Here is a 57,671-nt window from a genome sequence, read left to right on the forward strand (position 1 = left end):
ACGAACAGCCGATCGTGTCAAATTTGGTCTAACAGAGCCAATAATTTTCGTCAAACGGCAGCCTGAAATCGAGCTGTCGTAATACGTCATGGCGTAGACCAGACTCGGGCCTGATATGATTCTCACGACGAACTTCACCCTCCCCCAAAACCTGATATTGTGACAATCTCAAGCTCAGGGAGCGAGTGTGCTGAGCCGGATCAGGACGAACAACGGGATCGAGCGTATCAACCGCGAGATCAGGAGGAGGACGAGGGTCGTCGGGACCTTCCCGGACGGCAGCTCGGCCCTCATGCTGGTGACGGCGAGGCTGAAGTACGTGGCGGAGCGCGAGTGGGGCAAGAGGAGGTGCCTGAATATGTCGAAGCTGGAGGAGATGGACGAACTGAAGGGAAAGGCGGAGGGCTAGAAGAGGACGGGGTCGAGGACAGCAAAATCAATTTGCAAAAGAATCTTGACGGTACCCTTCCCCAACATTCCCCAGAAAGATCGCTGATGTTGACTGGGGTTCCCGTAAAATAAAACCCCAACTAAATATGTGCGGAGTGCCGGCCTGGAGCTGCCTTCGGACCCTATTGGCTGCTCACCGAGAGGCTCCGCTATGAAACGACCCCTTTACTACCTGCTCTGCGCGATCGCGTGCACGTCCATGGTCGGCGCGACGATGCCTATGGCGGCCATTGCGGAGGCGATTCAGCCTCAAGAAACCGCCGAGCAGCAGACGCAAGCCGACGCCGCCACGAACAGCGACACAAGCAAGGCCGAAGACAACACCAACACAATCGCGGCAGCAGATACCGCAGAGGACAGCACCGCAACATCCACCGGCACCAGTCAGACCGACCCCGCGGACGCCAACGCCACAGACACCGCCACGCCCGACACCGCCGCCGCAACCGGCACGGCCACCACAGCCCCCGCCCCATCCCTCCTCGCCCAGACCAACCCCACGCCCGAGGCCATCTCCGCCACGTCACAAACCGGCTACGCACACTCCGCCACGGCAAGCCAAAACGGCGTCACCTTCACCGTCTCGTGAATCGACGCCCCCGCGGGCACCGCGACGACCTTCCACGTAACCCAGGCCAACGGCTCGTCCCAGGCCAAGGCGCGCATGGACGTGCCCACCTATTGGGACGGCGGCAGCCAGGAAAGCGTCTGCGACCCGTCGCGCCAGGCATGGGCCAGCTACTACAGTCTGGGCACCACGGGCCACGACTTCACCTTTGACTTCACGGCATCGGGCACGTACCGCATCTACTTCTACTTCATGGACAACGACAGATACGACCCCCAAAACGACAAGGGGATCTACTACCTGCGCACCACGGCGGAGGTGACCGTAAACGACGCCGCCCACCCGAGCGTCACGCAGATCGTCAACGACGCCGTGGACCTGTGCAGGCAAGAGACAAACGGCTCGGAATACAACATGGCGCTGTGGCTCCACGACTGGACGCTCGACCAGCTGGAGTACGACCACAGCCTCAACTGGTGCTCGGCCGAAAGCGGCCTCACGCGCCACCAGGGCACCTGCGAGAGCTACCAGCGCATCTACTCCAAGCTCCTTGACGCCGCGGGCATCGCCAACGGCCGCATCACCGGCAACGGCCACACCTGGAACGCCGTAAAGATCGACAGCAAATGGTGCCAGATGGACCTAACCTGGGACGACACCAGCGACAACTGGTACAGAGACCCGGAGCAACGCCTTACCGTTGCGCGTGCGGTCTACTCCGGCTCCCCCGTGCTTCTGCTCGATAAATGTACAGCGGCCCTCGACCCCAAGACCGAGCGAGAAATGCTGGATCGCATGCGAAATCTCGGCCGTACCGTCATCATCGTCACGCATCGTACTGCTGCGATTTCACGGAGGTGAAGGACAGCCTTGTGCTGAAGTCACTAACAACCGCATAGGAGGCCACAGAGACAGATAGTTAGTTGATAGGAAGGCCAGACACAATGTTCAGGCCGAAGCCAGCTGAGACAATGGGCGCAGACACGACACAGCCTAGACCGTCTTCAACGCGCACACCATAAAGGACTAGTACCCGAGGCTTGGTGGCGAAGATTAAACGGATTCGGCCATAGACGGGATTGCAGGCAAGGTCGATACGGACGAGGCAATCATACGGCAACACCACAATCCTGCCATCAGCAAAAGGCACCGAGTCCATGGCGGTCTCAGTGCCTAAGCGTCAAATTAACGGTATCGTTTCGTGCTATTCAGCAGCGCGCAAACGAAGAAATACTCACAGGATATCCAGCCATCCCAAAGTGACCGTATACATATTATCGCCTTAGCGTGTATAGAAAGCGTACAGCCTTCCACGGAAGAAGACGACGAATCCTCGCCGTAACACTCAACCGCGGCTTAAGAAGCACCCCAAATGCCTTATCGTAATCTCCTTCGGCAACTGCTTTCTCTACTTCTTTGGCAAGTTGTTCTTGCTCTTCAGATCGCTTGGTCGGTCCAGCCAGATTGCCATTCCGCGCAATCACATTCTCAACAGTTGAATCAATCCATTCACATTTATCAATGCAATAATCATTGAAAAACTCATTCGCCTCTATCGAATTAATAAGCACTGCTGAGACTCCGCGCTCATCGTAGAAATCCGGATGGCAATCCTCAATTCCCCAAAAGTCACCGACTGTAAAGTCTCCGGCACGCTCTATTCGAGCAAAGGGGCAACTATAGCAACATTTACGATATATAATGCCCTTTGCAAACGCAGAGTAGTAGGGGTCATCGCTTGCCTGCCCAAGCTTCTCATGCCGTTTACCAGATCGGTAGTAGTAGTAGTAGTAGTAGAGCCCCCATCCCATTAGCTTATTTCTAAACTCATAGCCGTGGATGCCGTCATCCGTCCGCTCAATTGCTGAAAGCCAGCTGATGTACGCTTTGAAAATCTCTTGTCCAGGGGTGCCGTGACAAATCAAGTCGACACAGACAAGGGAGCCCGGCAGATTGGTTACATTTCTTTTTTTCAAATAGGACCTCAGCGCCGCAATCTGACAGGGCGTGCCGGAATACAGGACATCCACGCCTCTGCTCAGGTAGTCATAGCATTCTCCATAGGTATCCGCTACATCGCTGCGAACGTATTTCGAACCTTGCAAAGCGCGCAATTCTGAAACGTTCTTTGCACAGACGTGCTCAACCCTACCAGATTTAAGAAGAGCCGCACCAAACACAACTCCCCCCCTGTTGAGCATTGCATGCGCAAGAACGACAAAAGCGCCGCCAGAGGCGGAAGAGGCAATACTCGCGTCATCAGTATTACGAAGCGCGATAACTCGTAATGGCGCATTAAGCAATGAAGCGAACGAGGAGGATTCGGAACGGGTATTCATCGGCCACCAACCCCCGTCAATGAAACGGCCTTCTTAAGAAACTTGTCAGTATCACATCTCGCGGCAGCCAGCTTTTCCGCTACGCCATCATAAACAACGTCTTCTAAAAGCAGACGGTCTCTCGATTCCACAGAAAGCCACCTATCTCGAAGGCCGCATATACCCAAAAGATTGTCAATTCGAGTATTAAAATTGCCTCTGCAATAAACCGCAAAGTTACGTTCCAACATCGTAGAGAATGCAGTCACATGAAAAGAGTCAGTAATGACCATGCTGGCACCCTTAATAAGACCGACAAGCTCCTCGACTTCTGGAATAAAAACAGGGGAACCGCCCTCGCGTACCTGATCATAGCGAAGGCAAACGCGCCTCAACTTAAGTCCACGGCTCCTCGCAAATTCAGAAGCAAAGCCGTCGATCACACGGTCAGGATGCAAGCGATAAAGAAGTACGTAGCCTTCTTCACCGACAAGTTTTTCATCGGCGAAATCGGACCAGAATTCTTTCCCCATTGCAAGTGTTGGATCGAGAACGCGCTGCGCTTTAATCCCAAGGCTCGCGAGCAAGTCAACGGCGCTCTGCTCGCGAACAGAAATCATGTCATAGCGACTGAGCTTGTCAGCTAAATAACTCGCTTCACTATCATCAACGCTCGTATTCCCGATGCTTGCCGCATAAGAAAACTTAGGCTTATCGTTCGGAACGAAGTCGAGATAGTAGGCTGGCAGAATACCCCCATTGAGCGTAGAATTCCAAGTTTGATCGCTACCGGTGCAATAAGCATCCGCAACAGGAAGATCCTCAAGCAGCTCATCATTAGAAAGATATCTCTTGTGTGTCAGACTGATACGACGGTCAAGAAAGCCGTTGAACACTGTTTCCCATCTTTTGACCGTCGGATACAGTATCGGTCGCGCAATAATATTTAGTGGGAAAGAATGATTGTTAGCATGTAGCGACAATAGATTCTCATCAAGATTGTCGGCTCGCCAATAATCGATGACTTCGACCTCACACCCAAGCTGCCTCAGCTTTTCCTGAGTAGCAAATGTCTGAAGTACTGAACCGTAGTTTTTTACAGCATGTAATGTAATAACATCAATTTTAGGCACAATACGCGTCCCTTCAATTTGTACGGATTATCGGAGCGATGTTCAGGTCACGACTCTGCGTCACGATACTGTCAGGGGGAATATCTCTTGCAACGACAACATTTGCCCCCACAACGCAGCCATCTCCAATCGTCACTCCCTTGAGCACAACAACGTTGGTGCCCAGCCAGCAGTTATCCCCAATTTTGATAGAAGCACTTTTGTATCCCTGTTCTGCCAGCCGAGAAAAACCAGAAAAACGGTGATTATGATCGTAGACAGTCACGTTTTCGCCAAATAAACAGTTTCTGCCAATCTCTATCCTTTTCATACAGTTGAGAGAACAACCGTTATTAAAAAAGGTGCCGTCACCAACAACCAACGAACCTTCGGGGCCCAGCCTCAGCCTCATAACGTCACGTGAGGAAACACAGTCCCCGAACTCAACTCGCCCAGGATACTCAAGACTCCAAATAGCAATTCGAATCTTTGTCTGGAGTGAATTCTTTAGATTTCTAAGTCTAATTAATATATTCATTTAGACCCCCTTTTAATGGGATCGCTTCCAAGCAGATTGTATTTACAGACATAAATGGCCCTAAATGCAAGTAAAACAAACTCACAGAAACAACGAAGCGTTGCAACCGCGACAATGCCGAAGGCTCCAATTATATAAAGAGCCCCGAGGCCAAGAAGAAGCAATACGGTTGCAGTCAATGAAGTTCGAGTCATCTCTTCAACATAGCCTGCTGCACCAAGCAGAGGCCAACCAAGAAGAATGACAGGAAAACCAAAGAAGAATAGAGGGGCAAGACAAGCAATAACGTATGAACCCGCCACATAATCAATGCCTCCCAGAAGAAGCATGATCTGGTCAGAAAGGAAGAAGACCACTGCAGCGATAAACAGTGCGACTGGGGTCGCCAGCATCAACATCCTTCTCGCGAGCTTTTGGTCATATTCATTAATCATATGTGGGTAAAGAGCGTTGGTCAGAGGCGTATAGAGCGCGTTTACGGCATTTGCAACAGTCATACCAAGGCTCCAATAAGAAACTACCGCAGAATCGGAAATCCAAAGCCCCACAGCGATTGTCGTCGCAGAAGACATAATGGTCCCTGAAACATTTGACAAGAAATAAAGAGCAGATCCTTTAATGGAAGCCCAAATAGACTGCAGGCTTGGCATTCCGATGACCAGTCCGAAATCTCGTGAAAGTGAGGCAAAAGATAGGACAAGCGCAACAAATGCGGAAATGACATCAAGCAAACCGACAAGCCAAAGGTCATTTGGGCCCTTAACGAGAGCAAACGTGAGTACAGTCGCAAGAAGCTTTGAAATGACATAGCGTGAAGTCAAAATACCAAGTTTTTCATATGCCATAAAAATAAAATCCGGCATGAGAACAGAAAAACAGATGCTCAGATAGCACAGAAAAGTAAACGGAATGTTTTCGCCCATAAGTGGAATAGCGACACACATACCGAAGATGATTGGGAAACCGATGATCTGAAGCACTAGCTTTGAAGCCAGAATGCTACCAATTGTCTTTTCAACGCGTTCCACATCATCTTTAAATCCGGCAACAAGTTTAGCGCCATGAAGGTTAAAGCCAAACTCAAGAAGCAACTGGGCAAAAGACATCACAGCCAAAACATAGGCACGTACAGCATATCCCTCAACACCGAGAACTCTGGTCAAATAGGGCAAAGTTACAAAAGGAAGGATGTACTTTGCAAGTTGCAAGGCATACTGCGCTGCGGAATTTTTCAAGAAGGTTTTTCGATGCTCGTTAACCATTATTCTCCATCTTTGAATTCAGTCCCAAATAAAGAGCCCAGGTAAACCTGAGGATCGTTTTCTCGTCTGACGCGCTTAACTCCGCTCTTGGACCAGGATTCCCATATCACCCGATTAATAATGAGACACTCGTTTAGCACTTTCGTGATGGCTGGCACGGACAAGGGGTTGAATAAGATCCCGTCCTTTCCAATCAGCTCTGGTATGCCTCCTCGATTAGAACCCAAGCAAACAGTACCGCAGGCAAGAGCCTCAAGAACAGTGGTCGGATAGTTCTCGATCCAGAGGGAAGGAGCAATAAGATACTTTGCCTTGACAATTTCCTCCAAAGTTTCCTCGCGAGATAGTTTGCCAAGAACGTTGATTCCGTTCGCATCCTCCAGTAGAGAGGTAAATGTCTCCTCGTAATCCCTCTCAACAGATCCAATAATCCGAAGGCGCCATCCTGCCCGAGCTAAGTCAGAGGATTTCCATGCTTTGATAAGATTCGTACAGCCTTTTCGTTCTGCAACGGCGCCAACATAAACAATGACATCATCGCGTTCACTAAACGACAGACACGACACCTGTGGCGCTTTAAAGGGATTGCGAACGCAGTCCGCAGCGATGTTGTTCGCAGCACAGGTCGTAACCAAGAACTCACTGGGCGACACCAGCCTATCGAATGCATGGCGTCGAGCAGAGTTTATCCTATTCATTAACAATCGCTTTAGCTTATCTTGAAAGTTAAGACAGCATTTATCACCGAAACAATTCTCAGCGCAATAACCCGAGCATACTGATCCATCATCGTGAATGCACCACGACCTTGGACAGACCACACCATAGTCATGCAAAGTCTGCAGGCTAGTAACTGATGGATGCCTAGCACGATATGCACTAATAGCACTGCAAATAGAAAGCATACTGTTAACCGCGTTATGCACATGGATAACCTCAGGCTGAAAATCCTCAATGAGTTGTAGAAGATCACTCCTAAGCGCGCTGTCGCCAAACAGGCGAATACGCAGTTTCCAAGCGCTCCCCCCGTCAATGGGATAGTTATGATGATCTGGGAATTCAGACTTAATGAAATTAGGGTCAAATGTAATTGTTCTTACATCAAAACCAGCATTCAAACAAAGCTGGACTTCATCCCTAAAGACATTTTCGGCACCACCGCATTCATATAGCTCATTAGCGATAAGAAGCCTCATAAGTGACGACCACCATCTTCAATCAAAATACACCTATACTCAGCGACTCCATTACTATCACCGCTAAAATAAGTGTCATAAACCAGGCGCGATCCAAGAATAAGTGACAAAAAGACTGCAAGACCCAGCGATAGCAACTGTGTTTTGCAATACATACACAGGATTGGAATTAAAACGATATAAGCAACGGTGAAATACAAATCAAAACGCTCTGCATTGGGAATTGCAGCTGAACAAGATGCTGAAAAAAGAGCAAAAATTGCGGCGTTTATCAAAACACGATATCTTGAATCAAAATCAGGACTCTTACACTGAAGAAAGAGAGTTATCGATGCAACGAGAAGCGTAACAAAAAATTCAACGTAATAAATACGATTCTTAAAGTAACTGCTAGCGAAATAATCACCGCGACCGAATACGTTCGCAACAGTCTTAAGAAAAGAGGGCGCCACAAACCCAAGCGCAAATAAAATTACGGAAAGAAAGAGAACGGTTACTTGCGAATACTTTCTTCTAAATAAGAAATATAGTGGAAAATAAACAAGCGCAGTGAAGTGCAAGCTGGCCGCAAGTGAAATTAATACAAAGTAACGTGCTGGTTCTCTACTTGCAGCAAAACGAATCGCAAAAGCAACAATCGCAAGAGCAGCTGCTTGTCGAATGCCACTCAACGAAAAGAGCCATACCTGACTTAAAAAAAGCAATAATAACGAAAATGCAACGTTATTAGTCCATTCAAGTATAAACTTATACATAAAATAATGAAAAATCAAAGCCATGATTGCAAAAACCCAGAAAGAGCTTCCGTGAAAGAAGCCCACGAGAAAATTGATTGCAAGATAGCCAGGTTCGAATCTAGAATAATTCCATGAGCGTCCATGAAGCACTGACTGATAACCATAGTCATAGACCCAGAGGTAGTCCGTACCAATGCCATAGCGAAACACAGATACAAGTAATATAGGGAGTACGGGTAGCCATAAAAGAAGATTGTTGCTGCTAGATCTTCTATTACGACAAAAAAGCATAGACAAAAAAATAGATAGAGCAAATGCCCCGCAGTAAACAGGCATAAAGTACCTACCTAACTGAATCAATGTTAATAAGATTCATATACTGTTCGGCAATCGCATCCCAGTTAAAGTCAGGCAAATATCTTTCTGCAATCTCAGAGAGCTTATTTCGATCAACGTCGCCATTGACGACATCGATCATGCGCCCGATTAACGAATCCTCATCTTTTAAATCAAAGAACAGCCCATAATCTCTGGAGATCTCGCGATTGATCGGGATATCACTCAAGATAATAGGAAGCCCAACACTCATGCACTCAATCTGGGCAAATCCAAATCCCTCATAGACAGTCGGGAAAACAAAAGCCGCAGCTTCGTTATAAAGCCTATTCAAATCTGAATCACTTACGTATCCGGTGAAGAGGATATCGTTGCCATATTTTGACTCACGCGCTTTGGCGATGAATTCTTCACCGCCGTAACCGAGACGTCCAGCAAAAACCATTTTGTAGTCTTTCGCAAGCTCATGTTCTTTGAGCTTAAGGAACGCATCGAGAACAAGCCCGACGTTCTTCCGCTTTTCAATCGTACTTACGAACAGAAAGAACTTCTGAGGTGTAAGCAAAGATAGAGTTGCATTTTCATAGGGGTCAGGACAAAAATCTTTATGGATGCCTTCATAGAGACCAAGCCAAGTGTAGGCAATCTTTGATGAGTAGCCCGGAAAGAAATCAGCTATCTCCTTCTTTACCGATTCGGAAATCGTAAGAACAAGATCGGATTTCTTCACGCTATTGCGTATCATCGCTCGATTGTAATAACGATACGCCGTGGGAAGAGTATCGGGATGAAGGAACGAGACCATATCTGGAATGCAGCAAACGACCTTGCAGGGAAGCCTTCTATACGGTATGGCATAATTTGTAAATAAGACAGCATCATACTTTCCGGCAAGCTGATAAAACTCGCCGGAATTAACGTATTTAAGGTAGTCAAATCTATTTGACTTGCGACTGGAACTCGCCGGCTTCCACGAAATTAGATCGACGTCGATATCATCACGCCTCGAAAGCGCCTCATAGAGATACTGGCTGTATTTCCCGATTCCAGTCCCAAGGGAAATCTGCATTCCATCATCAATCAATAGCTTAAGCGACATTTGCATCCCCCTTCGCATCTTCAGAACTCTCAAACCCCAAGTAGCTGAAGTTTTCAAGAGACTTTTGCCAGTCGAATATTTCAATCGCCTTCCGACGAGCAGATGAGGCCAAACGTATAGCAAGGTCCTTATCATCAAGAAGCCTTCGTACCGCAGCGGCTTGTCCCGTAGCGCCATCGGCAACAAAAGCATCAACGCAATCAATAAGGCCAATACCTTCATTACCGATAGCGTTCGTTACTATGGGCACGCCAATTGCCATTGCTTCAAGAATCTTTGTCTTGATTCCGGTTCCGTATGCAATGGGTGCCAAGAAGACACTTGTAGATCGAAGGGCAGCACGAGTATCTTCAACCCTACCTAAAAACCTGATCTGATTGTTACTCTTAAACTCGTCAATAAGGTCTTCGCTGGCAGTTCCGACAACCTCAAGCATCACATCAGGCCCTATAAGCGGAAGCACCTCATCTGCGATATAACGAAGGGAATCCGCATTCGCAGCCGCGCGCATATCACCAAGGAACGAAACAACACCAGGTCGGGGAGAAGGCTCTGGGCCGGACGTGTAGAACGGGCAATCTACGCCCAAAGGAACTGCAATGATATTGCTATTACCTGTTTCAGCAGTCAGTCGCTCCGCCTCAACTGGAGAGACGAGAACAACGTAATCAAATTGTTTGGGAGCATCATGTTCCAGCCTGCGCATGCGAGCAGATTCAGTTCCAAGAACAAACTTCTGAAGCGTGGAATTAGACGCAAGTTTCGCCACCCCGCCCTTAAAGTTGGCAGTGTACTTGCCAGCAACACCGCCAGTTTTATTAAGTGTGTTCAGACTATTAAGTTGCCGTTGGTAACGTACGGAAAACGAATCCTCCATGTACAGCACTTTTTTACAAGGTAGGTCCGAAATGGCATCAATATATGGAGAAAGTCGAGGTAAATCAATGAAAACGTGAGAGGGCTTCAGCTTAACCGTAAGGTCCCTAAGTTGTTTAGCTACTGCTTTGGACTTGAATAGGGCACACTGAATAGGCCCCCCGCAAACACCCTTTGCAAGAGCCGTTGTAAGATTTTTCACAATCGTTTTCTTGTCAGGTTTATTGGCAAGCGCAACACTTGAAATAAAATCGGGGCGCGACAAAACCGACTGCTCGTCTTGGCCTGCTTCCAAGAATGAGAGGACATGGACATCGCAATCGTACTCTGAAACGAGCCCCTTACAATAATTTGTCAAAACAACCTTATGCCCATCGTTGGCAGGCCAAAAAATACGATCCGTAAAGAAAAGGACTTTTTTCCTTTTTGTCATCTTCCTATTTCCAATTATCTCATTAGGCAACAACGAAACCGTCGTACATTTCTCGCAGCGTATCCTCGATCTTCCTTTTTGGTTTCCAGCCCAACTCCTCATTGATTTTTGAATAATCACAGCAAATGCTCGCTGTGTCATTCGGTCGAATAAGAGCGGTATCGATTTCAACCTCAATAGGTTGACGACAAAAGCTTTTGATGGTTTCCAACAAGTCGCACAGAGGTAGCGCACGCCCACTTCCGACGTTATATACCTCACCAGCACGTCCGCTTTCCATAATCAGACGATATGCGCGCACAACATCACGGACATCACTAAAATCTCGCGCCACGCTAATATTTCCCACAGTCACCCTGCCGGGTTTAGCTGATTTCTCGATTTCGGCAGCCTGTCTACACCAGCTTGGGAGAACAAACGCCGGGTTTTGCCCAGGGCCAGTATGGTTAAATGAACGCGTGAGACAAACCCCGAGACCAAATTCTTTTGCATAGAGTGCAGCAAAACATTCCTGGGTAGCTTTGGATATTCCGTAAGGATTATTGGCAATCGTAGAATCGCTCTCACAAAGTGGTCCGTCTTTGGGCGCGTACTCCTCCGATGATCCGACAAGCAGCACACGCACACTAGTTTCCTGAGCGCGCGCCGCCTCCATGATATTCAGAGCACCTTCAACGTTTATACGCATTGTAAGCGCAGGGGCTCTCCAGCTCTGCCCCACAGAACTTATAGCAGCGAGGTTTACGATGTAGTCGGCGTTAGACTCGGATACGAGGGACAAAACGCCTCTCGCATCCGAAAGGTCACAGGGATAATATGCAGAAACTTCCGAAATTATACATTTTTCATGCAAATCAGAGCCTATGACCTTATAGCCCGCAGAAACAAGTTCGTGAACAAGAAAAGTGCCCACAAACCCGTTAACGCCGAAGATGAGAACGCGCCTCCCCATTAGGCCAGCTTCGCTTCTCGCTCGGCGATCTCAAGATCGTGCTCTACCATGATGCGACAAAGCTCCTCGCAGCTGGTCTTTTGGGGGTCCCAACCAAGGACCGTCTTTGCCTTAATAGGATCGCCCCACAGGTTGACGACATCGGTCGGGCGATAGAAGTCGGGATTGACACAGACGAGCATCTTGCCGCTCGCCTTGTCATAGCCCTTCTCCTCCAAGCCCTCGCCCTCCCAGCGGAGGTCGATGCCGGCGTGCTTAAAGGACCACTCCGTGAACTCGCGCACGGAGTGCTGCACACCCGTGGCAATAACGTAGTCATCGGGCTCATCCTGCTGCATGATGAGCCACATGCACTCCACGTAGTCCTTCGCATATCCCCAATCGCGGAGGGAGTCTAGGTTGCCGAGCTCAAGATGGTCCTGGAGTCCCTTGGCGATACGGGCGGCCGCTAGAGTAATTTTGCGTGTTACGAAGTTCTCGCCACGGCGCTCGGACTCGTGATTGAAGAGGATTCCGTTGACCGCAAACATGCCGTAGGCCTCGCGGTACTCCTTCATCATCCAAAAGCCGTACTGCTTGGCGACCGCATACGGGCTGTACGGATGGAAAGGGGTGTTCTCGTTCTGGGGAACCTCTTCGACCTTACCATACAGCTCGCTCGTCGAAGCTTGGTAAATCCTGCAGGACTGATCCATGCCCAGCATATGGACAGCTTCAAGGATGCGCAGCACGCCCAATGCGTCGCAGTCACCGGTGTACTCGGCCGCGTCAAATGAAACACCAACATGGGACTGGGCGGCGAGGTTATAAATCTCGTCAGGACGAACTTCGCCCACAATTCGAATAATGGAGCTAGAGTCCGTTAAGTCACCATCATGAAGGATGATGGAGCCTTCTGATAGCAGATGATCAATCCTGTTCGTGGTGTGAACCGAGGAGCGACGGACAATTCCGTGCACCTCATAGCCCTTGTCCAAAAGCAACTCGGCAAGATAGCTGCCATCTTGACCAGTAATGCCAGTGATAAGTGCCTTCTTCATCTCAAAATCCCTTTCAACTGTGAACTAATTCCAAAAAGCGCCTAAACGCTCAATGTCCTCTTTAACAAGCGTCTCGCCGTGCTGGACCTCGATTACATGCAGGTCCCCACAAAGTGCCCGCGCAGAATGCGGCGTGGTCGCGGGAATCTGAACGACGGAGCCCGCGCGCACCTGCTGCACCAGACCGTCCAACACAACCTCGCCAGTGCCGGAGATGACTGTCCAGACCTCTCCGCGGTTCATATGGCGCTGGTAGTCGAGCTGGCCACCCTCACGGATGATCAGCTCCTTGGTCAGTGCCTTGGCCCCGTCGGGGAAGACACTGCTGTCAATGACGCGGTACTCGCCCCAGGAGCGCTGCTCGTACATGGGGCGGCTCTCCGCGACGGCGTTGACCTCAGACTTGATGTTGGCCGACGCCTCCTTGCCGGAGACGAGAATGCCGTCGGGCGTCGCTACGACAACCGAATCGGAGATGCCTGCGACGACCATCGGAAAACCGGTCTCATTGATAACGTGAACGTTCTTGCACGTCTTAGAATCGACCACGACGCGGCCGGAGGTGTACTCCGCCATCTCGTCGGTTAGCGTGTTCCAGGTGCCCAGGTCCTTCCACTCGCCCGCGTAGGAGACCGCGCCGATGGACGACGCCCTCTCCACGACCTCGTAGTCGAAGGAGTTCTTGGGCAGCTCCGCATAGCGGGAGCGGAACTCATCGAAGATGCCGCAGGACAGGTACCTGGCGGTGAGGCCGGTGAGCCAGCCGAGCCTGAACGCGAACACGCCGCAGTTCCAGAGGGCCCCTTGGGAGATGAGTTCCCGTGCGGTCCCCTCGTCGGGCTTCTCGGTGAAGCGCTCGACTCGGCGGGGCCAGCCCTCACCCGTCGCAGGCACGATGTAGCCGTACTTGCCGCTGGGGTAGGTGGGCTCCACGCCCATGAGGACGAGCTCGGCGAAATCCGACTGGACGGCCTCGTCGAGCTTGACGACGCTGTCGTAGTACGCCTGGTCCGCGTAGCTGTCGATGGGCATGACGATGACGGTGTCGCCCTCGCCGGCACCCTGCTCGAGCGCGAGATGCGCACACGCGAGCATGATGGCCGGGGCGGTGTCGCGGCGCTCAGGCTCGAGCACCAGCGCGTAGCCGCCCTCCACCTGGCGGCGGATGGACTCCTCCTGGCTCGCGCAGGTGGCGATGGTTATATCGATGTCGGCGTCGACGGCGCCGATCTGTCCGAAGACGCGCTGGACCATGGAGACGTGGTTGCCGTCCGCATCGCGCAGAACCTTGAGGAACTGCTTGGAGCGGGTGCTGTTGGAGAGCGGCCACAGGCGCGTGCCCGAGCCGCCGGAGAGCAGGACGAGGTGGATCATTATCGGGTTCCTCCCAAGATTGACTTGGCGTCCGCGACCAGCGCGGCGAGCTTGGCCTCGGACTCGGAGCGGTCGGCGCCCTTCGCGAACACGTAGGCCTTGGCCTTGGGCTCGGTGCCGCTGGGACGGAACAGGACGCGCGAGCCGTCGGCGAGCCTGAACTCGAGGACGTCCGCCTCGGGAAGGCGCTGGGGCTCGTCGGACGGGTTGACGACGGGCATCGGCGCGCCCTGGGCGTAGTCGATGCGCTCCGCGACGGCGGTGGCGCCGATCTGCGCCGGAGCGTGATCTCGAAGACCGGACATCATCGCGGACATGTCGGACGCGCCCTCGGGTCCCTCGTATGCCTGACCGAGCAGAGCGCTCGACCAGTAGCCGTATTCCTCATAGAGGCGCTCCATGGCCTCGTAGAGGTCCATCCCCCTCTTCTTCCAGTGGGCAGCGAGCTCGCAGATGAGCATGGAGGCGACCACGGCGTCCTTATCGCGCACGGAGGTGCCCGCGAGATAACCGTAGGACTCCTCGAAGCCCATGAGGAAGTCGTCCTCGCGCCCCTCGGACTCCAGCACGCCGACCTGCTCGCCGATGAACTTGAAGCCGGTGAGCGTGCGGCGCAGCTCGAGGCCGCGGGCACGCGCGACGTCGTCTGCCATGGGCGCGGAGACGATGGTGGTGCAGGCGACCTCGCGACCCATGTCCGCATCGGACCCGTCCGCCTTGGAGGCGAGGAAGTCGAGCAGGAGCAAGCCCACCTCGTTGCCGGTGAGCAGCCTGTATTCCCCGGCATGCGGAACGGCGATGCCGACGCGGTCGGTATCCGGGTCGGTCGCCAGGAGCAGGTCGGGCTTCACCCTGTCGCAGTACTCAAGCCCGAGTTTCAGCGCCTCGCGCACCTCGGGGTTGGGATACGAGCAGGTCGTGAAGTCGCCGTCGTGCACGCACTGCTCGTCGACGGTCACAACATCGGCCACGCCGATTCCCTCGAGCACTCGGGACACGCACTCCAGGCCGACGCCGTGGAGCGGGGTGTAGACGATGCGGAGCGCCGAGCAGTCCTCGCCCGTGGAGACCTCGAGCGTCTCCTCTATGTAACGGTCAAGAACTCTCTCGGGAACCCACTGCACCAGCCCCTCATCCAGAGCTCTATCGAACGCCATCGCTTTTACGCCATCGAAGCAGTCGACGGGGTCGATGGCCGCCTGGATGGCCTCCGCCGCCTCGACGGTAATCTGGCAGCCGTCGGCGCCGTAGACCTTATAGCCGTTGTATGCCGCGGGGTTGTGCGAAGCGGTGATGTTGACGCCGGCCGAGCAATTCAACTCGCGGACGGCGAAACTCAATGCGGGCGTGGGCTCGACGCGCTCAAACAGATAGGATTTAATGCCGTTGCCTGCGAGCACCTCAGCCACCCGACGCACAAACTCCTCGGAACCGTGACGCGTATCCCGGCAAAGCGCAACAGACGGCCTATCAAAAGAGTTATTCAAGTAATCGGCAAGACCTTGCGTGGCCTTACCGACGGTATAGACATTAAGCCGGTTGGGACCGAGTCCGAGCTTGCCGCGTAGGCCGCCGGTGCCGAAAGACAACTCGCGAAAGAAAGAGTCCTTAATGTCGTTTTCGGATAGACCCTGCAAGTCTTCACAATGATTGCAGCATTCCATCCATCGCTGATACTTTTCGAAGATTTCCGTATTCAACAAAACAATCTACTTTCAAAATAGCCGAACATTCAATTGGCAGCAGAATGACTAGCTCGCTCCGCCACCGGTAAACACCTCAACAACAGTGAGAAGAACGATCTTGAGATCGGTAATGACGCCGCGCTTGGCGATGTACTCAAGGTCGCGGCGAACCATCCCGTCAAAATCAGTGTCATTGCGATCGGTCACCTGCCACCAGCCGGTGATACCCGGCTTCACGGCCAGGCGCTGCAGGTCGTACTCGGTGTACTCCGCCACCTCATTCGGCAGCGGCGGTCTGGGGCCCACGACGGACATCTGGCCCAGGAAAACGTTCAGGAACTGCGGGAACTCGTCGATGGAGTGCTTGCGGATGAACTTTCCGATCTTGGTGACGCGCGGGTCATTCTTCATTTTGAACATGGCGCCGGCGATCTCGTTTTGCTCCTTGAGCTCGGCGAGGCGCTCGTCGGCGTCCTTGTACATGGAGCGGAACTTCCACATGCGGAAGGTTGACAGGCTGCCGTCGGGGTAGGTCTGGCCAACGCGAATCTGGCTGTAAAAGGGATTGCCCTCGCTCTCCAGGCGGATGGCCGCGGCGAGCACAAGGCTGGGTACGGCGATGACGGCCAACACGCAGCCGCTGAACGCGATGTCGAACGTGCGCTTGACGGCCCGGTAGGCCAGGCGCGAGCGGTCCCAGTCCATGATGGATTGCATGGCCTTGTAGCGACCAGCGCCCTCGCGCCGGTCCATGGCCTGCGCAATCAGCGCGGCCCCCGCAGGCGCATTATTCTCTGTTACTTCTTTAGCAGCCACAATAAAACTCACGTTCCTGTCCCCAGGAACCCCCCCCATCTATGAATCCAAAAACCAAATGAATTGCTGGTGCAACGTCTCCCTTACGTTTTGCTGGGAACGTCAAGCGGTAGCAGCTCCCTAAATGCGGAGTCACCCTCGCTAACGTCTACCAGGCACCAGCGTTTATGACGGTCGATCTTTTTAACGCGGGCCTCTTGCCCCACCAAGGGACCCTGCTCTATGTGCAGCACGCCGTCTTCTATTCGGGCGACGCTGTTGCGCACCACGCCGTTGTCGTCGAGCACGCTGCGGTACCAGTCCTGCGCATCGTCCGGCATGGGCGCATAGGCCCGCTCCCTACTGCCGGCAATGCGGCAGCCAAAGCTCAAGTGGGCCAAAGCCTTATCGAGCAGAGCGGCATCGCGCGTGGCGACGAAGAAGTATTCCTTGTACATGGGTTTGGTTTGGAGCGACCAGGCGCCGTCCCGCTTAAACCAGAACTCCTTTTGCATCACAAAAGCGTCCTGCATCAGCTTGTGCGGGATAATGCGGCGGACCTTTTCGCAGGTCTCGCGCTCTTTACCGTTGGGAGTGTGGACCAGATACCAGCGGACGCGGCCGTGCTGGCTGTTGGTGGTGGCGCCGCTAAAGGCACCGGGCAGCTGCTCTTGGCGCCGCATTGTCTGTTCCATCTCTCGCCGCCTCTTTTGGATTTGCGATGCACGCAAATGCAAGGGCGTTTAGAACAGGCTTCTCGCTCGCAGCTAGGCGCAGTCGCAAAAGTACAGGTTTTTGTATCTTTCGACGTTGCTCATTATACGAGCAAACTGCTCACTTTTTCCCAGATTACACAAATTGCAGCGCGAACGGACACATCTCCATACGCCTCTACAAAAACCTGTACCTTTTTGCACAACAAAAAAAGCCGCCCTAACCAGCGGCTTTTCTTCTATAGATAACAAAAAAGGCGACCGCCCGCGAGGACGATCGCCTTTGTTAATTCTTGTATGGTTTGTGCTAGGCGCGAGTCTTGATCTCCTCGGTCACCTTGGCAACAAACTCGTCAACGCTCATCTGAACGGTCTCGTTGGAGCGATCGCGGACGGAGATGTTGCCGCCCTCGACCTCCTTCTCGCCCAGGATGAGCATGTAGGGCACGCGGTCGATGCTGCGGGCCTCGCGGATCTTGTAGCCGATCTTCTCGTCGCGGTCGTCGCAGACCACGCGAATGCCGGCCTCCTCCAGCTTGGCGCACACCTCGTGGGCGTAGTCGCGGCTCTTCTCAGAGACGGGAAGCGCCTTGACCTGCACGGGGGCGAGCCAGGTGGGGAACTTGCCCGCAAAGTGCTCGATCAGAATACCGATGAAGCGCTCGATGGAGCCAAAGCACACGCGGTGCAGCATGATGGGGCGCTTCTTGGTTCCGTCGGCGTCCACGTACTCCAGGTCAAAGTTGAGCGGCATCTGGAAGTCAAGCTGCACGGTACCGCACTGCCAAGTACGGCCGAGCGAATCCTCCAGGTGGAAGTCGATCTTGGGGCCGTAGAAGGCGCCGTCGCCCTCGTTGACCTCGTAGTCCATACCCAGCTTCTCCAGAGCGGTACGCAGGCCCTCCTCGGCGCGCGCCCAGTCCTCGTCCGAACCCATGGAGTCCTCGGGGCGGGTGGAAAGCTCAACGTGGTACTTAAAGCCAAACTTCTGGTACACGGAGTCGATGAGGTTGACCACGCCCACGATCTCGTCGGTCAGCTGGTCGGGGCGCACAAACAGGTGGGCGTCATCTTGGTTAAAGCAGCGCACGCGGAACAGGCCGTGCAGGGCGCCGCGCAGCTCGTGGCGATGCACCAGGCCAATCTCGCCGGCACGGATGGGCAGCTCGCGGTAGGAGTGCGGCTTGGAGGCGTACACCAGCACGCCGCCCGGGCAGTTCATGGGCTTAATGCAGTACTCTTCGTCGTCAATGACGGTGGAGTACATGTTGTCCTTGTAGTGGTCCCAGTGGCCACTGGTCTTCCACAGCTGCTTGTTCATGATGAGCGGCGTGGAGATCTCCACGTAGCCGGCCTTGTGGTGGATCTCGCGCCAGTAGTCCAGCAGCGTGTTCTTAAGGATCATGCCGTTGGGCAGGAAGAACGGGAAGCCGGGGGCCTCGTCGCGCATCATAAAGAGGTCCATCTCGCGGCCGATCTTGCGGTGATCGCGCTTCTTGGCCTCCTCCAGCATGTGCATGTGCTCGTCGAGCTCTTCCTTGGTGGCAAAGGCGACGCCGTTGATGCGGGTGAGCATCTTGTTGTCCTTGTCGCCCTTCCAGTAAGCGCCCGAGACGCCGGTGAGCTTAAAGGCCTTCAGCGCCTTGGTGTAGCAAATGTGGGGGCCGACGCACATGTCGATGTAGTCACCCTGCTGGTAGAAGGTAATGCGGGCGTCGTCGTCCAGGTCGCCGATGTGCTCGACCTTGTACTTCTCGCCGCGCTCCTCCATAAGGGCGATGGCCTCGGCGCGGGGCTTCTCGTACACGGTGAACTTGAGGTTCTCCTTGACGATCTTTTTCATCTCGGCCTCGATCGCGGGGAAGTCGTCCTCGCTGATCTTGACGCCCTCGGGCAGGTCGACGTCGTAGTAGAAGCCGTTGTCGGTCGCAGGACCGTAGGCAAAGTCGGCCTCGGGGTACAGGCGCTTGATGGCCTGCGCCATGATGTGCGCGGCGGAGTGACGGATGACGTGCGTGACCTCGTCCTGCGGAAGCTCGGCCACCGAACCGTCATTGTAGAGTGCCTTCATGGGTATGTTTTCTCCTCTCGGATGCCTGATGCAAGTGCGTGCGATGCGCTCGGCGTTTTAACTTGCATCATTATAGGCAGGTTGCCTTGGTATACAAGCGCCCGCCGCACCTTAATGGCACGGCGGGCGATTTTCTACGCATGCTTCATCGTGTGGGGTGGGACTGCGGGGCGCGCGTGGCTTACAGCGTGTCCGTGGCTTGCGGCCGGCCCGGCGATGGATGCGTTACTGAATGCGAGTTCGGCAGTAGGGGCAGACCTTCCAGTGCGCATCGAGCGGGCGATGGCAGCTGGGGCATACGTTGCGAACCTGGGTGTCGCACACCGGGCAGACGACGAAGTCCTTCTCGATGGGCGCGCCGCACTGCGGGCAGGTGCCGTACTGGGCAAGCTGGCGCTCGCGCAGGGCCATGTCCAGCTCCTGCTCCTCGCGGTCGGACGCGTAGGAGTGCGGGCGCAGGACCAGGTAGGCAATGAGGCCTACAAACGGGATAAGGGCGATGATGCCCCATGCCACGTAGGCGCTGGCGCCGCGGCGGCGAGCGTCGATGAACACATAGACGACCGACAGCACATACAGGGCGATGATAAAGCCGACAAAGGCATAGACGACGCCCATAAGCTGCGGCGACATGAGCTCGGAGATGTACTTGGACATTACGGGTACCTTTCGGAATATTAACAGTCCGGTCAAGTTTACCACGGGGTTTGTTTATATGGGACCACGGCTAGGCGCGGGGCTGGTGCGGACACAAACATCTCAATCTGTAACAGGTGGGAGCGGAATCCGGGTCTAGATGTTACAGATCGAGACACAGGGGTCCCTCCCCGACTTCAATCTCGATCTGTAACATCTTGGGCCCCAAAACCCCTCTTACTGTTACAAATCGAGACATTCAAAATCCGCCTGAAAGTTTGTCTCGATCTGTAACATCTAGAACCCAAATCCTCGTCTAACTGTTACAGATCGAGACGAACGGTTGCCGTAGCTGTCGGCAGACGAGGCCAACATCCGTGCCGGGTCTCCCCTCGCCTGCCGTTGGCGGGTGTTGCGGGGCTGTTCACCGCATTGCCGCCGCGCTGGGAGTGTGCAGACCGTAGGATAGTCTTATTGACAGCCTGTCAACTCGTCTGGGAGGCACCGTGGCAGAAACGTTTGATATCGCGATTGTGGGCGCGGGCATTACCGGATGCGCCATCGCGCGGCAGCTCGCGCGATTTGAACTGTCCATTTGCGTAGTCGAGGCGGCGAACGATATTGCGCTGGGTGCGTCGAAGGCCAACGGCGGCCTAGTGCACGCCGGCTACGATCCGGTGCCGGGCACGGTAAAGGCGCAGGTCAACGCCCGTGGCTGCGAGTTGTACGGTACGTGGGCGCAGGAGCTGGACTTTCTGTTCCGCCGCACCGGGTCGATGGTGTTGAGCTTTAACGACGAGGACCGCGCGCATCTGGAAAAGCTGCGCCAGAATGGCCTGGCCAACGGGGTACCCGAGCTGTCAATCGTCGGACCCGACCGCATCCACGAATTAGAGCCGCGCGCCAGTGCCGATGCAACGTGCGCGTTGTGGTGTCCCTCGACTGGGTTTGTCGACCCGTTTGAGGTTGCCATCGCCGCACTGGAGAACGCCGTGGCCAACGGGGTGACGTTTATGCGCTCCGCACCCGTGGAGGTGATTGAAGTCGCGGGGTCGGGCGACGACGCGCACTTTACGCTGGCGACCCCAGCTGGCAACGTGCGCTGCCGTTACCTGATCAACGCCGCGGGCAACGGCGCCGCGGACATCTCGAATATGGCGGGCGCCGAGGAGTTCCAGATGGTCTGGCGCCAGGGCAACATCGTGGTGCTGGACAAAGAACCGCGCGCGCTGATGCCACTCTACCCCGTTCCCACGCCGGTGTCCAAGGGCGTTATCGTCACGGGTACCGTACACGGCAACACCGTGATTACCGCGACCGCCGCCGTGCGCGAGCCGGGCGATACACAGACCTACGCGACCGATATCAACGCGCTCCTGACCGGTGCGCGCAAGCTGGTGCCCGATCTGGACACGCGCCGCGTGGTGCGCGCGTTCGCCGGCGGGCGCCCGGTCATTCAGGGTACAAACGACTTTTTTATTGGGCAGTCGGCCGTGGTGCCGGGGCTATTCCAGGCGGCGGGCATCCAGTCGCCGGGCGTGGCGAGCGCACCGGCCATTGCCGAGCGCATGGAGCAGGTACTGCGCAATTCCGGCGTAGCCCTGCGCGAACGTGCCGATTGGAACCCGATCCGCCGCGCGCAGGACGACTTTGACCTCGCGCCGCTTGCACGCAAGGAGGAGCTCATTGAGTCCGACCCTGCATGGGGGCAGATCGTCTGCCGCTGCGAGACAGTGCCCGAGGCCGAGATCGTGGCCGCGATTCGACGCCGCCCGGGTGCGGTTTCGGTCGAGGGCGTCAAGCGGCGCTGCCGTGCGGGCATGGGTCGGTGCCAGAGCGGCTTTTGCCAGAGCCGCGTGGTTGCGATCCTTGCCCGCGAGCTGGGCTGCGACCCCAGCGAAGTGCTGTTGGAAGATGCTGGATCTTGGCTGGTCGAGGGACCACTGAAGGGGGTGCGCTAGAATGGCGACGTTTGATATGCGCAACAAACGCGCAGAGGCCGGAACCATAGCGTCGGTAGCAACGCAGGCCTTCGACGTGGTCGTCATCGGAGGAGGCCCCGCCGGCATGGCTGCAGCGCTGGCCGCGCATAAGGCCGGAGCACGCGTGGCCATCGTGGAGCGCGAACAGCACCTGGGCGGAATCCTCCGCCAGTGCATCCACCCCGGCTTTGGCCTGTCGCACTTTAAACAGGAGCTCACCGGTCCCGAGTACGCGCAGCGCTTTATCGACCAGGTGCACGCAACCGACATTGCGCTGTTCTTGGGCAGCATGGTGCTTGGGATTGATTCAGGCGAGCCTGCAGAAGACACCGAGGTCCATACCGTCACGCTCATGAGCCCCGCCGGCATGTTGCAGCTCACCGGGCGCGCGGTCGTCCTTGCCATGGGTTGCCGTGAGCGCACCCGCAGCGAGATCAAGATCCCCGGCAGTCGTCCCGCCGGTGTGTTTACGGCGGGCCTGGCGCAGCGATACATCAATATCGAAAACCTTAAACCCGGCTCGCGCGCCGTCATTTTGGGCTCGGGTGACATCGGGCTGATCATGGCGCGCCGTTGCACGCTCGAGGGGATTTCGGTCGAGGGCGTGTACGAGCTCATGCCGTACGCCAACGGCCTGCGCCGCAACGTCAAGAACTGCCTGGACGACTTTGGCATTCCGCTGCATCTGTCGACCACGGTCACGCGCGTGATTGGACACGATCGCGTGGAGGCTGTCGAGGTGAGCCAAGTCGACGAGCATCTTGCACCCATTCCCGGGACCGAGCGCATCGTTCCGTGCGACACACTGCTGCTTTCGGTGGGGCTGATTCCCGAGAACGAGCTTTCGGTTGCCGCAGGCGTGGAGCTGGACCCACGTACGCGCGGCGCCGTGGTGGACCAGAGCTTGCAGACGGGCGTGCCGGGCATCTTTGCCTGCGGCAACGTGCTGCACGTGCACGACCTGGCCGACAACGTAACGTGTGAGTCCGAGAGAGCTGGCGCAGCTGCGGCGGCGTACGCGCTGGGAACCGGCGCGGGCGCCGTTCCGGACTGCGAGCTCACCGTCTCCCCTGCTGGCATTGCGGGATACGCACTGCCGGGACGCATTACGGCTGCGGCGCTCACCAACCTGAACTTCCGCGTGCGCCGACCGGTCGACGCCGCCCGCGTGCGTATTCTGGCAGGCGACGAGGAACTGCTTGCAGGCAAGGTCCGCGCGTTTATGCCGAGCGTTATGGAAAGCTTCCCGCTGCCGGCAAAGGTCATCAAACAAGCGCTCAACCTGGGTGCCAGCGAGATTGTCCTATCCGTCGATCCCGTCGAGGAGGCATAGACTATGAGCACGAATACAATCGAGACGCTGCAGTTCAACTGCACCACTTGCCCATCCGAGTGCCTCCTGACCGTGGAGGTCGAGCGCAGCGCAGACGGCGCCGTGGTAGAGGTACGCTCCGTAACCGGCAACAGCTGCCCGCGCGGTGATAAGTTTGCACATCAGGAGCTCACCTGTCCCATGCGCGTGCTTACCACGACCGTGGCCGTATCCGGCGGCGACGAGGCGCTGCTGCCCGTGCGCACGGCCGAAACCATCCCGCTCGAACTCCACGCCCAGGCGATGGACCTCATCCGCGGCCTAGAGGTCAAAGCCCCCATCCGCATGAGCGATGTAGTCCTCCCCAACCTCCTAGACACCGGTACCGACCTCATCGCCAGCATGGACATCGACCCTGCCTAAGCAGTTAATTTGGGACGGGGCTCTTTTAGCTACCCCGCCATCCACCCCGCCCCTCCTCAATTGCGGTGAAATAGTTCCTGATTTCCGCCAAAACCCCGGCATCCAGGAACTATTCCACCGCAACTTGCCTTGGGATCGATATTTAGATTGTGCCTACTTTAGTGCCATTTCAAAACTATGCCGGATTACGGGGCTGATTCGGAGACCCCCATCCATACCGGCATTTTTCGATTTTTGATAAGCCGTCTACCTGCGGTTTTAATTTCGCAATTTTTCCAATGGTCAAGTAATACAGGTCCAGCCCCGTAATCCGCCATAGTTTTGAAAGCAGCTAATTCGGGACGACCCTCTTATGACTACTTTTACCTATCATTCCGCATGTTTGACACAGCTAAAATAGCCCCGTCCCAAATTGACTACCCTGGCGTTGGGGATACCATGGTGACACCCTAGCGAAAGGATGTTTCATGGCACATGTCGATGACCAGCGTGTGGCGCGCGTGCTCGATGCGCTCGAGGCTCAGCACCCCGGCGCGCAGCTGCTTGTGAACGACCCGTGGTCGATCTACTATCTGACCGGCTTTTATGCCGATATGTTCGAGCGTTTTTGCGGCGTGCTGCTCGCACGCGATGCCGAGCCGGTAATCTTGATTAACGCCCTGCATCAGCTGCCCGAGTACGACAATGCCCGCGTGGCCTACCACAACGACACCGACGTCGTGACCGACGCCATCGCTCGCGAGGTCAATCCATCCAAGCCCCTCGGCATCGATACCGTCATGCGCTCCGGCTTTTTGCTGCCCCTTATGGATCGTCACGCCGCGAGCGAGTTCTTCCTGGGCGACTTTGCCGTCACCGCAGCACGCGCCCACAAGGATGCCGCCGAGCAGGAGCTCATGCGCATGTCCTCGGCCGCTAACGACGCCGTAATGGCCGACGCCATCAAGCTCGTCAACGAAGGCGTAACGGAGCACGAAATTGCCGACCAGATGCTCGGCCTGTATCGCAAGCACGACTGCGAAGGCTTTAGCTTTCCGCCCATCGTGAGCTTTGGTGCCAACGCCGGCGACCCGCATCACGAGCCCGACGGCACCGTACTCAAGCGCGGCGATGTGGTGCTGTTCGACATTGGCGGACGTCGCCGCAACTACTGCTCGGACATGACGCGCACGTTCTTTTGGGGCGAGCCGGACAAGGAGACGGCACACATCTACGACATCGTGCGCCGCGCCAACGAGGCCGCCGAGGCGCTCATCGCACCGGGCGTGCGCATGTGCGACCTGGACCGTGCCGCGCGCGACGTGATTGAGGACGCTGGCTACGGCAAGTACTTCACGCATCGCCTGGGCCACTCGATCGGCCTGCAGGACCACGAGCCGGGCGACGTTTCGCTCGTCAACGAGCAGGTCGTAGAGCCGGGCATGACGTTCTCCATCGAACCGGGCATCTACCTCCCCGGCCGCACCGGCGTCCGCATCGAGGACCTAGCCCTGGTGACCGAGTCCGGCGTCGAGATTCTCAACGCCTACCCCCACGACCTAGTCCGCCTAGACTAGCCCCTTCCCAATAGCCCCTCAATAAGTTGCGGTGGAATAGTTCCCAGATGGGCCCACGTAGGCAAAATCCAGGAACTATTTCACCGCAACTGCCAAGGGGCCAAGTCGATCAATTTGAAAGACTAGAGCTGCGCCACGAAAGCGGGCCATCTACTACGTTTAACCCGCATGGGTCGACCATGCGGGTCTTTTTTGAAAATCTGCAAGCCTTCTACCTGCGGTTTTAATTTCACAAGTCTCGGCGTGGTCGGGGGTATCCGGTCAAACGTAGTAGATAGGCCCATTTCGTGGCAAGCATGTCAATTCGGGGCCCCGTCCCAAATTGGCTACCCGGCAAATGGGGCTAGCGCAGCAGCCCCGCTACTTCGCCGGCTAGGGTGATGGTGCCGGCGGCTACGAAGGGCTCGCCCACGGCATCGAAGGCGGCGAGAGCCTCGGATACACTAGGGTACACACCTGCGAGCTTATCGGCGTCCACCAGGGCAGCGAGTTCCTCTGCCGGCAGGGCGCGATCGGAATCGGTCTGAGTCACAACCACGCGCGGGAAAGCCGGGATCAGCACATCGACAATGCCCGCCACGTCCTTATCGGCCAGCGCGGCACACAGCAGCGTGGGGCGGTTCTCCACGCACGGATCGATCTCGTCCAGTGCGCTCACAAAGTTCTCGCAGCTCTGGGGGTTATGGCAGGCGTCAATCAGCTTGAGCGGATCGGTCCCCAGCACATCAAAGCGACCCGGTGTGGGGCAACCCATAAGCGACGCATCAAGCGCATCGTGGTCAAGCTCGCGACCCAGATACCCCTCGCACAGCATAATCGCGCACGCGGCATTCTGCGGCTGATACGCCGGCTTGACCATGCTCGACGTATAGATCGCACGCGGCGTGGTACAGCTAAACTCAACCGTGTCGCCCACATGTGCCGGCACCTTGGTCGTGGCATGGTTCACCACCAGCGGCACAATGCCGCACTCGCGACAACGCGCATCCATCACGCGCTGAACGCTCGGCTCATGCGTGCCCTCGCCCAGAACAACCAGGCGTCCGGGCTTGATGACCGCGGCCTTCTCCCCCGCAATGGCCTCGAGCGTGTCGCCCAGAATGCGCGTGTGATCGAGCCCGATGCCCGTAATGGCAACGGCAACGGGATCTGTCGCACTCGTGGCGTCCCAACGTCCGCCCATACCAACCTCGAGCACGGCAACATCCACCGCGGCCTCGGCAAACACGACAAGTGCGGCAGCCGTCAGCAGGTCAAACGGCGTGATGGCATAGGCACGCTCCCCCGCCGCAATACGACACGCATTCACACGACGACCTGCCTCGACGGCGGCAGAAACGCCACGGGCAAAGGCCTCGTCGCTCACAACGCGCCCGTCAACCTCCATGCGCTCGGGGTAACGCACAAGCTGCGGCGACGTATACAGCGCCGTCTTAAGCCCCTCACCACGCAAGATGGCAGCCGAAAAACGCGTGGTCGAAGTCTTGCCATTGGTACCGGCAACCTGGATGCAATCGAAATACTCATCCGGACGCCCCAGCTCATCGAGCATATCGACAACCGTCTCAAGCAGAGGCCCAGCATCCCCAGAAATCCGCCCCGTATCAGCAGCAAGCCCAACAGCCTCATCAAATGAAAGCAGCTCAAACGAGAAAGGAACGACATACGACCCCGAACGCTTAGCCATAACCCAAAGTCCCCCATAACAGAAAAAGAGGCCCACCAAAATGAATGAGCCCGTCACGTTGACAATATCAGCCTTTACCCGGTTGCAGCAAGATCAAGGCCACAACCCAGTGGCCCTAACACGCCAGATGCAAAAAAACCACGTAAACGAACTAGGAGCGGCCCGATGCTTTGCTCGCCGCAAGTTCCGCACGCAAAGGACAGCACTTAATGTGCTGTCCGTCTTGCGCAGGACTGTCCGCAGCGGAGAGCAAAGCATCGGGACGCGTCCCCCAGTAACACCTACGAGAAGTCAGCAACCTGAGCAGTCAGCGCCACCAGGATCTCCTTGAGCTCAGCTGCACGGTCCCTCTTCTTCTGGACCACCGCAGGCGCGGCCTTGGCAACAAAGCCCTCGTTAGCAAGGGTCTTCTCGCAGCCGGCGAGCTCCTTCTGCGCAGCGGCGATCTCCTTCTCCAGGCGCGCCTTCTCGGCCGAAAGATCAACCTTGCCCTCGAGCACCACAAAGACCTCGACACCGCTGTCGACCACGGCGATGCTCGCAGCCGGCTTCTCGACGTCGGTACCCATGACCAGCGAAGCGGTGTTCGCCAGCGGCTCGATGGTCGAACGCAGGCTCTCGAGCTTCTCGATGTCCTCGGCGCCGGCGCGCACGACCACGTCGAGCTCGGCCTTGGGGCTCAAGCGATAACGCGAACGCGTGGCGCGAGCGGCAGACACGACGGTGCGGCACAGCTCAAACGCGCGCTCGGCGTCCTCGTCAACATACTTGTCGTAGTCGGCGGGCTCGGGCCACTTGGCGATCATGAGCGCCTCGGCGCGGTTCACGTTGCCCTCGGCGTCCAGGTCGAGCACACTCGCCGGCATGTTGTCCCAGATCTCCTCGGTGACAAACGGCATGAGCGGATGCATCAGGCGAATGGAGGTGTCGAGCACAAAGATCAGGTTGCGCTGAGCCTGCAGACGGCCCTCGCCCTTCAGGCGGGCCTTGGTGACCTCGACGTACCAGTCGCAGACCTCGTTCCAGAAGAACTGCTGCACGCCGCGCGCCATGTCGCCAAAGGTGTAGTTCTCGATGCCCTCGGTGACCATCTTCACGGCCTTGGCAAGGCGGCTGAACATCCAGGCGTCGGCCGGCGTCTCCACGACGGGTTCGCCGGGCGTGTAGCCTTCCATGTTCATAAGCAGGAAGCGGCTGGCGTTCCAGATCTTGGTCACAAACGACTTGGCCTGCTCGGTGCGCGGGCTGTCGATGAGCTTCTTGGTCTTCTTATCGATGTTCGCGTCGAACTTGACATCCTGGTTGTTGGTGCACAGCGTGAGCAAGTTGAAGCGCATGGCGTCGGCGCCGTACAAGCCAATGAGGTCCATGGGGTCAACGCCGTTGCCCTTGGACTTGGACATGCGGCTGCCGTCCTTGGCAAGGATCGTCGGGTAGATGACGACGTCCTTAAACGGAACCTCGTCCAGGAAGTACAGCGAGCTCATGACCATGCGGGCGACCCACAGCGCGATGATGTCGCGCGCAGTGACGAGCGCCGTCGTGGGGTGATGGCCCTCGAGCAGCTCCGGCTTTTGCGGCCAGCCCTGCGTGGCAAAGGTCCACAGCTGCGAGCTGAACCAGGTGTCCAGCACGTTCTCGTCCTGATGCACGTGATGACCGCCGCACTTGGGGCACACGTCGGTGTCCTCGGTCAGGGCGTCCTCCCAGCCGCAGTCCTCGCAGTAGAACACGGGGATGCGGTGGCCCCACCACAGCTGACGCGAGATGCACCAATCCTTGAGGTTCTCCATCCAGGTGGTGTAGGTCTGCGTCCAGCGCGCGGGGTGGAAGGTGACCTTGCCGGAGTTGACGGCGTCCAGCGCCGGCCCCTTGAGCTTGTCGACGGCCACGAACCACTGCTCGGACAGCCACGGCTCCAGGGCGGAGTCGCAACGGTAGCAGTGCATGACGGAGTGGTCGAGGTCTTCGACATGATCGAGCAGGTCGTGCTCCTCGAACCACTTGATGACGGCCTCGCGGCACTCGTCGCGGTTCATGCCGGTGAACTCGCCGTAGCCCTCGACGACCACCGCGTGCTCGTCGAAGATGTTGATCTGCGGCAGGTCGTGGGCCTGACCCATGGCGTAGTCGTTGGGGTCGTGAGCCGGGGTGACCTTGACGAAGCCGGAGCCAAAGTTGGCGTCGACGTGCCAATCCTCAAAGATAGGGATCTCGCGGTCGACGATGGGGAGCTTGACGGTCTTGCCCACAAAGGCAGCCTTCTCGGGATCCTTCGGGGAGACGGCAACGCCCGTGTCGCCGAGCATGGTCTCGGGGCGCGTGGTGGCGACGACGATGTAGTCCTGGCCGTTGACCGGCTCGGTCAGCGGGTAGCGCAGGTGCCACAGGTGGCCCTTCTCGTCCTTATACTCGGCCTCGTCGTCCGAGATGGCGGTGGTGCAGTTGGGGCACCAGTTGACGATACGCTTGCCACGGTAGATCAGGCCGTCGTGGTACCAGTCGCAGAAGACCTTACGCACGGCCTGGGCGTAATCCTCGTCCATGGTGAAGCGCTCGTTGTCGAAGTCGACGGAGCAGCCCATGCGCTTGATCTGCTCGACGATGATGCCGCCGTACTCGTGGGTCCAGTCCCAGCAGGCGTCGACAAACTTATCGCGGCCAATCTCCAGGCGGCTGATGCCCTCGCTCTTGAGCTTCTTGTCGACCTTGGTCTGCGTGGCGATACCGGCGTGATCGGTGCCCAGCACCCAGCGCGTGGACTTGCCGCGCATGCGAGCCATACGGACGATGGCGTCCTGGATGGAGTCGTCGGTGGCGTGACCCATGTGGAGCTTGCCGGTCACGTTGGGAGGCGGAATGGTGACGGTGCAGTCGCCCACGCCCTCGCGGCGCTTGTAGTAGCCGCCTTCGAGCCACTTCTGCAGAATCGCCGGCTCGTTAGTCGACGGATCGTAGTTCTTGGGCATCTCTTCCATATATCTCTCCCTGTCCCGCCGGCGTGTCCGCCTGCTTGGTTTTCGCTCGGTCAGGTCCTGGCTCGCACGAAGAGCACATTAAGTGCTCTTCGGCTCGTGCGGAATCTACGAAAACCAAGCAGGCGGACGCGCCTTAGGTATCGATTACTTCAGTCTGAATTGACTTCGCTTTGGCTTAAACAAACACACAGAATAGCACAGGTAGTTGGGGTTATTGCGTATATATAAAATAGCCTCCGACCGCGGATGGTCGGAGGCTATCGACAAAGACGTTTTGACAGGTTTTAGCCGTAGATGCGCTGGGGCTGCTCTTCGCCCTTTACGGAGGCTTCGGTCACGATGACCTTGGAAACGCCCTCCTCGCTGGGCAGGTCGAACATCGTCTGCTGCAGCACGTCCTCGCAGATGGAGCGCAGGCCGCGGGCGCCGGTCTTGCGGGCGAGCGCCATGCGGGCGATCTCGTGCAGTGCGGCATCCTCAAACTCAAGCTCAACGTCCTCGAGCTGGAACATCTTGCGGTATTGACGCACCACGGCGTTCTTGGGCTCGGTCAGGATCGACACCAGGTCGTCCTCGTCGAGCGCCTGCGTCTGGGTGACGACGGGCGTACGGCCCACGAACTCGGGGATCATGCCAAAGGCGTTGAGGTCCTGCGGGAGCACCTGGCGCAGCAGGTCGTTCTCGTCGACCGAGGTGGGGCCGGCGATCTCGGAGTTAAAGCCTACGCCCTTGTTGCCAACGCGGTCGGCGATAATCTTATCCAAACCCACAAAAGCACCGCCGCAGATGAACAGGATGTTGGTCGTGTCGATCTGCAGCAGCTCCTGTTGGGGATGCTTGCGGCCGCCGGTGGGCGGAACGCTGGCCACCGTGCCCTCAAGAATCTTAAGCAGCGCCTGCTGAACGCCCTCGCCCGAGACATCGCGGGTGATGGAGAGGTTCTCGGCCTTGCGGGCGATCTTGTCGATCTCGTCCACGTAAATGATGCCGACCTGCGCGCGCTCGATATCGCCATCGGCGGCGTTGATGAGCTTGAGCAGGATGTTCTCCACGTCCTCGCCCACGTAACCGGCTTCGGTGAGTGCGGTGGCGTCGGCGATAGCAAACGGCACCTCGAGGATGCGCGCGAGCGTCTGGGCCAACAGGGTCTTGCCGGTACCGGTGGGGCCGAGCAGCAGGATGTTGGACTTGGCGAGCTCTACCTCGTCCATATCGTCGTCGAACTGCGAGCCCATGCCGTCGTCAAAGGCAGACACCGCGGCGCCGCCCTCGATCACGCGGCGATAGTGGTTGTACACGGCCACCGACATGGCGCGCTTGGCGTCCTCCTGACCCATAACATAGGCCGAAAGCTCGTCATAGATCTCGTGCGGCGTCGGCACGTGCGTGATGACCTGACGGTCGTCCTCGAGCTCAAAGCCCTCGGCCTCGGGGTCCACGGCGGGCTGGGATGCAGCCTGGCCGTGGTCGTTGAGGAAGCCCGGCAGCTTGCCGTTGCGGGCAGCGTCCATAAAGTCAGAAGCCAGCGACTCCTCAAGGATCTCGGAGCAGGCGGCGACGCACTCGTCACAGATAAAGATGTTGGTCGGACCCTTTACGAGACGACGGACCTGGCCCTGCTCTTTTCCGCAGAAGGAGCAGCGGATGGGGTTGCCGTTCTCGTCAAAGTTGTCCTGCATGTTACCTGCCATCCTAGGCGTCCTTCGCGGCGATGTCGCGCGAGGTGACGATACGGTCGATCAAGCCGTAGTCGAGGGCCTCGGCAGCGGTCAGGTAGTTGTCGCGCTCGGTATCGGCCTGGACCTTCTCGATGGGCTGGCCCGAGGCGTCGGACAGGATCTGGTTGAGCTCGCGGCGGGTCTTCTTGATCTCCTCGGCCACAATCTCAATCTCGGTCTGCTGACCCTGGGCACCGCCGCTGGGCTGGTGAATCATGACTTTGGAGTGCGGCAGGCAGAAGCGCTTGCCCTTAGCGCCGGCCGAAAGCAGCACGGCGGCCATGGACGCGGCCATACCGACGCAGATGGTGGAGACCTGCGGCTTGATGAAGTTCATGGTGTCAAGAATCGCCAGGCCGGAGTAAACCTCGCCACCGGGCGAATTGATGTAGAGCGAGATATCCTTCTCGGCATCCTGGCTCTCAAGATGCAGTAGCTGGGCAACGACCAGGTTGGCGCTGACGGAGTTGATCTCCTCGCCCAAGAAGATGATGCGATCGTTGAGCAGGCGCGAATAGATATCGTAGCTGCGCTCGCCGCGCGGCGTCTGCTCGATAACGTATGGCACGAGGGCGGAATCGAACTTAGCGATCATACGCATCTCCATTTCTCTCTTGCGGACCAAATTGGTTCTAGATAAACGTACGGTGCCCGCATGCTATGCATTGGCTGGCACCGTACGAAGCAACCGGATAATCGGCTTATAACTTTACCCCATCACGGGCGCATGCATGCGCTCGTGGGCAAGGTGGCGAGAATTACTCGGCGTCCTTGGCGGTCTCGTCGACCTCGGTCACCTTGGCGTTCTCGACCAGGTGGTCGACGGCCTTGGAGCGACGGATGGACTCGCGGACGGCAGGCATGCGGCCATCGGCGATGAACTCAGCCTTGGAAGCCTCGACGTCCTTGACGCCGGCCTTCTCGAACTCGGCGTTGATGTCGTCCTCGGTGACCTCAATCTTGAGCTCGCGGGCGAGAGCGTCGAGCGCCAGGGACTCACGGGCAACGTCGTTGGCCTGCTTGTGCAGGTCGCCGATGAACTGCTCCATGGTCAGGCCGGAAGCGGGCAGCCAGGTGTCCAGGGTCATGCCGCGGGCAGCGAGGTTGGACAGGAAGTTCTGGCCAAGCTCCTCAAAGACGGACTGCTCGTAGTCGGCATCCATCTCGTCGAGCTGCAGGCGCTCGGCGAGAGCGGAGACGCAACGGTTCTCCTTCTCGGCCGGGAGGCGGGAAGCCTTGTCCTGCTCGATCTCGATCTTGATGGCGTCGCGCATGGCCTCGATGCTGTCAAAGCCAAAGTCGGACTTGACGAGCTCGTCGGTGAGCTCGGGGGTGTTGCGGACCTTGATGCCCTTGACGGTGACCTCGACGGTGTGGGTCTCGGCCTCCTCGCCCTCCTCGACCTCGTCGGTCCAGGTGACGGTCTTGACGTCGTCGACGTTAGCGCCGATCAGGGCCTCGTTGAACTCGGCGGGGTTGCTGTCGCTACCGGCGATGAGCATGCGGCCCTCAGCAGCGAAGTTGTCGGCGTTCTCGACGGCCTTGAGGTCGACGGTGACGTAGTCCTCAGCCTCGACGGCGCGACCCTCAACGTCCTCGAAGGTGGCACGGTAGTTGAGGAGCATCTCGACCTGGTTGTTGATCTCGGACTCGGTGACCTCCGCAGGGGGCATCTCGATCTCGACAGCGTCGAAGGAGGAGAGCTCGGCAGCAGGACGCAGGGAGAACTCGACGGTGTAGGTGTAATCCTCGTGATCCTTAGCGAGGTCGAGGTCCTTGTAGTCACCGTTCTTGGTGGGGACGATGTCCAGCTCGTTGAGGACGGCGGGCTCGTTGGCGGCGATCAGGTCGTTGGTGGCCTGAGCGAGGGTAGCCTCGGCGCCAAGAGCAGAGTCGATAACCGGACGGGGAGCCTTACCGGCGCGGAAGCCCGGGAAGCGGTACTTCTTGGCGGTGTCCTTGTAAGCCTTCTTGATCGCGGCGTCGACGTCGGCGGCCGGGATGGTGACCGTAGCGGTGAGCTTGGCGTCCTTGACGTCAGAAGCGGTGATGTTCAACACGTTCCTCCTCATACTGCCCAGCTTATCTGAGGTGCTGGTACCTTTATGCAACAAAGAGTCGCGACGGCCAGGGCCGACGCAGATGCGTTGGTGCGGGCGAAAGGACTCGAACCTTCACGGGAATCCCACCAGAACCTAAATCTGGCGCGTCTACCAATTCCGCCACGCCCGCATGAGCGCACAGACTAGGAATGATAGCAGATACGAGCGACAAGCGCACGCACACGTTTTACAGGCTCACGACCTCACCACGAGTGCAAAAGGCGGGTCGAGTTGCCCCGCCCCGCCAATTACGACTTGTTCGCCGACCCGCTACTCCCCCAGCAGGGCCTTCTCGGGCGTGATCGGCAGCGAGCGGACCTGGTGGCCGGTGGCGTGCGCCACGGCCGAGGCCACGGCGGCGAGCGGCGTGTTGATGACGACCTCGCCGATCGACTTGGCGCCAAACGGGCCCGTCGGCTCGTAGCTCGGCTCAAAGGCCACGCGAATGCTGCCGATATCCAGGCGCGTAGGCAGCTTGTAGCTCATAAAGTTGCCGGTGCGCAGGCGACCGCGGTCGTCATGCTCGACGATCTCGTAGAGCGCGTGACCGATGCCCTGGGCAATGCCGCCCTCGGCCTGGACGCGCGCGAGCGCCTCGTTGATCACGGTGCCGCAATCGACGGCAGCGGCGTAATCCACCACGGTCACCTTGCCGGTGGCCTTGTCGACCTCGACCTCGGCAATGCCGGCCATAAACGGCGGAGGCGAAACGGGCAGGCAGGCAGAGGCGTGCGAAGTCAGCGCGTCGCCACCCTCGATGTTCTTGACGCACAGGTTGGCAAAGTCGCGCAGCGTGAGGTAGCAGTTCTGCTCGCGCGCAGCACGCTCGTCGGACAGGCGCACGTACTGGCCGTCGAAGACCACGTCGACGACGTCAACGTCCCACATCTGGGCCGCCTTGGCGCAAATCTTCTCGCGCAGCTCGGTCGCGGCGTTCTTGGCGGCAAGGCCCGTCACGTAGGTACCGGAGCTCGCGTACGAGCCGGCGTCGAACGGCGACACGTCGGTGTCCACGCCGCGCACCACGATCAGCGAGCTCTCCACGCCCAGCTCCTCGGCGGCAATCTGCGCCAGGATCGTGTCGACGCCCATACCGTTATCGGTGGCGCCGGTGCCGATGGTAATGAAGCCGTCCTCTTCCAGGCGCATGTCGATGCCGGCGATATCCACGTTGGAAATGCCCGAGCCCTGCATGGTGAGCGCACAGCCCAGAGCACGCACGCGGTCGCCCAGGTCGACGGCCAGCGGCTTGTCGCGCCAACCGATCATGTCCATCGCGCGCAGCAGGCAGCGGTCGAGCGCGCAGGCGTTGAGCTTCTCGTTGTAGTACTGCGGCATGACCTCGCCCTCGTGCACCATGTTCTTAAGGCGCAGGTCGGCGGGGTCCATGTGCAGCATGTCGGCGAGCTCGTTGACGGCGCTCTCCACGGCAAACTGGCCCTGGGTGGCACCGTAGCCGCGATACGCGCCGCCGCGGTTGGTATTGGTGTAGACGGCGTCCCAGCTAAAGCGGCTCGCCTTCACATGGTTGTAGATCGGCAGGCTCTTGTGGCCCGAAAGGCCGATCGTCGTGGTGGCGTGCTCGCCGTACGCGCCGGCGTTGGAAAGCGTATGCAGGTCGATGGCCGTGATGGTGCCGTCGTTCATGGCGCCCAGCTTAACGGTCATCTGCATCTGGTGGCGCGAGTTGCCCGCAGTGATGGTCTCCTCACGGGTGTAGCAGCAGTAGCTCGGACGGCCGGTCTGCTGCGTCACAAACGCAACGAAGATCTCGCAGCAGCCCGTCTGCTTGGAGCCAAAGCCGCCGCCGATGCGCGGTTTAATGACCTGCACCTGCGACTGCGGAATGTCGAGCGACTGCGCGACCATGCGGCGCACGTGGAAGGGCACCTGCGTAGAGGTGGTCACCGAGATACGCCCGAACGCATCGGTCGTCGCAAAGGCACGGAAGGTTTCCATGGGCGCGGTCTGCGTGGCCTGGCTGGTGTAAGTGCGCTCAAAGACGATGTCGCTCTGGGCGAACGCCTCGTCCAGATCGCCATAATCGCTGGTACCGCTGCACACCAGGTTGCGGGACACGTCGCCGCCCTGCGGGAACATAAAGGTCACGTCGCCCTCGGGGTGGACCACGATGTCGTTATCGAGTGCCTGGGTAAAGTCGAGCAACGGCTCGAGCACCTCATAGTCGACCTTGATGAGCTTGAGCGCCTTGTCGGCGGCCTCCTCGGTCTCGGCGGCGACGATCGCCACCTCCTCGTTTTGATAGCGCACGAGGTTCTCGAGAATCAAGCGGTCGTAGGGACTCGGCTGCGGATAGCTCTGGCCGGCAATGGTAAAGCGGCGTTTGGGCACGTCCTCGTAGGTGTAGACGCCCACGACGCCCGGCACCTTCAGGGCGCGCGAGGTGTCGATGGAGCGGATCTTGGCGCGGGCATAGGGGCTGCGCTTGAGTTTGACGATGAGCGCGCCGGCGGGCACCATATCGCCCGTGTAGACGGGACGGCCCTCGAGCAGGGCCTTCGAGTCCTTCTTGGGCTGCTTGTGGGTGATCTGCTTGTAGGTGACGCCGTCGCAGCTGGTGTCGTTGACCGGCAGCTCGGGCATCTCAAAGCCCACCTGTACGCCAGACTCGTTGAGGAAGCGGACGATGGCGCGCAGTTGGCTCTCGTAGCCGCTGCAACGGCACAGGTTACCGGCGAGCTGGCGCGAGAGTTCCTCGCGCGTGGCGACGAGGCTCGGGTCCTCCTTGGCGGCGCGGGCGAGCGCCAGCACGTTCATGATGAGGCCGGGGGCGCAAAAACCGCACTGCTCGGCGCCCTCGGCAGCCATAGCGCGGGCGAGCGCCTCGGACTCGGCCTTGAGGCCCTCGAGGGTGGTGATGGAGCGGCCCTCTACGCGCGCAGCGAGAACCGAGCAGCTCAGCACCGGGTCGCCGTCGAGCCACACCGTGCACAGACCGCAGTTGGTGGTCTCGCAGGCGCAGCGCACCGACGCGCAACCCTGCTCGCGCAGCAGCGCAAAGAGCATGGTGTCGGGGGCAATCTGAACCTTGACCTTACGGCCGTTGAGCGTAAAGGAAAGATCGATGAGTTTGGCAGCCATTAGCGCACCTCGCTAGAATCGACGCCGGGCACGCGGCGGCAGGAATACTCGTCCGTGGCAAACTTAGGGATCCGCACGGTCTCGAGCTCGCGGGCAAGCGCGGCCGAAAGCTCGATACCGGCGGCGCGGCGCACGGCCTGGACGGCAAGCGGAGCCGAGATGCGGCGGCGGTAGTCGGCCGAGCCCCAGAGGTTAGTGCCGTAGCTCAGCGCGCGTACGGACGCGGCCAGGGCGCGCAGCTCGTCCTCGGAAGGCTGCTCGGCGGTAAGGCCACATGCCTCGCCCTGCAGCAGGGTCGCGCGCAGCGGGCGGGCGCCCACGGTGACATGCCAGGTGTTATCCCACCAGGCGGCGGTGACGTTGAGCGAGGGGAAGTCGGTCGCGGCCTTGCGCACGGCCTCATAACTCGCACGGTAGTCGTGCTTGACGACCACGACGTGCTCGATCACGTCGCGCACGTAGCCCATCCGCACGAACTCCGCGAGCGACACGCGGCCGGCACCCGTCAGCTCAACGTACGAGTCGAGCGCGAGAAAGGCGGAGAGCACGTCCGAGAAGCCAAAGCGGCCGTAGATGCTGCCGCCCACCGTGGCGGTGTTGCGCAGCTGCACGCCCACGATGTCGTGGACGGCGAACTCGAAGACATTATTGACAAGCGCGTTGAGCCCGGCATGACGCTCGAGCTGGCGCAGGGTGCACATGGCACCGATGCGAAACTCGGTCTCGGTCTCCTCGATCTGATCGAGTCCACAGGCCGAAAGGTCAATCGCCGTCGCCACACGACGCGAACCCAGGCGCATCCAGATGCCGCCGCCCACAATCTTGTTGTTGCGGTTCTTCTGCAAGAGCTCATAGGCTTCGGCCGCGTTTCCAACACGGACGTAGGTACCGAACTTGAGCACGTTCTCCCCCATCTCTTCACTTGTCCAGTACTTTTAAGTGTACCAAACGAGGGGCCGCACACCGTTTTAGGACAAAATCCACCCACCCATCCATAACTTGCGGTGATATACGGACTGATTAGCCGTTCTGGAACGCAAAACAATCCGTATTCCACCGCAAGTTATGAGGAGTCCTCCGGGATAGAAAAGGCTCCCAGCCAAGATGACTGGGAGCCTCATCAGTTGCTATGTCGAGCTGGATTTAGCAGACGCCCTGGGCGAGCATGGCGTCGGCGACCTTCAGGAAGCCGGCGATGTTGGCGCCCATGACAAAGTTGCCCTCCTGGCCATACTCCTTGGCGGTGTCGTCCACGTTGTGGAACATGCCGCGCATGAGCTGCTCGAGCTTGCCGTCAACCTCCTCGAAGGTCCAGGACAGGTGCTCGGCGTTCTGGCTCATCTCCAGGCCAGACACGAGCACGCCGCCGGCGTTGGCAGCCTTACCGGGCATAAAGGCGACGCCGTTCTCCTGGAAGTAGGTCGTGGCCTCGATGGTCGTGGGCATGTTTGCGCCCTCGCCGACCACCTTGCAGCCGTTGGCGACGAGCGCCTGGGCGTCCTCGAGCAGCAGCGTGTTCTCGCGAGCACAGGGCAGCGCGATGTCGCAGGGCAGCTGCCACACACCGCGGCCGTCGCCCTCGTGCCACACGGCGTTGGGCTTCTCGTCAACGTACATGGCGAGCGTGACGCCCTTGTCGTGGCCGGAGCGCTTCTTGTTGTAGACGTGCTCGAGCACAGAGTAGTCGATGCCGTCGGGATCCTCGACCCAGCCGTGGGTATCGGAGCAGGCCAGCACCTTGCCGCCGAGCTGCGCGACCTTCTGGACGGCGTAGATGGCGACGTTGCCGGAACCGTGAACGACGACGTTCTTGCCCTCGAAGGAATCGCCGCGGCTCTTGAGGTACTCGTCCACAAAGTAGACCAGGCCGTAGCCGGTGGCCTCGGTACGGGCGAGCGAGCCGCCAAAGGAGAGGCCCTTGCCGGTGAGGACGCCGGTCCACTCGTTGGTCAGGCGCTTGTACTGACCGAACAGGTAGGCAACCTCGCGGCCGCCAACGCCCAGGTCGCCGGCGGGAACGTCGGTGTTGGGGCCGATGTGGCGATAGAGCTCGGTCATGAAGGACTGGCAGAAGTGCATGATCTCGTTGTTGGACTTGCCCTTGGGGTCAAAGTCGGAGCCGCCCTTGCCGCCGCCCATGGGAAGGGTGGTCAGGCTGTTCTTGAGGATCTGCTCCAGGCCCAGGAACTTAAGCATGCCCAGGGTGACCGTCGGGTTAAAGCGCAGGCCGCCCTTGTAGGGTCCAATGGCAGAGTTGAACTCGACGCGGTAGCCGCGGTTGACCTGGACCTTGCCCTGGTCGTCGACCCAGGGAACACGGAACATGACGATGCGCTCGGGCTCGACGAGGCGCTCAAGCAGGGCGGCCTCCTCGTACTCGGGGTGGGCGTCGAGCGCCGGCTGGATGGTGCCGAGGATCTCGGTCGCGGCCTGGATGAACTCAGGCTGCTCGGGATAGCGGGCCTTGAGCTCGTCGAGAACTTTCTGCGTGTAGCTCATGCTTCCTCCAATGATGGGAAACGAAAAATGTCGGTCGCGGCACCCTATGCACCGCGAACTTTATCGAGTATGGATAATATCGCACTGTTGCAGCAAAGTTTCGCATAAGCCGACGAGCAGATGTTTCGTTTTGATTACGATGCAGGTAGAAGCGTTTTTAAGCACCAGACGTGCAAAACCCGTGTTTCAAACCTGTTTCGTCTACGTGTTCCAAACCACCACATTGAGGGCAGGCACCTTTGTGGTGGTGCTGGCGGTTAGAGGACGAGCTGATGATAGTCGGCGGGGGTTATGCGGCCTTCGGTGGCAGCGCGGAAGGCGGCGAGCGCATCGCCCGAGAACGGCATGGCCCAGCACAGGCCGCAGCCGGCGGTGATGGAGCCGGGCAGCGGCATGATGCGCCCGGGCACACCGGCGGCAAGGCACAGCTGCTCGCATTCCATCACATCGAAGGTACTGTCGAACGATACGATGATCTTGCGCTCGCGATCGGGGGCATCACTGGACGGGCCTTCGCGGTGTGCCTCACGATACGCCGCGGCGGCCGCTTCCTCTTCCGCGGTATGTCAACAGCCACCGCAACCGCAGGTACAGGGTTCGGACCCGCCGCAAGTGCAAGGCTCTCCCGTGTCGGGGCAAATATCGTGAGACATGGCATCTCCCATCGTCTAGGCGAGTAACTCGGCCGCCGCAAACTCCTCGGGCGTATTGACGTTCTCGAAGCAGAGCGTCGAGCCCGCGGCCTTAACAATCTGCGGCTCATCCATATAACCAGCCTGAACGCGATTGATCAGGCAGCGAATGCGCTGGCGGTCGCAGGCGAGCAGCTCGTGGGCAACCGGCGCACACGCGTCACAGCGCCAGACGGCGCAAAGCGGCTCAATCCCCCGCTCCTCGCGCGGCACGCACACATCGAGCGCCTCGGCCTCAACACGATCGGCAAGCGCGCCGATCAGTTCCGGCGAGACAAACGGCATGTCGCAGGCGACGATCGCCACGAGCGGCAATCGGGCCGCGGCCAACGAGCTCGCGATGCCGCGCATGGCACCGGCGGGACCGTCGACGTCCATCACCACGCGGGGGCGCAGGCCATCAAACATAAGTTCCTCAAGATAGGCAAGCTCGCTGGGACGCGAAGTCGTCACGACCAACTCGCCGGCAACTGGCGCCAGCCGACCCAGCACGCGCTCGATGAGAGGCTCGCCGCAAAACGCCATGCGCGCCTTATCGCAGCCCATACGCGACGACAACCCGCCCGCCTGGACGACGCAAGAAAGATCGGCACGTCTTACGGTAGTCATACGGCAAACCACCTCCATCGGCATGCTCGAAACCCGGTGCACGAAGCTAAATACAGCCGCCGAAATAGCGACACTACGAAAAGCTCGCGCAAAAACAAAACAGCGCCTTTGCGGCACGCAGCAAGACCGCGAGCACAAAAGCGCTGGTAGCGTATGGCGGGAACGTATGTGAATCGAACACATCCAAGACGTTTTGCACGCCTCGCAACGGTTTTGAGGACCGCGGAGCCCACCGGAGCCCATCCGTTCCCAAGTGCGCCGGTATTTTACCAAACAGAGCAGCCAATCTAGCGCAGGGAGCGCAGGCCGCCGGCTTCCTTGTCGAGCACCGTAAAGCGCACGGCATCCAGGTGCTCCAAGATGCTGATGGCGCGCTTGCGCGACACACCTAAGGCCTCGCGCAGCACACTCGTGGTAGCAGCGCCACCAGCAGCCTCGATAGCGGCAGCGACGAGCTCACGCGCGCGGTCCTCAGCGGCTGCAGACAGGGCCACATCGCGCTCGACCTTCACAATCGAGCGGTTGAGCGAAAGCTCGCGCAGGGCTCGCGTCATGGTGTCGCGATCGAGCTGCAACTGCTCGCCAACCTCGGGCAGCGTCGGCGCATCGAGGCCAGCTTCGTCCAGCAAGGAAACGATGCGCTCGCAGGCCTCGCGCACCACACGCGCCGCAGCGGCGGCGGAGTGTGGGTCGAACACCTCAGCGCCCTCGGAGGCACACACGCCACGCGAGCAGCCCTCGGAAATCAGGGCTGCGGCAACATTATCGTCAGCGGTAGGCCACGCAGCATGGGCAACGGCGCCGGGCGTAAAGCCCGTCTCCTTGGGAGCCGCCGCGTGCATGGCTGACAGGGTCGCCGCCAGTGCATCCATCGCGGCATCGAGCACCACGGCGTCCGCCAAGAGGTCCGCATCACCCACGGCAAGCTTGCGAACGGAGCCCTGCGCCACCAACCCGCGCAGTGCGGCATCGACCTCGCCGACTCCAAGATCCAAAGTCTCGGCAACATCAATCGCCGTAACCGGCAGCGTCTGCAACGCCAGCCAAGCGCCCACACTGCCCGCGATATCGCCGGACTCGAGCGCCGCGTACAGCGAACGCTCCCCTTCGGCAAGCTCGCGCGAGCGACGGCAGCGCGAAAGCAGCACGCGCCCGCCGCCGATAAGCATCACGGGCGAATAGGACAGCACCACGGCATGATCCCCGGCACGTAGCGGCAGCGAGTTTTCCAAGCGCACCTGAACAATACGGGTCTCGCCCACCGCCATGGGGGCCTCGCCCTCCATGAACATGATGCGACCGACAACCTCGGCCGTACCCGCCATCACATGCACGCGCGCGCCCGACTCGAGCACGCGCGGCTTGGCACCCTCGCGGCCCAGGTAAGTGAACACCATCATAAAGCGCATCGTCTGGCCAAAGCGACCCTGCACGCCGAGCATCTCTCCGCGATCGAGCGCGGCGACGGCATCGCCCACCAAGTTGAGCGCCACACGCTGACCGGACAATGCCCGCGGCGTATCGCCATGCACCTGAATCCCGCGCACGCGACAGACCGTACGCGACGGCAGCGCGACGAGCTCTTCGCCCACCGCAACCGGCGCATCGTGCAGCGTTCCCGTCACGACGGTGCCGACACCCTTAATCGTAAAGCAGCGGTCGATGGGCAGACGCGGCGCGGCATCGCTCCGATCGGAACGGTCGCGGCAGGCGTCCCAGCAAGCGGCAACCTGCTCGTCGAGCACCGCAAGCAGCCCGTCGATCCCCGCGCCCGTCTTAGACGACACGGGCACAATCGGCGCGCCCGCAAACACGGTACCCGACAAAAAGTCATCGACATCGAGCTCGGCAAGCTCGGTCATCTCGGCGTCGGCCAGGTCGCACATCGTCAGCGCCACCACCATATGCGTAACGCCCAGCAGCTCCAGCACATGCACGTGCTCGCGGGTCTGCGGCATTACACCCTCAACGGCAGAGACCACCAGCACGGCCACGTCGATGCCCGTGGCACCCTGCACCATAGCGCGCAAGTAATGCGCGTGGCCCGGCACGTCGACCAGGCCGACAATCTTGCCACTCGGCAGCGCCAGCTCGCCAAAGCCCAGCTCCACGGTCATACCGCGGCGGCGCTCAACCTCCAGACGGTCGGGATTCTTGCCGGTCAGCGCCTCGATCAGTGCCGACTTACCGTGGTCGACGTGGCCCGCCGTGCCAACGATAACGGGACACTCCACCAGCGCTTGAACCTCACTCATCGTGCGACCGCCTTCTCAACGCAAGCGACGAGCGTCGATGCCGCCGTCTCGATATCGCGGTCGCCCACGAGCGTGCGTACATCAAACAGAATGCGGTCGTGCGAGGTGCGCGTGACGACCGGCGTATCGAAGTCTTGGACGAGCGAGCGCTTGAGCGCATCGACGGACAGGCGCCCGTCGACCGGGCAGACGGCCACGCACATCGTGGGCAGCTCCACGGTGGGCAGCGAGCCACCGCCGGGGGTCGACGACTCCTCGACGATTTCCACCTGAACGGCGCACGGGCAACCCGCCTTATCGAGGCCGGCGACCATACGATCGTGCAGCTTGCGGGCACGACGCTTCAGATGAGCCTGCGGCAGCGTAAGCATGCTGAGCACCGGAATATCGCGATGGGCAACATCGGCGCCGTCCATGTAGATACGCAGCGTGGCCTCGAGCGCCGACAGAGCCAGTTTGCCTGGACGCAGAGCGCGCATGAGCGGATGTGCGCCGCAGGCCTGGACCAGATCGCGACGGCCCATGATAATGCCCGCCTGTGCGGCACCGAGCAGCTTATCGCCCGAGCATGACACCAGATCGAGCCCTGCCGAAACCGAAGCCGGCGTGGTTTCTTCGCCGCCGCGCACCAAGATGTCGTCAGGCAACAGCGCCCCCGAGCCCTGATCTTCATAGAACAGCAGGCCGTGCTTGTGGGCCAGGGCGGCAAGCTCCCGAGAACCCACCTCCTCGTGGAAACCCTCGATGCGATAGTTAGAAGGATGGACCTTGAGGATCATCGCCGTATCGGGCGTGATGGCACGTTCGTAGTCGCAAAAATGCGTGCGGTTGGTAGCGCCGACCTCGACGAGTTTGGCGCCCGAAGCCGCCATGACGTCGGGGATGCGGAAGCTGCCGCCGATCTCGACAAGCTCGCCGCGGCTGACGATAACCTCTTTGCCTGCGGCATGGGTCGCCAGCACCAGCAGCACCGCGGCGGCGTTGTTGTTGACGACCAGCGCATCCTCGGCACCGGTGAGTGAGTGGATCAGCTGCGCGGCGTGCTCCTTGCGCGACCCGCGCGAGCAGGTGTCCACACTGTACTCGAGCGTGCTGTACCCACGTGCGACCTCGGCCACGGCCTTTGCCGCCGACTCCGCGAGCGGGGCACGACCCAAGTTGGTATGGATGACCACACCCGTGGCGTTGACGGCAGGGCGCAGGCTCGGCAGTGCGGAGCGATGCGCACGCCACTCGATGGCCGAGGCCAGCTCGCGCTTAGAGCGCGGGGCAGCACCGGCACGAATCGCGGCGCGCTCCTCGTCGAGTTCGGCCGTCACAGCAGCATGGGCCACCGCGTCGCAGGTCTCCCCCGCCGCCTTCACCACCGGCCACTCGGCAAGCAGCTCGTTGACGGAAGGAATGGCGCGCAAGCGGGCGCGCACCTCATCGGACATGTTCTGGCTATCGCTCATGTGCGGCCTTTCAAAAGAAACGTGGATCAGTCGAATACATCAGCTGAGTCAATTACTCGTCATTATCCCCGCGCGCGACAATCTTTTCCACGCGAACGGCGTTTTCCTGGGTGAGCGCGGCACCCGTCAACGGGTCCCAACGTAACGGCGTATGGTCGAGCGGGCCCACGCCCAAGGCTTGAGCGCCACCGGCATCGGCGCCAAACGAACGCCCACCGGGGGCGGCCGAGGTGAAGATGCACGCCGGATGCAGATACGGCGTCGTCTCCACGCGCACGCGGTCGCGGCCCATATCGCTCACGAGTTCGACGATCTCGCCGCCGGCGATGCCCATGTGCGCAGCAGCATCGGCATTCATCTGCACGGCATCCAGGTCCGACCCAGCCTCGGCGGCACCTTGGGCCGCGAGCCTTCGCGAGGTATGCGACTCAAAGGGACGGTTACCGCTAATGAGGCGAAACATCCCCGGGCCCGGCTCCACCATGGGAGCGATCCAGTTGGGTACACGACCCAGGCCGGCTCGTTCCCATACGTCGCTTGCCAGCGCAATTTTGCCGCCATCCAAGGGAATCGCTGGCTCGCCCGTACGCGACGGCAACGCAACGCCCGTGTCGGCCCAGCCGCGCTCCTTGAGCTCGTCCAGATTGATCCCAAAAGGCGCCACCTGAGCAGCCGCCAGATCGTCAGACGTAAACTGGAAGTACTCGCCCACGCCACACGCCTGCGCCAAACCGGCAAAGATCTCCCGACCGGGACGCGTGTCGTTATGCAACACGGGCAGCACGGCGTTGCGGTAGAACACGCGCGAATCATTGGCGCCCACGACCGTGCCCACGCCACGGTCGGCCTCCAGATACGTCACGTCGGGCAGCACGAAGTCAGAAGCACGCGCTGTCTCGGACCAGCGAATATCAATTGTCACGAGCAGGTCGAGCTGTTCCAGAATCGATAGCCACGCCCCGGCGTTGCCATAGCCCGCACCGGGGTTACTGGCATAGACGATGAGCCCACGCAAATCGCCGGCAAGAATCGACTGACCGATGGTCGTGCACAGGCCGCGCACCGGATCGACCAGTGGATAGCGCTCGGACCCAAGCTTGGGCTCGCGCGGCACCGGCGGCGTCGCAAAGCGTGCGGGATCGAGGTCGCCCAACACAAGCGGCGTGGGCGGGTTGAGGGCACCGCCCGCGTGCCCGATGCAGCCCAGCAGCACATCGACCAGGCAGATAGCGCGCGCCGTCTGGATGCTGTTGGCATACGCGATACCGATGCCGCCATGAAAGCCCGCATCCACCACAGCGGCAGGCGCGGCGGCAGCGAGATCGCGCGCCGTGGCGACAATCTCTGCGGCCGGCACGTCGCACATCGACTCGGCCCACTCGGGCGTCCAAGCACGGGCCGCCTGCGCCAGCTCGTCAAAACCCGTGGTATAGCGGGTCACGAACTCGTGGTCATACAGGTCCTCGGCAATCAAGACATGCGCAATGCCCAGCAGCAAGGCCAGGTCGCAGCCCGGACGCACGCGCAGCCAGCGGTCGGCAAGTGCGGCCGAGCCGCTGCGCCGGGGGTCGACCACGATAATCTTCGCCCCACGGCGACGGGCATCGTTGAGCGCATCAACAGCCCCCATCGTCGACGAATCGACGATGGAACGCCCCAGATACATGATGCAATCGGTATGCGCCAGGTCGGAGGCGGGGCTGTAACCCAGGCTGTGCTCCCAGCCGGTGAGACGGCTTACCTCGCAGGCACCGTCGGCACCGTATACGTTGGGCGAGCCCAGCGCATGCATAAAGCGATAGGCCCAGTAGCGGTCGAACGAAGGCACGCCGAGCGTCATGCCCAGCGCACGGGGGCCACGTTCGTCAACAATCCCCAAAAGACGCTCGGCAATCTGGGCAAACGCTTCGTCCCACGAAATCGCATCGAACCCCGAGCCATCAGCTCGTCGGCGCATGGGGTGCACAATGCGATCGCGCTCGTCAAACGGCATAGACAGGCGATGCCGACCGCGGGCGCACAGGGCACGCGCCGCGCACGGATGCCCCACAACCGGCAGCTCGGCCACCACGCGACCGTCCTCAACGCGTGCCGCAAAGGCGCAATCGGCATAGCATCCCCCGCATGTAGTCACCACGGCGCGACCGTCACGCTTCACAGCAGATGCCATCTCGATTACCCCTTTCATCAGCCAAACACAACAGGCCAAAAGCCCGGCAACGAGTCCCAGGCCAAAAAAGCCTCCCGCACGGCAACGCCCCGCGGGAGGCCCAACGTCAAACAGACGGTACCTTACGCCTCGGACTTCTTGGCGTAGATAAACCAGTAGCCAAGCGCGACCAGAACCGCGCCGCCCACGATGTTGCCCAGCGTAGCGGCGGACAGGTTAAACGCAATGCCCGCGGCGTTGAGCGCATCGGCGCCGGCGACCTTGGCACCATAACCGAACGCGTGCATCACGGCGCCCATGGGCAAAAAGTACATGTTGGCGACGCAGTGCTCAAAACCGCAGGCCACAAAGGCGGCGATGGGCAGCAGAATGCCCACAACCTTATCGACCACGGTCTTGCCGGCGGTACCGATCCACACGGCCAGGCACACAAAGATGTTGCACAGGATACCGCGGAAGAAGATCGTCACCCAGTCGATCGTCACCTTGCCGGCGGCGACGCTCACCATGGAATTGGCGACCGCCTCGCCGTTGAGCTTGTAAATGCCGGCCATGTACACCAAAAAGACGATGAACAGGGCACCGACAAAGTTACCGACCCATACGACGACCCAAGCCTTGAGCATCTGAGCCAGGGTGATCTTTTTACTCTTGAGCGCGCAGACCATAAGCGAGTTACCGGTAAACAGCTCGGCGCCGCACACCAGCACGAGCACCAGGCCCAGGCAAAAGCACAGGCCGCCCACGACGCGCTGGGCACCCCAGGCCAGCGTGCTGTCGCTCAAAAACACAGTAAAGAACAGGCCGCCGAAGGCGATGAACGCGCCGGCGAACATTGCCAACAGAAAGGCCTTAGCGACCGGCAGGTTGGCCTTGGTCACGCCGGCGGCCTCGGTCTTGGCCTCGATCGCGGCGGGTGCCAGGCAATCGGGAGCGGGATATTCTGCCTTGGAATCTGCCATGTCAATCACTTCTTTCCTAATCAGCAGGGACAAGTGAACCTATTGCTCTTGCCCCAAGCGGACAAAGTGGGAAAAGTCGTTGGCGGCCACGGCGTCGTACACGGCGTCGACGGCGTCAAAGACTTCCGGGGACATGGGGTTATAGAACTCCGTGTCGCCCTGCTGAATCCCGACGAAGACGATATCATCGCACGATTGCTCAATCTCTTCGATCAGAATCGACAAGGGAAGCGAATGCGTGGTGAACATCGACTTGCGGGCCACATCGCGCTTGTCGAGCAAACGGATGGACCCGACGGGCAGCGCCATGTCGGCAGCATCGACCAAGACCAGACGCGGCGGACGCTCGCGCTTGACCTCGATGATGTCGTCCTCGGGTGTCTGACCGCCATCGATGGTGTACCAGCCGGCAAGCGGCGCGTCCTCCATCTTTTTGGAGAGCACAGGGCCGGCGGCATCGTCGGCACGCAGCACGCTTCCCGCCGTGAGCACAATGCCCGCAAACGGGGCGCCGTTCACACGTCCATCCACAACGCGACCCATTACTGCAACCTCCCCGTCAGATACACGCCCGACACATCGCGCACGCGCTCCACCAGATCGCGAAACTTCATTAAGAACGCGACCTGCTGGGCATGCAGGCCAAAGTCGTCGTCGAACACCGAGATGCCGGCCTTGGCCGAACCGCGAAAACCGCGCTCGTCGAGCAGCGTGTCGCAGGCCTCGAGCAGCGACGGTACCGCCGCCTTGTCGAGCTGGCACTCACCAAAGGAGCGGATGGCCTCAAACTTGGTTTTGGCCTCCCCCTCCGGCAGCGCGTCGATAAGCGTATAGAACACATCCACCGGCACCGACAGGCGCGGCTCAAAGCAGTCGAGCACGCCAGTGTGGTGGCCCACGGCGAGTGTGTAGTACAGCACGTCGCAGGCCTCCTGGGGAACGTCTTCCTCGGTCTCCACAAACTTACGCGTGAGCTCGTAAAAGACCACCTGGTCGGGCGCATGGTCCAGGCAAGGGTCGGCGACGCCCTCGGCAGCCTCGTCGCTTGCGCGCGAGGCATCGCCAAAGGAGCCACCGAGCATACCGGGGCCCGCAAAGTAACCAGAGCGGTCCGTGAGTTCCATCTAGCGACCCCCGGCCAGCACCAGATCCTGCAGCGCCGAGTAGACCTCAACGCGGCGAGGATCATCTTGCTTGTCGATGAGCAGCGCCATGGCACCGCGGATATCGCCCTTGGGTGCGCCCTCGAGCGTATCCATAAACTCGTTGGCCAGGTCGCGGCCGTAACGGTAGCCGCTCATGGCGCGAGCCTCGCGCTCGATGGCAACGCGCAGCTTGTACGGCACGCCGGGGTGCAGGATATCGGCCTGCTCGCCGGCGGCCTCCACCGTGGTCTCGGCATGGAGCTTTTGGTCCAGCAGACCGAGCGCCATGGCAAAGCCGTAGATGGTCTGCGCGGGGCTGGGCGGGCAGCCGGGGATGTAGACATCGACCGGCAAGATTTTGTCCGTGCCGCCCCAGACGCAGTAGTTGTCGTAGAAGATGCCGCCGGTGCAGCCGCACGCGCCATAGGACACCACGATCTTGGGATCGGGCGCGGCCTCAAAGGCGCGCAGAGCCGGCATGCGCATGGCACGCGTCACGGCGCCGGTGTACAGCAGCACATCGGCGTGGCGGGGCGAGGGCACGACCTTGATGCCAAAACGCTCGACGTCGAAGACGGGCGTGATGGAACCGAAGATCTCGATCTCGCAACCGTTGCAGCCACCGCAGTCAACACGGTAGACGTACACCGAGCGCTTGATCTTCTTAAGAAGGGTCGCCTTGGCCTTCTCGATGCTCTCGTCGAGCTCGATCTTGGTCGGGCGGTACTGGAGCCGCTCGGGCAAAAGCGTGGGTTCGGCCATGGTTACTCCTCCTTCGTTTCAAAATCCATGATGATGCCCTCGACCGGCGCCGGACCGGCGGGAATCTTGGGCGCATCGGGGTTGAGCTCGCGGTCGATATACTCCGGGTTCACGCCGTGGCCGCCCAGATACTCCATGCCGGGGCCCTGGGGCTCACCGGACGCAAGCGTCTCGTTGGCAGCCATGCCGCGCGCGTTGCCGGTCTTTACGGCCGAGGCGGCGCGCAGGGCGTCGAGCTCGCGCTTGCACTCCTGGCACATACCGACGGTACGGGCAGCCTGCTCGGCCTCCATGCCGCCGGCCTTTTGCAGCAGGCGCTTAGCGTAGTCGATCTCCTTGTGCGGGGCAAACGGCTTGCCGCAACGCGAGCAGTGCTCGAGCGTATAGACGCTCTTGCTGGTGAGGTCGTCCTTGCTCATGACGGCCAGCTCAAACTCCTCGGTAAGCTTGATGGCCTCCATGGGGCAGGCTTCCTCACAGCGGCCGCAGAAGATGCAGCGACCGTAGTCGATCGACCAGGTGATGGTATCGGCCGCAAGGTCGGTGTCCATGCGAATGGCATCGGCCGGGCACGCCACGCCGCAGGCACCGCAGGCGATGCAGAGCTCCGCGTTGTGCTCGGGCTTGCCGCGCATGTCCTTGTTGGTGGGGAACGGCGCAAACGGGTACTTGACCGTCGCGTCGCCGGCCTTGGCGTTGACCTTCCAAAGCTTCAGCATATTAGAGCGCCTCCTCATCGAGCGGAGCGGCCATGGTGCCCTCGCCCGCAAGCGGCGACTTGTCGCGCCAGACGTTCTCGAACTGCTCCTTGTCGAGCACATGGTCGCGCTTGGCGGCGACGTCGGTCACCGTCACGCGGTCGGTGCAGGAGTAGCACGGGTCGAGCGAACCGACGATCAGCGCCGCGTCGCCCACGGTGTTGCCGCGGAACATGTAGCGCAGGACCGGCCAGTTGCTGTACGTGGCGGCCTTGGCGCGCCAGCGGTAGCACTTCTGGTTGTTGCCGAGCATGGCCCAGTGCACGTCCTCGCCGCGCGGCGCCTCGGTGGCACCGATGGCGTACTTGTGCGGGGTGTACTCCCAATCCGTGGTGAGGATGGGGCCCGACGGGCAGTTCTCGAGCATGGTCTCGATCATGTCGATCGAATCGTAGACCTCCTGGATGCGAACGGCGGTACGGCCGAAGGCATCGCAGGTGTCGGCCGTAGCGGCGTGCATCTTTTGGACATCCGGATCGGCGTAGCCGTCGAAGGGATGGTCAAAGCGCACGTCGCGGGCATAGCCCGAGCCACGCATGAGCGGGCCGACCGGCGAGAAGTCGCGTGCGATCTTGCGGTCCAAGATGCCGATGCCACTCGTACGCTCAATGAAGTTGGGCGTCGAGAGCAAAACGTCGACGAGCTCCTGAACCTCGGAGCGCAGCTGGTGGATGGTCGTGAGCGTGGAGAGCTTCTGCTCGGCCAAAATGTCGCGACGCACGCCGCCGATCACGTTGAGACCGTAGGTCTTGCGGTGACCGGAGAGCTTCTCGGCCAGGTCCATGGACTTCTCGCGGACGCGGAAGAACTGCTGGAAGCCGGAGTCGAAGCCCGTGTAGTGCGACGCCAGGCCAATGTTGAGCAGATGCGAGTGCAGACGCTCGACCTCAAGCATGATGGCGCGGATGTACTGGGCGCGCGGCGGAACATGAATGCCCTGAGCGCGCTCGACGGCCTCGGCATAGGCCACCGAGTGGGCGCAGCCGCAGATGCCGCAGATGCGGTCGGCGAGGAACGTCACGGCGTCATAGTTCAGGCGCGTCTCGGCAACCTTCTCCATGCCGCGGTGCACGTAGAACAGACGGTAGTCGGCGTCGACGATCGTCTCGCCCTCAACGAACAGGCGGAAGTGGCCGGGCTCGTCAGAGGTGATGTGCAACGGGCCCATGGGGACGAGTGTGGTCTCCTTGCCCTTGGTATCGGCCAAGAACTCGTAGTTTTCCATGTCGCTCGCGGGAGCGGGACGGAAGCGGTAGTCCATGGAGTCCTTGCGCAGCGGGTACAGGCCGCTGGGCCAGTCATCGGGCAGTACCAGGCGGCGACGGTCGGGCAAACCCTCGGGGATCAGGCCGAACATGTCGCGCAGCTCGCGCTCGCCCCACACGCAGGCGGGGACGAACGGCGTCACGGACGGGAACGTCATCTTGGCGGGATCGACCTCGGTGCGCACGGTAACCCAGCCGGGGTCCTCCCCCTCCATGGAGATGACGTAGTACATGGCGTAACGGCCGCACAGGCTGCGCTCGTCGTTGCCGACAATCACAGGAATCCAGCCGTAGCGCTCGTAATACAGGTAGTGGACGGCCTCGGGCAGACGGTCCAGCTTGACGGTGATCGTCAGCTGGTCCTCGCACTGCCATTCGACCTTCTCGATAGCGCCCGGCACTGCAGCGCGCAGGGCCTCGACGTGGCTTTCGCAGCGACGAGCGTAGTCCTTCTTTTCAGGTTCTGCCATGGTGCTAATTCACCTCACTTGTCTTGGTCTGGGAACTGAACACCATGCGGTAGAGAGGGGCCTCGTGGAGCTCTTCGACGCTCTGGTTCAAAACGACGGACGTTGCATCCTCGACGCCGCTCGTGATGGCGACCGGGGTGGCGATACCGAACCACATGACCACGATCGCGAGGGCGATCTCGGGGATGATCATGAGGGCGGGCACCTCGTGGCGCTTCATGCCCTCGGGCGCCTTGCCGAAGATGGACTTGAGCGCGATGCCGGTAAGGGCGAAGTACACGCCGGTGAGGCCGATGGCCACGAGCACGACCACCCAGATGGGACCGGACTGAACGCCGGCCACGAAGGTGAGGAACTCGGAGATGAACAGGGCGAACGGCGGGAAGGCGGCGAGCGCGAGCAGGGCGATGATGGTGAGCGCTGCCGTGACGGGAGCGATCTCGACGACGCCCTTGATCTTGTTCAGGTCGCGGGTGTGGTAGATGTGCTGGATGTTACCGGCCATGCAGAAGGCGAGCGCCTTCGTGAAGCCGTGGAAGATGCAGTGCAGCAGGCAGGCGGCGATACCGAGCGGGCCACCGATACCCAGGCACAGCGCGACCACGCCGACGTTGTCGACGGAGGAGTACGCGAAGCGGCGCTTGATATCGTCCTGCTTGAAGATGCACAGGGCAGCCACCAGGATGGACAGCGTGCCCAGGATGAGCAGGAGCGTTCGCGGATAGGTGTCGCCCACCGTGATGATGGACAGGGAGTAGAAGCGGATGATCACCAGCATGGCGCACTTGAGCAGCACGCCCGAGAGCAGCGCGGAGACCGGGCTCGGAGCCTGGGAGTGCGCGTCGGGCAGCCAGGTGTGCATGGGGAACAGGCCCGCCTTGGTGCCGAAGCCGATGACGATGAACGCGAACGCGAGGCGCACGAGCATCGGGTCGAACTGGTCGGCGTAGGGCATGATGGAGGTGAGGAAGGCGGCCTCATGCGCGTTGGGCATGATATCGGCGGCGTTCGCGTAGATGAGCAGCGTGCCGAACAGGCCGAAGGCCACACCGGCGGTGCAGACCATCGCGTACTTCCAAGACGCCTCGAGCGCCTGCTTGTTCTTGTAGATGCCCACGAGGAACACGGTCGACAGCGTAGTGGCCTCGACCGCCGCCCAGGTGAGGATGATGTTGTTGGACAGGCAGGCGAGCAGCATCGTGAAGACGAACAGGCTGAACAGCGCGTAGTACTGCTTGGTGCGCTCGGCCGGCATGGTCTTCTCCTCGATATCGATCTTGATATAGGAGATGGAGTACACGCCGGTGATGAACCCGATGATGCCTACCAGAAGGACGAAGATCGACGAGAGCGAATCGAGATGGAGCCACAGGCCCAAAGCGTCGATATTCTGCCCGCTCGAGAGCATGGTTCCCGCGGTGACGACCGAAAGGACAAGGGTCGCCGCGACGGAGATGGTGTTGAGCCCCGCGAAGACGTTGTAGGACGTCGTCTTGGGGAGCGCAGCCATAATCAGGGAGAACACGAGAGGACAAGCGAGCAGGGCGACCGTCAGCATTGAAACATCCATGGCCTACCCCTTCAATTCGGTCAGGTCGTGGGAGTCGAGCGACTTGGTGTCGTTCCAAATCCTCACGACGACGGCGGACATGATGATGACGGCGAAGATGGCGTCGGTGGCGATGCCGATCTCGATGATCTCGGGGGCCGTGGGCGCGAGCAGAGCGAGCGTCACGTGGCTACCGTTCTCCATAAGGCAGTACCCGAAGATCTGCTTGAGGATGTTGCGCTGGGAGATGATGCACGTGAGGCCGACGAAGAAGTGCGCGAAGCTGATGGCGAGGGCCGGAGTGGCCACCTCGGCGGTGGGCAGGCTCAGGCGCGTGACCACCGCGAAGCAGACGGCCACCTCCAGACCGGTGAGGATGATGGTCCAGGCCGGCTTGATGGAGGAGGTCAGCGTGCTATCGGCAGGCGAACCCATCTTCTTGTAGGCACGGTTGAGAATGAACGGAACGAGGATCACCTTGGTGACGAAGGCCGACGCGGCCCACATGAGAAGCTCGGTGGCACCGGTGGTGAGGCCCAGGGTGAGCAGCACGCCCACCAGGACAACCGACTGGATCGCGTACCACTTGATGGCGGACGGGATGGTCTTCGAGACGACCACCATGGTGGAGGTCACGATCAGAAGACCGCCCAGGATATTGACTAACGAATAACCCATGTCCTACCTCCTAACCCATCCAACTAGAGGACAGAGGACCGGCGACGACGACCATGATCATGAGGACGACGAACACGAACGCCATGGCGCGCGGAAGGGGCTGGCCGGCGGCCACGGTCTCGCTCGGCTCACCGGGCAGGACCTTACCCATCCAACGCAGGAACCATGCGAAGGTGGCGACGGTCTCGACGACCATGACGCACACGAGGACAAAGATGACCGTGTTGGTAGCACCAACCGCGAAGCCACCGGAAATGATCTGGAACTTGGAAAAGAACGTGCTCATGGGGGGCACGCCGGCGATAGCGGTCGCGGCGACCGCAAAGCCCACGCCCGTGACCGGGTACTTCTTCATGAGGCCCTGGATCTTGGGCAGCATACGGGTTCCCAGCGTGAAGCTGAGAGAGCCAGCGATGAGGAAGAACAGGGTCTTGGTGAACGCGTGGTTAAAGATGTGCTCGACGGCGCCGTTAAACGCCATCTGGCTTCCGAACACGGAGAGGCCCAGGCCAAAGAACACGTAGGCGAGCTGCGCGATCGTCGAGAAGGCGAGCAGGCGCTTCATATCCTTCTGGGGCAGGTACATGAGGAAGCCGAAGAGCATGGTCACGACGGCGTCGATGATGGCGAACCAACCGACGATCTCGGGGATATCGCCGGCGCTCGCAAGAGCGCGGGCGAACACGCACACGCCGACCTTAACCATGGACGCGCCATGAAGGTAGGCGGAAACGGGCGTGGGGGCCTCCATTGCGGAGGGCAGCCACATGTAGAGCGGGAACTGGGCGGACTTGGCCCAAGCAGCGAACAGGATGAGCAGCAGCACGACGGTCTTCATACCGGAATCGAGCTGGGAGATCGCGCTCAGCGCGAACGTGCCGGTTCCGGCGAACAGGAAGGCCGCGCCGATGTAGAGTCCCAGAGCGCCGATATGGGTGATGATGAGCGCCTTCATACCGGCCTTCTTGGCCGTGGGCGTCATGTAGTAGCTGATGAGGCCCCAGGAGCACACACCGGTGATCTCGAAGAAAACGAGCTGGCCGACGATGGTGGAGCTGTAGGCGAGACCGGCCATGGCGCCGATGAACGTGGAGAAGTACACGTAGAAGCGACGACGGGGCGCGTCGGGATGCTCCTTATTCTTATCGCTCATGTACGGGAACGAATAGATGACGACGAGCAGGCCGATAGCGACGAACGCGGGTGCGAGCAGCGTGCTCATCCGGTCGAATATGAAGCCCATGACCAAGGTCTGGCCCATACTCGCCCAGGTTACATCGACCGCGTTCATGCCGTTTCCGGCAAACGTCGCGGCCAAGCCAACGGAAGCGACCGTGGCGATGCCGCCGGCAAAGGCGCAGATCCATTTAGCGTAGGGACGCGGCAGCATGACGATGAGCAGGGAGCCCAGCATGGGGACGGCGATCGCCACCATGGCAAAGAGGGACAAGCTCGATTCGATTGACATAGTTTCTCCCTTCTCCCTACACGCCTACGACGACGAAGACGAACGCGAGGACCGCGATGCCGACGACGGCCCAGGTCTGGTTACCGAGCACCTTGAAGCGCGAACGGGAAACGGAGTTCTCGAGCACGCCGCAGACGACGAAATCGACCAGGCACTTGACGAGGAAGACGACGGCGCCCACGAGAGCGGTGACGCCGATGGTCGCGGGCTCTCCCCAGGGGATGAAGATGGAGGTGAACCAAGCGACGACCACGACCTGCTTCATGCCCATGGCGAGCTTCATCATGGCCAGGGACGGGCCGGAGAGCTCAGCGAGCGGGCCCTCCTGGAGCTCCTGCTCGGCTTCGGCCTGATCGAACGGAAGCTTGCCGAGCTCCATGTAACAGGCGGCCGCGAAGGCGACGCCGGCGAGGATAACGGCGACGACGCTCGAGACGTTGCCCGTAACGATGTGCTGACCCATGGTCGCAATGTCCGTGGAGCCGCACACGATGGCGACGGTGAACAGCGCGATGAGCATGGACGGCTCGATGAGCACGCTCATGAGGAGCTCGCGGATACCGCCGAAGCCCGCGTAGGCGTTGGAGGAATCCACGCCGGACAGCGCGAAGAAGAAGCGGGACAGCGCGAGCGCGTACATGATGGTGATGGCGTCACCAAAGACGGGCATGGGGCTCTGGAGCGTGAACATGGGCAGGCCCATGGCGAGCATAAACGACACCGCGAGGAACAGCGGCGGCATGATGCGCAGCACGAAGCTCGAGTCGGAACTCACGGACTCGGGACGCGCCATGAGCTTCGCGAGGTCCCGGTAATCCTGAAGGATGGACGGACCGCGGCGATTGTGCATCTTCGCGCGAATCACACGGGCGAGGCCGGAGAAGAAGGGCGCGACCAGCATGACCACGAGGCCCTGCGCCATCGCAAGAACGATGTTCATAATATCCTCTCCCCTCTCTAGACCATGACCACGGCGAGCACGAGGAAGACCACGAGCGCCGCGACGATGTAGCAGATGTATACGGAGTAGTTGCCGCCCTCGATCTTGGAGGCGAGGCCGGCCAGCTTGTCGGCACCCTCGCTCGGTGCATCGACCAGGAAACGGTCGGGCAGGGGCTCGACGCCCTGGGCGACACCGGTGAGCTTCTGGAACACGTGCGCGATGGACCAGCAGATCTTGGTGCATACCTCGCGCAGGGTGTAGAGCGGGCCCATGAAGAGTTCGACGTCGGACGCGAAGCTCGTGGCGACGACGGGCATGTGCTCGTTGGGCTCGTAGCCGCACGCCCAAGGGTCGGTCTTCTTAGCGGGGGCCTTGGCGCCGAGGCAGGACCTCAGCGCGAACGCGAGGCCGGTGAGGACCACGAGCGCGATGGCGATCGCGGGGGTGGAGGTGGCGGCACCGGAAATCTCGTTCACGAGAGACACGCCCGAGGTGGCTGTGACGGCGGAGCCGGCAAGCACGCTCTGGGCGACGTCGCCCAGAACCGGGGCGATGACCGGGGAGCCGATTCCCAGTACCACGCAGATGGCCGCGAGGAGCATCTGCGAGAACAACATCGGAGCCGGGGACTCCTTGGCGTTCGCGGCCTCCTGGGAACGAGGGCTGCTCGCGAACGAGACGCCGTAGGCCTTCACGAAGCACGTGACGGCCAGGGCACCGGTGATGGCGAGGGCGGCCGCGGAGGCGACGGCGAACACCATGACGACCGGGTCGGAGAGCGTCGAGATGTTGAACAGGGACTGGTAGGTGAACCACTCGGAAACGAAGCCGTTGAGCGGCGGGATGGCCGAGATGGCAAGGGCACCGATGAGGAAGCAGACGGCCGTGACCGGCATGCGGCGGAACAGACCGCCCATCTTCTCCATGTTGCGCGTACCCGT

At 59.9% G+C, this 57,671-nt stretch carries 46 protein-coding genes, 2 tRNA genes and 1 pseudogene (1 of these 49 running past the window's edge); 7 read left to right on the forward strand and 42 right to left on the reverse strand.

Features of this window, described 5'->3' with window-relative positions; translation table 11 throughout:
- Positions 1-193 precede the first annotated feature (193 nt).
- From DXD16_RS03045 to DXD16_RS03055, 3 genes and pseudogenes are all read left to right on the forward strand, one after another.
- Positions 194-409, forward strand: a pseudogene (locus DXD16_RS03045) (transposase); the annotation flags it as partial.
- A gap of 192 nt (positions 410-601) precedes the next feature.
- Positions 602-1,039: a hypothetical protein gene (locus DXD16_RS03050; protein WP_117655070.1), complete on the forward strand. Its 438-nt coding sequence runs from the start codon at positions 602-604 to the stop codon at positions 1,037-1,039.
- 75 nt (positions 1,040-1,114) lie between these two features.
- Positions 1,115-1,879 (forward strand): transglutaminase domain-containing protein, encoded by a 765-nt coding sequence (locus tag DXD16_RS03055; protein WP_117655071.1) that lies wholly within the window; start codon positions 1,115-1,117, stop codon positions 1,877-1,879.
- Positions 1,880-2,292: 413 nt separating this feature from the next.
- Here DXD16_RS03055 and DXD16_RS03060 read toward each other — a convergent pair whose 3' ends face one another.
- From DXD16_RS03060 to DXD16_RS03135, 16 genes are all read right to left on the reverse strand, one after another.
- On the reverse strand, positions 2,293-3,357 hold the full coding sequence (locus tag DXD16_RS03060; protein ID WP_117655072.1) for a Coenzyme F420 hydrogenase/dehydrogenase, beta subunit C-terminal domain: 1,065 nt from the start codon (positions 3,355-3,357) through the stop codon (positions 2,293-2,295).
- Positions 3,354-4,469, reverse strand: a complete 1,116-nt coding sequence (locus DXD16_RS03065) for a polysaccharide pyruvyl transferase family protein (protein WP_158551520.1) — start codon at positions 4,467-4,469, stop codon at positions 3,354-3,356. The genes DXD16_RS03060 and DXD16_RS03065 overlap by 4 nt, the downstream gene beginning before the upstream one ends.
- A 13-nt stretch (positions 4,470-4,482) precedes the next feature.
- Positions 4,483-4,986 carry an acyltransferase gene (locus tag DXD16_RS03070; RefSeq protein WP_117655074.1) on the reverse strand — a complete coding sequence of 168 codons (504 nt, stop codon included), beginning with the start codon at positions 4,984-4,986 and terminating at the stop codon, positions 4,483-4,485.
- A complete protein-coding gene (locus DXD16_RS03075; protein ID WP_117655075.1) occupies positions 4,983-6,248 on the reverse strand; it encodes an oligosaccharide flippase family protein in 1,266 nt (421 codons plus the stop codon). Before DXD16_RS03075 ends, DXD16_RS03070 begins: the two co-directional genes overlap by 4 nt.
- The gene (locus tag DXD16_RS03080) at positions 6,248-7,444 is read right to left on the reverse strand and encodes a glycosyltransferase (protein ID WP_117655076.1); all 1,197 of its coding nucleotides are present in this window, start codon (positions 7,442-7,444) and stop codon (positions 6,248-6,250) included. Before DXD16_RS03080 ends, DXD16_RS03075 begins: the two co-directional genes overlap by 1 nt.
- On the reverse strand, positions 7,441-8,517 hold the full coding sequence (locus DXD16_RS03085) for an EpsG family protein (RefSeq protein WP_117655077.1): 1,077 nt from the start codon (positions 8,515-8,517) through the stop codon (positions 7,441-7,443). Before DXD16_RS03085 ends, DXD16_RS03080 begins: the two co-directional genes overlap by 4 nt.
- Before the next feature lie 7 nt (positions 8,518-8,524).
- Positions 8,525-9,616, reverse strand: a complete 1,092-nt coding sequence (locus tag DXD16_RS03090) for a glycosyltransferase family 1 protein (protein ID WP_158551524.1) — start codon at positions 9,614-9,616, stop codon at positions 8,525-8,527.
- Positions 9,606-10,925 carry a glycosyltransferase family 4 protein gene (locus tag DXD16_RS03095; protein WP_158551526.1) on the reverse strand — a complete coding sequence of 440 codons (1,320 nt, stop codon included), beginning with the start codon at positions 10,923-10,925 and terminating at the stop codon, positions 9,606-9,608. Before DXD16_RS03095 ends, DXD16_RS03090 begins: the two co-directional genes overlap by 11 nt.
- A 22-nt stretch (positions 10,926-10,947) precedes the next feature.
- On the reverse strand, positions 10,948-11,877 hold the full coding sequence (locus tag DXD16_RS03100; RefSeq protein WP_117655080.1) for a GDP-mannose 4,6-dehydratase: 930 nt from the start codon (positions 11,875-11,877) through the stop codon (positions 10,948-10,950).
- On the reverse strand, positions 11,877-12,917 hold the full coding sequence (gene gmd / locus DXD16_RS03105; RefSeq protein WP_117655081.1) for a GDP-mannose 4,6-dehydratase: 1,041 nt from the start codon (positions 12,915-12,917) through the stop codon (positions 11,877-11,879). Before gmd ends, DXD16_RS03100 begins: the two co-directional genes overlap by 1 nt.
- A gap of 24 nt (positions 12,918-12,941) precedes the next feature.
- Positions 12,942-14,291 (reverse strand): sugar phosphate nucleotidyltransferase, encoded by a 1,350-nt coding sequence (locus tag DXD16_RS03110; protein WP_117655082.1) that lies wholly within the window; start codon positions 14,289-14,291, stop codon positions 12,942-12,944.
- Entirely contained in the window at positions 14,291-15,955 is a 1,665-nt protein-coding gene (locus tag DXD16_RS03115) for a phospho-sugar mutase (protein ID WP_117655083.1), read from the reverse strand. The genes DXD16_RS03110 and DXD16_RS03115 overlap by 1 nt, the downstream gene beginning before the upstream one ends.
- Positions 15,956-16,042: 87 nt before the next feature.
- Positions 16,043-16,804 (reverse strand): sugar transferase, encoded by a 762-nt coding sequence (locus tag DXD16_RS03120; RefSeq protein WP_233502591.1) that lies wholly within the window; start codon positions 16,802-16,804, stop codon positions 16,043-16,045.
- 71 nt (positions 16,805-16,875) lie between these two features.
- Entirely contained in the window at positions 16,876-17,466 is a 591-nt protein-coding gene (locus DXD16_RS03125) for a hypothetical protein (protein WP_147326444.1), read from the reverse strand.
- Between the two features lie 325 nt (positions 17,467-17,791).
- Positions 17,792-19,555 (reverse strand): threonine--tRNA ligase, encoded by a 1,764-nt coding sequence (gene thrS, locus DXD16_RS03130; protein WP_117655085.1) that lies wholly within the window; start codon positions 19,553-19,555, stop codon positions 17,792-17,794.
- A 225-nt stretch (positions 19,556-19,780) separates the two neighbouring features.
- A complete protein-coding gene (locus tag DXD16_RS03135; protein ID WP_055251579.1) occupies positions 19,781-20,212 on the reverse strand; it encodes a zinc ribbon domain-containing protein in 432 nt (143 codons plus the stop codon).
- Between the two features lie 485 nt (positions 20,213-20,697).
- Between DXD16_RS03135 and DXD16_RS03140 the strand changes: the two genes are divergently transcribed.
- The 4 genes from DXD16_RS03140 to DXD16_RS03155 all read left to right on the forward strand — a co-directional run bounded on the left by DXD16_RS03140 (position 20,698) and on the right by DXD16_RS03155 (position 25,464).
- Positions 20,698-22,152 (forward strand): NAD(P)/FAD-dependent oxidoreductase, encoded by a 1,455-nt coding sequence (locus DXD16_RS03140; RefSeq protein ID WP_117655086.1) that lies wholly within the window; start codon positions 20,698-20,700, stop codon positions 22,150-22,152.
- 1 nt (position 22,153) lies between these two features.
- Positions 22,154-23,506 (forward strand): NAD(P)/FAD-dependent oxidoreductase, encoded by a 1,353-nt coding sequence (locus DXD16_RS03145; protein ID WP_117655087.1) that lies wholly within the window; start codon positions 22,154-22,156, stop codon positions 23,504-23,506.
- A 3-nt stretch (positions 23,507-23,509) separates the two neighbouring features.
- Positions 23,510-23,908: a DUF1667 domain-containing protein gene (locus tag DXD16_RS03150; RefSeq protein ID WP_117655088.1), complete on the forward strand. Its 399-nt coding sequence runs from the start codon at positions 23,510-23,512 to the stop codon at positions 23,906-23,908.
- A 467-nt stretch (positions 23,909-24,375) separates the two neighbouring features.
- A complete protein-coding gene (locus tag DXD16_RS03155) occupies positions 24,376-25,464 on the forward strand; it encodes a Xaa-Pro peptidase family protein (protein WP_117655089.1) in 1,089 nt (362 codons plus the stop codon).
- Positions 25,465-25,807: 343 nt separating this feature from the next.
- On the opposite strand, the gene DXD16_RS03160 is transcribed toward DXD16_RS03155, so the two are convergent.
- From DXD16_RS03160 to hyfB, 26 genes are all read right to left on the reverse strand, one after another.
- Positions 25,808-27,151, reverse strand: coding sequence for a folylpolyglutamate synthase/dihydrofolate synthase family protein (locus tag DXD16_RS03160; RefSeq protein WP_117655090.1), 1,344 nt, complete (start codon positions 27,149-27,151; stop codon positions 25,808-25,810).
- 281 nt (positions 27,152-27,432) lie between these two features.
- Positions 27,433-30,129: a valine--tRNA ligase gene (locus DXD16_RS03165; protein WP_117655091.1), complete on the reverse strand. Its 2,697-nt coding sequence runs from the start codon at positions 30,127-30,129 to the stop codon at positions 27,433-27,435.
- A gap of 284 nt (positions 30,130-30,413) precedes the next feature.
- The gene (clpX, locus tag DXD16_RS03170) at positions 30,414-31,820 is read right to left on the reverse strand and encodes an ATP-dependent Clp protease ATP-binding subunit ClpX (RefSeq protein WP_117655092.1); all 1,407 of its coding nucleotides are present in this window, start codon (positions 31,818-31,820) and stop codon (positions 30,414-30,416) included.
- Between the two features lies 1 nt (position 31,821).
- Positions 31,822-32,442: an ATP-dependent Clp protease proteolytic subunit gene (locus DXD16_RS03175; RefSeq protein ID WP_117655093.1), complete on the reverse strand. Its 621-nt coding sequence runs from the start codon at positions 32,440-32,442 to the stop codon at positions 31,822-31,824.
- A 163-nt stretch (positions 32,443-32,605) separates the two neighbouring features.
- Positions 32,606-33,907 (reverse strand): trigger factor, encoded by a 1,302-nt coding sequence (gene tig / locus DXD16_RS03180; RefSeq protein ID WP_233502592.1) that lies wholly within the window; start codon positions 33,905-33,907, stop codon positions 32,606-32,608.
- Between the two features lie 88 nt (positions 33,908-33,995).
- Positions 33,996-34,079, reverse strand: a tRNA-Leu gene (locus DXD16_RS03185).
- 140 nt (positions 34,080-34,219) lie between these two features.
- Positions 34,220-37,051, reverse strand: a complete 2,832-nt coding sequence (locus DXD16_RS03190) for a molybdopterin cofactor-binding domain-containing protein (protein ID WP_117655095.1) — start codon at positions 37,049-37,051, stop codon at positions 34,220-34,222.
- Positions 37,051-37,953, reverse strand: a complete 903-nt coding sequence (locus DXD16_RS03195; RefSeq protein WP_199408076.1) for a xanthine dehydrogenase family protein subunit M — start codon at positions 37,951-37,953, stop codon at positions 37,051-37,053. Before DXD16_RS03195 ends, DXD16_RS03190 begins: the two co-directional genes overlap by 1 nt.
- Before the next feature lie 241 nt (positions 37,954-38,194).
- On the reverse strand, positions 38,195-39,550 hold the full coding sequence (gene gdhA, locus DXD16_RS03200) for an NADP-specific glutamate dehydrogenase (RefSeq protein ID WP_117655097.1): 1,356 nt from the start codon (positions 39,548-39,550) through the stop codon (positions 38,195-38,197).
- Between the two features lie 257 nt (positions 39,551-39,807).
- Positions 39,808-40,026 carry a putative Se/S carrier-like protein gene (locus tag DXD16_RS03205; protein WP_035138363.1) on the reverse strand — a complete coding sequence of 73 codons (219 nt, stop codon included), beginning with the start codon at positions 40,024-40,026 and terminating at the stop codon, positions 39,808-39,810.
- Between the two features lie 192 nt (positions 40,027-40,218).
- A complete protein-coding gene (locus DXD16_RS03210; RefSeq protein ID WP_158551528.1) occupies positions 40,219-40,851 on the reverse strand; it encodes a molybdenum cofactor guanylyltransferase in 633 nt (210 codons plus the stop codon).
- A gap of 154 nt (positions 40,852-41,005) precedes the next feature.
- Positions 41,006-41,102, reverse strand: a tRNA-Sec gene (locus DXD16_RS10285).
- Between the two features lie 36 nt (positions 41,103-41,138).
- Positions 41,139-43,106: a selenocysteine-specific translation elongation factor gene (selB, locus tag DXD16_RS03215; protein WP_117655100.1), complete on the reverse strand. Its 1,968-nt coding sequence runs from the start codon at positions 43,104-43,106 to the stop codon at positions 41,139-41,141.
- The gene (gene selA, locus DXD16_RS03220; protein WP_199408078.1) at positions 43,103-44,560 is read right to left on the reverse strand and encodes an L-seryl-tRNA(Sec) selenium transferase; all 1,458 of its coding nucleotides are present in this window, start codon (positions 44,558-44,560) and stop codon (positions 43,103-43,105) included. The genes selB and selA overlap by 4 nt, the downstream gene beginning before the upstream one ends.
- A 52-nt stretch (positions 44,561-44,612) precedes the next feature.
- On the reverse strand, positions 44,613-46,730 hold the full coding sequence (locus tag DXD16_RS03225) for a molybdopterin-dependent oxidoreductase (RefSeq protein WP_158551531.1): 2,118 nt from the start codon (positions 46,728-46,730) through the stop codon (positions 44,613-44,615).
- A gap of 122 nt (positions 46,731-46,852) precedes the next feature.
- Positions 46,853-47,692 (reverse strand): formate/nitrite transporter family protein, encoded by an 840-nt coding sequence (locus DXD16_RS03230; RefSeq protein ID WP_117655158.1) that lies wholly within the window; start codon positions 47,690-47,692, stop codon positions 46,853-46,855.
- 39 nt (positions 47,693-47,731) lie between these two features.
- On the reverse strand, positions 47,732-48,235 hold the full coding sequence (gene hycI / locus DXD16_RS03235; protein WP_117655102.1) for a hydrogenase maturation peptidase HycI: 504 nt from the start codon (positions 48,233-48,235) through the stop codon (positions 47,732-47,734).
- Entirely contained in the window at positions 48,235-48,816 is a 582-nt protein-coding gene (locus tag DXD16_RS03240) for a formate hydrogenlyase maturation HycH family protein (protein ID WP_117655103.1), read from the reverse strand. The genes hycI and DXD16_RS03240 overlap by 1 nt, the downstream gene beginning before the upstream one ends.
- Positions 48,817-49,599, reverse strand: coding sequence for an NADH-quinone oxidoreductase subunit B family protein (locus tag DXD16_RS03245; RefSeq protein WP_022095195.1), 783 nt, complete (start codon positions 49,597-49,599; stop codon positions 48,817-48,819).
- Positions 49,600-49,601: 2 nt separating this feature from the next.
- Entirely contained in the window at positions 49,602-50,318 is a 717-nt protein-coding gene (locus DXD16_RS03250; protein ID WP_117655104.1) for a formate hydrogenlyase complex iron-sulfur subunit, read from the reverse strand.
- A gap of 1 nt (position 50,319) precedes the next feature.
- The gene (locus DXD16_RS03255) at positions 50,320-52,092 is read right to left on the reverse strand and encodes an NADH-quinone oxidoreductase subunit C (RefSeq protein WP_117655105.1); all 1,773 of its coding nucleotides are present in this window, start codon (positions 52,090-52,092) and stop codon (positions 50,320-50,322) included.
- A gap of 4 nt (positions 52,093-52,096) precedes the next feature.
- Positions 52,097-53,662, reverse strand: a complete 1,566-nt coding sequence (locus tag DXD16_RS03260) for a hydrogenase 4 subunit F (protein ID WP_099431575.1) — start codon at positions 53,660-53,662, stop codon at positions 52,097-52,099.
- Between the two features lie 3 nt (positions 53,663-53,665).
- Complete coding sequence (gene hyfE / locus DXD16_RS03265; RefSeq protein ID WP_099431574.1) at positions 53,666-54,319, reverse strand: hydrogenase 4 membrane subunit; 654 nt, start codon at positions 54,317-54,319, stop codon at positions 53,666-53,668.
- Between the two features lie 10 nt (positions 54,320-54,329).
- A complete protein-coding gene (locus DXD16_RS03270) occupies positions 54,330-55,787 on the reverse strand; it encodes a hydrogenase 4 subunit D (RefSeq protein ID WP_117655106.1) in 1,458 nt (485 codons plus the stop codon).
- A 16-nt stretch (positions 55,788-55,803) separates the two neighbouring features.
- Positions 55,804-56,727 carry a respiratory chain complex I subunit 1 family protein gene (locus DXD16_RS03275; protein ID WP_006234113.1) on the reverse strand — a complete coding sequence of 308 codons (924 nt, stop codon included), beginning with the start codon at positions 56,725-56,727 and terminating at the stop codon, positions 55,804-55,806.
- A gap of 17 nt (positions 56,728-56,744) precedes the next feature.
- Positions 56,745-57,671 carry the end of a hydrogenase 4 subunit B gene (hyfB, locus tag DXD16_RS03280; RefSeq protein ID WP_099431573.1) on the reverse strand. It continues 1,092 nt past the right edge of the window, so only the last 927 of its 2,019 coding nucleotides appear in the window; its start codon lies beyond the right edge, outside the window — the gene reads right to left on this strand; its stop codon occupies positions 56,745-56,747.

Source organism: Collinsella sp. TF11-5AC (assembly GCF_003436775.1).
GTDB lineage: Bacteria > Actinomycetota > Coriobacteriia > Coriobacteriales > Coriobacteriaceae > Collinsella.

Bases quoted from the DNA above. Each gene is read 5' to 3' on its own strand.
- DXD16_RS03125 (WP_147326444.1), bottom strand. From the start codon at position 17,466: ATGGAACAGACAATGCGGCGCCAAGAGCAGCTGCCCGGTGCCTTTAGC.
- DXD16_RS03145 (WP_117655087.1), top strand. From the start codon at position 22,154: ATGGCGACGTTTGATATGCGCAACAAACGCGCAGAGGCCGGAACCATA.
- thrS (WP_117655085.1), bottom strand. From the start codon at position 19,555: ATGAAGGCACTCTACAATGACGGTTCGGTGGCCGAGCTTCCGCAGGAC.
- DXD16_RS03175 (WP_117655093.1), bottom strand. From the start codon at position 32,442: ATGATCGCTAAGTTCGATTCCGCCCTCGTGCCATACGTTATCGAGCAG.
- hycI (WP_117655102.1), bottom strand. From the start codon at position 48,235: ATGGGTCGCGTTGTGGATGGACGTGTGAACGGCGCCCCGTTTGCGGGC.
- DXD16_RS03055 (WP_117655071.1), top strand. From the start codon at position 1,115: ATGGACGTGCCCACCTATTGGGACGGCGGCAGCCAGGAAAGCGTCTGC.
- DXD16_RS03090 (WP_158551524.1), bottom strand. From the start codon at position 9,616: ATGTCGCTTAAGCTATTGATTGATGATGGAATGCAGATTTCCCTTGGG.
- DXD16_RS03275 (WP_006234113.1), bottom strand. From the start codon at position 56,727: ATGAACATCGTTCTTGCGATGGCGCAGGGCCTCGTGGTCATGCTGGTC.
- DXD16_RS03150 (WP_117655088.1), top strand. From the start codon at position 23,510: ATGAGCACGAATACAATCGAGACGCTGCAGTTCAACTGCACCACTTGC.
- selA (WP_199408078.1), bottom strand. From the start codon at position 44,560: ATGAGCGATAGCCAGAACATGTCCGATGAGGTGCGCGCCCGCTTGCGC.
- DXD16_RS03070 (WP_117655074.1), bottom strand. From the start codon at position 4,986: ATGAATATATTAATTAGACTTAGAAATCTAAAGAATTCACTCCAGACA.
- DXD16_RS03050 (WP_117655070.1), top strand. From the start codon at position 602: ATGAAACGACCCCTTTACTACCTGCTCTGCGCGATCGCGTGCACGTCC.
- DXD16_RS03075 (WP_117655075.1), bottom strand. From the start codon at position 6,248: ATGGTTAACGAGCATCGAAAAACCTTCTTGAAAAATTCCGCAGCGCAG.
- DXD16_RS03225 (WP_158551531.1), bottom strand. From the start codon at position 46,730: ATGGCATCTGCTGTGAAGCGTGACGGTCGCGCCGTGGTGACTACATGC.
- hyfE (WP_099431574.1), bottom strand. From the start codon at position 54,319: ATGGGTTATTCGTTAGTCAATATCCTGGGCGGTCTTCTGATCGTGACC.
- DXD16_RS03190 (WP_117655095.1), bottom strand. From the start codon at position 37,051: ATGGCTGCCAAACTCATCGATCTTTCCTTTACGCTCAACGGCCGTAAG.
- DXD16_RS03100 (WP_117655080.1), bottom strand. From the start codon at position 11,877: ATGGGGAGGCGCGTTCTCATCTTCGGCGTTAACGGGTTTGTGGGCACT.
- DXD16_RS03270 (WP_117655106.1), bottom strand. From the start codon at position 55,787: ATGTCAATCGAATCGAGCTTGTCCCTCTTTGCCATGGTGGCGATCGCC.
- DXD16_RS03250 (WP_117655104.1), bottom strand. From the start codon at position 50,318: ATGCTGAAGCTTTGGAAGGTCAACGCCAAGGCCGGCGACGCGACGGTC.
- DXD16_RS03110 (WP_117655082.1), bottom strand. From the start codon at position 14,291: ATGATCCACCTCGTCCTGCTCTCCGGCGGCTCGGGCACGCGCCTGTGG.
- DXD16_RS03155 (WP_117655089.1), top strand. From the start codon at position 24,376: ATGGCACATGTCGATGACCAGCGTGTGGCGCGCGTGCTCGATGCGCTC.
- DXD16_RS03230 (WP_117655158.1), bottom strand. From the start codon at position 47,692: ATGGCAGATTCCAAGGCAGAATATCCCGCTCCCGATTGCCTGGCACCC.
- DXD16_RS03115 (WP_117655083.1), bottom strand. From the start codon at position 15,955: ATGGAATGCTGCAATCATTGTGAAGACTTGCAGGGTCTATCCGAAAAC.
- DXD16_RS03210 (WP_158551528.1), bottom strand. From the start codon at position 40,851: ATGACTACCGTAAGACGTGCCGATCTTTCTTGCGTCGTCCAGGCGGGC.
- DXD16_RS03085 (WP_117655077.1), bottom strand. From the start codon at position 8,517: ATGCCTGTTTACTGCGGGGCATTTGCTCTATCTATTTTTTTGTCTATG.
- gdhA (WP_117655097.1), bottom strand. From the start codon at position 39,550: ATGAGCTACACGCAGAAAGTTCTCGACGAGCTCAAGGCCCGCTATCCC.
- DXD16_RS03255 (WP_117655105.1), bottom strand. From the start codon at position 52,092: ATGGCAGAACCTGAAAAGAAGGACTACGCTCGTCGCTGCGAAAGCCAC.
- DXD16_RS03160 (WP_117655090.1), bottom strand. From the start codon at position 27,151: ATGGCTAAGCGTTCGGGGTCGTATGTCGTTCCTTTCTCGTTTGAGCTG.
- DXD16_RS03165 (WP_117655091.1), bottom strand. From the start codon at position 30,129: ATGGAAGAGATGCCCAAGAACTACGATCCGTCGACTAACGAGCCGGCG.
- gmd (WP_117655081.1), bottom strand. From the start codon at position 12,917: ATGAAGAAGGCACTTATCACTGGCATTACTGGTCAAGATGGCAGCTAT.
- DXD16_RS03135 (WP_055251579.1), bottom strand. From the start codon at position 20,212: ATGTCCAAGTACATCTCCGAGCTCATGTCGCCGCAGCTTATGGGCGTC.
- selB (WP_117655100.1), bottom strand. From the start codon at position 43,106: ATGAGTGAGGTTCAAGCGCTGGTGGAGTGTCCCGTTATCGTTGGCACG.
- DXD16_RS03080 (WP_117655076.1), bottom strand. From the start codon at position 7,444: ATGAGGCTTCTTATCGCTAATGAGCTATATGAATGCGGTGGTGCCGAA.
- DXD16_RS03240 (WP_117655103.1), bottom strand. From the start codon at position 48,816: ATGGAACTCACGGACCGCTCTGGTTACTTTGCGGGCCCCGGTATGCTC.
- clpX (WP_117655092.1), bottom strand. From the start codon at position 31,820: ATGGCAGGTAACATGCAGGACAACTTTGACGAGAACGGCAACCCCATC.
- DXD16_RS03260 (WP_099431575.1), bottom strand. From the start codon at position 53,662: ATGGATGTTTCAATGCTGACGGTCGCCCTGCTCGCTTGTCCTCTCGTG.
- DXD16_RS03060 (WP_117655072.1), bottom strand. From the start codon at position 3,357: ATGAATACCCGTTCCGAATCCTCCTCGTTCGCTTCATTGCTTAATGCG.
- DXD16_RS03245 (WP_022095195.1), bottom strand. From the start codon at position 49,599: ATGGCCGAACCCACGCTTTTGCCCGAGCGGCTCCAGTACCGCCCGACC.
- DXD16_RS03095 (WP_158551526.1), bottom strand. From the start codon at position 10,925: ATGACAAAAAGGAAAAAAGTCCTTTTCTTTACGGATCGTATTTTTTGG.